The 56,928-nt window shown below is 73.5% G+C and carries 50 protein-coding genes and 2 tRNA genes (1 of these 52 only partly in view); 25 read left to right on the top strand and 27 right to left on the bottom strand.

Annotation, left to right across the window (positions count from 1 at the left end):
- Positions 1 to 416: the 5' end (the start) of an NADPH-dependent 2,4-dienoyl-CoA reductase gene (locus ABZZ17_RS26155; RefSeq protein WP_356879090.1), read on the bottom strand. It extends 1,609 nt beyond the left edge of the window; the window shows 416 of its 2,025 coding nt (coding positions 1–416); its start codon is at positions 414 to 416; the stop codon falls past the left edge of the window.
- A gap of 170 nt (positions 417 to 586) precedes the next feature.
- Here ABZZ17_RS26155 and ABZZ17_RS26150 point away from each other — a divergent pair, with 170 nt between their 5' ends.
- A complete protein-coding gene (locus ABZZ17_RS26150) occupies positions 587 to 2,014 on the top strand; it encodes an alpha/beta fold hydrolase (RefSeq protein ID WP_356879088.1) in 1,428 nt (475 codons plus the stop codon).
- A gap of 24 nt (positions 2,015 to 2,038) precedes the next feature.
- On the opposite strand, the gene ABZZ17_RS26145 is transcribed toward ABZZ17_RS26150, so the two are convergent.
- From ABZZ17_RS26145 to ABZZ17_RS26130, 4 genes are all read right to left on the bottom strand, one after another.
- A complete protein-coding gene (locus ABZZ17_RS26145; protein WP_356879086.1) occupies positions 2,039 to 5,062 on the bottom strand; it encodes a glycoside hydrolase family 38 C-terminal domain-containing protein in 3,024 nt (1,007 codons plus the stop codon).
- Positions 5,063 to 5,182: 120 nt separating this feature from the next.
- Entirely contained in the window at positions 5,183 to 6,031 is an 849-nt protein-coding gene (locus ABZZ17_RS26140) for a carbohydrate ABC transporter permease (protein WP_356879084.1), read from the bottom strand.
- Positions 6,032 to 6,150: 119 nt separating this feature from the next.
- On the bottom strand, positions 6,151 to 6,972 hold the full coding sequence (locus ABZZ17_RS26135) for a sugar ABC transporter permease (RefSeq protein ID WP_356879140.1): 822 nt from the start codon (positions 6,970 to 6,972) through the stop codon (positions 6,151 to 6,153).
- Between the two features lie 110 nt (positions 6,973 to 7,082).
- Positions 7,083 to 8,426, bottom strand: a complete 1,344-nt coding sequence (locus ABZZ17_RS26130; RefSeq protein WP_356879082.1) for a sugar ABC transporter substrate-binding protein — start codon at positions 8,424 to 8,426, stop codon at positions 7,083 to 7,085.
- Positions 8,427 to 8,844: 418 nt separating this feature from the next.
- Here ABZZ17_RS26130 and ABZZ17_RS26125 point away from each other — a divergent pair.
- The 8 genes from ABZZ17_RS26125 (at position 8,845) to ABZZ17_RS26090 (ending at position 19,456) form a co-directional block, all read left to right on the top strand.
- A tRNA-Pro gene (locus ABZZ17_RS26125) sits at positions 8,845 to 8,919 on the top strand.
- A complete protein-coding gene (locus tag ABZZ17_RS26120; RefSeq protein ID WP_356879080.1) occupies positions 8,919 to 11,243 on the top strand; it encodes a hypothetical protein in 2,325 nt (774 codons plus the stop codon). The genes ABZZ17_RS26125 and ABZZ17_RS26120 overlap by 1 nt, the downstream gene beginning before the upstream one ends.
- Before the next feature lie 166 nt (positions 11,244 to 11,409).
- Complete coding sequence (mdlC, locus tag ABZZ17_RS26115; RefSeq protein ID WP_356879078.1) at positions 11,410 to 13,017, top strand: benzoylformate decarboxylase; 1,608 nt, start codon at positions 11,410 to 11,412, stop codon at positions 13,015 to 13,017.
- Between the two features lie 76 nt (positions 13,018 to 13,093).
- Positions 13,094 to 14,503, top strand: coding sequence for an FAD-linked oxidase C-terminal domain-containing protein (locus ABZZ17_RS26110; RefSeq protein WP_356879076.1), 1,410 nt, complete (start codon positions 13,094 to 13,096; stop codon positions 14,501 to 14,503).
- Positions 14,500 to 15,849, top strand: a complete 1,350-nt coding sequence (locus tag ABZZ17_RS26105; protein WP_356879074.1) for a cytochrome P450 — start codon at positions 14,500 to 14,502, stop codon at positions 15,847 to 15,849. The genes ABZZ17_RS26110 and ABZZ17_RS26105 overlap by 4 nt, the downstream gene beginning before the upstream one ends.
- A gap of 89 nt (positions 15,850 to 15,938) precedes the next feature.
- On the top strand, positions 15,939 to 17,288 hold the full coding sequence (locus tag ABZZ17_RS26100; RefSeq protein ID WP_356879072.1) for an alpha/beta fold hydrolase: 1,350 nt from the start codon (positions 15,939 to 15,941) through the stop codon (positions 17,286 to 17,288).
- Positions 17,289 to 17,297: 9 nt separating this feature from the next.
- Entirely contained in the window at positions 17,298 to 19,223 is a 1,926-nt protein-coding gene (locus tag ABZZ17_RS26095; protein WP_356879070.1) for a peroxidase family protein, read from the top strand.
- Complete coding sequence (locus tag ABZZ17_RS26090; RefSeq protein ID WP_356879068.1) at positions 19,220 to 19,456, top strand: hypothetical protein; 237 nt, start codon at positions 19,220 to 19,222, stop codon at positions 19,454 to 19,456. The genes ABZZ17_RS26095 and ABZZ17_RS26090 overlap by 4 nt, the downstream gene beginning before the upstream one ends.
- 60 nt (positions 19,457 to 19,516) lie before the next feature.
- On the opposite strand, the gene ABZZ17_RS26085 is transcribed toward ABZZ17_RS26090, so the two are convergent.
- A complete protein-coding gene (locus tag ABZZ17_RS26085) occupies positions 19,517 to 19,876 on the bottom strand; it encodes a hypothetical protein (RefSeq protein ID WP_356879066.1) in 360 nt (119 codons plus the stop codon).
- 264 nt (positions 19,877 to 20,140) lie between these two features.
- Here ABZZ17_RS26085 and ABZZ17_RS26080 point away from each other — a divergent pair, with 264 nt between their 5' ends.
- On the top strand, positions 20,141 to 20,584 hold the full coding sequence (locus ABZZ17_RS26080; protein ID WP_356879064.1) for a universal stress protein: 444 nt from the start codon (positions 20,141 to 20,143) through the stop codon (positions 20,582 to 20,584).
- Positions 20,585 to 20,620: 36 nt separating this feature from the next.
- On the opposite strand, the gene ABZZ17_RS26075 is transcribed toward ABZZ17_RS26080, so the two are convergent.
- Both ABZZ17_RS26075 and ABZZ17_RS26070 read right to left on the bottom strand, forming a co-directional pair.
- Entirely contained in the window at positions 20,621 to 21,565 is a 945-nt protein-coding gene (locus ABZZ17_RS26075; RefSeq protein WP_356879062.1) for a serine/threonine dehydratase, read from the bottom strand.
- Positions 21,566 to 21,620: 55 nt separating this feature from the next.
- A complete protein-coding gene (locus ABZZ17_RS26070; RefSeq protein ID WP_356879060.1) occupies positions 21,621 to 22,262 on the bottom strand; it encodes a TetR/AcrR family transcriptional regulator in 642 nt (213 codons plus the stop codon).
- Between the two features lie 181 nt (positions 22,263 to 22,443).
- Between ABZZ17_RS26070 and ABZZ17_RS26065 the strand changes: the two genes are divergently transcribed.
- From ABZZ17_RS26065 to ABZZ17_RS26045, 5 genes are all read left to right on the top strand, one after another.
- Positions 22,444 to 24,165 carry a ricin-type beta-trefoil lectin domain protein gene (locus ABZZ17_RS26065; protein ID WP_356879058.1) on the top strand — a complete coding sequence of 574 codons (1,722 nt, stop codon included), beginning with the start codon at positions 22,444 to 22,446 and terminating at the stop codon, positions 24,163 to 24,165.
- Positions 24,166 to 24,450: 285 nt separating this feature from the next.
- Complete coding sequence (locus tag ABZZ17_RS26060; protein ID WP_356879056.1) at positions 24,451 to 24,681, top strand: hypothetical protein; 231 nt, start codon at positions 24,451 to 24,453, stop codon at positions 24,679 to 24,681.
- Positions 24,650 to 25,249 (top strand): ECF RNA polymerase sigma factor SigK, encoded by a 600-nt coding sequence (gene sigK / locus ABZZ17_RS26055; protein ID WP_356879054.1) that lies wholly within the window; start codon positions 24,650 to 24,652, stop codon positions 25,247 to 25,249. Before ABZZ17_RS26060 ends, sigK (ABZZ17_RS26055) begins: the two co-directional genes overlap by 32 nt.
- A complete protein-coding gene (locus ABZZ17_RS26050; RefSeq protein WP_356879052.1) occupies positions 25,246 to 26,016 on the top strand; it encodes an anti-sigma factor in 771 nt (256 codons plus the stop codon). Before sigK (ABZZ17_RS26055) ends, ABZZ17_RS26050 begins: the two co-directional genes overlap by 4 nt.
- Before the next feature lie 85 nt (positions 26,017 to 26,101).
- Entirely contained in the window at positions 26,102 to 27,733 is a 1,632-nt protein-coding gene (locus ABZZ17_RS26045) for a molybdopterin-dependent oxidoreductase (RefSeq protein WP_356879050.1), read from the top strand.
- Here the strand turns inward: ABZZ17_RS26045 and ABZZ17_RS26040 are convergent.
- Both ABZZ17_RS26040 and ABZZ17_RS26035 read right to left on the bottom strand, forming a co-directional pair.
- Positions 27,717 to 28,985 (bottom strand): cytochrome P450, encoded by a 1,269-nt coding sequence (locus ABZZ17_RS26040; protein WP_356879048.1) that lies wholly within the window; start codon positions 28,983 to 28,985, stop codon positions 27,717 to 27,719. The two genes, ABZZ17_RS26045 and ABZZ17_RS26040, sit on opposite strands and share 17 nt — an antisense overlap.
- Before the next feature lie 105 nt (positions 28,986 to 29,090).
- Positions 29,091 to 29,858 carry a TetR/AcrR family transcriptional regulator gene (locus ABZZ17_RS26035; RefSeq protein WP_356879046.1) on the bottom strand — a complete coding sequence of 256 codons (768 nt, stop codon included), beginning with the start codon at positions 29,856 to 29,858 and terminating at the stop codon, positions 29,091 to 29,093.
- A gap of 219 nt (positions 29,859 to 30,077) precedes the next feature.
- Here ABZZ17_RS26035 and ABZZ17_RS26030 point away from each other — a divergent pair, with 219 nt between their 5' ends.
- Complete coding sequence (locus ABZZ17_RS26030) at positions 30,078 to 32,312, top strand: excinuclease ABC subunit UvrA (protein ID WP_356879138.1); 2,235 nt, start codon at positions 30,078 to 30,080, stop codon at positions 32,310 to 32,312.
- Positions 32,313 to 32,468: 156 nt separating this feature from the next.
- Here ABZZ17_RS26030 and ABZZ17_RS26025 read toward each other — a convergent pair whose 3' ends face one another.
- From ABZZ17_RS26025 to ABZZ17_RS26000, 6 genes are all read right to left on the bottom strand, one after another.
- Positions 32,469 to 33,542 carry an enoyl-CoA hydratase/isomerase family protein gene (locus ABZZ17_RS26025; protein ID WP_356879044.1) on the bottom strand — a complete coding sequence of 358 codons (1,074 nt, stop codon included), beginning with the start codon at positions 33,540 to 33,542 and terminating at the stop codon, positions 32,469 to 32,471.
- 208 nt (positions 33,543 to 33,750) lie between these two features.
- Entirely contained in the window at positions 33,751 to 34,209 is a 459-nt protein-coding gene (locus ABZZ17_RS26020) for an ATP-binding protein (RefSeq protein WP_356879042.1), read from the bottom strand.
- Between the two features lie 89 nt (positions 34,210 to 34,298).
- Positions 34,299 to 34,661 (bottom strand): STAS domain-containing protein, encoded by a 363-nt coding sequence (locus tag ABZZ17_RS26015; RefSeq protein WP_356879040.1) that lies wholly within the window; start codon positions 34,659 to 34,661, stop codon positions 34,299 to 34,301.
- A gap of 207 nt (positions 34,662 to 34,868) precedes the next feature.
- Positions 34,869 to 35,309, bottom strand: coding sequence for a helix-turn-helix domain-containing protein (locus tag ABZZ17_RS26010; protein WP_356879038.1), 441 nt, complete (start codon positions 35,307 to 35,309; stop codon positions 34,869 to 34,871).
- Positions 35,310 to 35,633: 324 nt separating this feature from the next.
- Entirely contained in the window at positions 35,634 to 36,800 is a 1,167-nt protein-coding gene (locus ABZZ17_RS26005) for an MAB_1171c family putative transporter (protein WP_356879036.1), read from the bottom strand.
- A gap of 235 nt (positions 36,801 to 37,035) precedes the next feature.
- Positions 37,036 to 37,109, bottom strand: a tRNA-Pro gene (locus ABZZ17_RS26000).
- Between the two features lie 109 nt (positions 37,110 to 37,218).
- Between ABZZ17_RS26000 and ABZZ17_RS25995 the strand changes: the two genes are divergently transcribed.
- Complete coding sequence (locus tag ABZZ17_RS25995) at positions 37,219 to 37,698, top strand: DUF309 domain-containing protein (RefSeq protein WP_356879034.1); 480 nt, start codon at positions 37,219 to 37,221, stop codon at positions 37,696 to 37,698.
- On the opposite strand, the gene ABZZ17_RS25990 is transcribed toward ABZZ17_RS25995, so the two are convergent.
- From ABZZ17_RS25990 to ABZZ17_RS25975, 4 genes are read right to left on the bottom strand one after another with little or no spacing between them, the layout of a single operon-like run.
- Positions 37,675 to 38,070 (bottom strand): VOC family protein, encoded by a 396-nt coding sequence (locus ABZZ17_RS25990; protein ID WP_356879032.1) that lies wholly within the window; start codon positions 38,068 to 38,070, stop codon positions 37,675 to 37,677. The genes ABZZ17_RS25995 and ABZZ17_RS25990 overlap by 24 nt on opposite strands.
- A gap of 5 nt (positions 38,071 to 38,075) precedes the next feature.
- Positions 38,076 to 38,735 (bottom strand): LUD domain-containing protein, encoded by a 660-nt coding sequence (locus tag ABZZ17_RS25985; protein ID WP_356879030.1) that lies wholly within the window; start codon positions 38,733 to 38,735, stop codon positions 38,076 to 38,078.
- The gene (locus ABZZ17_RS25980) at positions 38,732 to 40,360 is read right to left on the bottom strand and encodes a lactate utilization protein B (protein ID WP_356879028.1); all 1,629 of its coding nucleotides are present in this window, start codon (positions 40,358 to 40,360) and stop codon (positions 38,732 to 38,734) included. The genes ABZZ17_RS25985 and ABZZ17_RS25980 overlap by 4 nt, the downstream gene beginning before the upstream one ends.
- Complete coding sequence (locus tag ABZZ17_RS25975) at positions 40,357 to 41,112, bottom strand: (Fe-S)-binding protein (protein ID WP_356879026.1); 756 nt, start codon at positions 41,110 to 41,112, stop codon at positions 40,357 to 40,359. The genes ABZZ17_RS25980 and ABZZ17_RS25975 overlap by 4 nt, the downstream gene beginning before the upstream one ends.
- Before the next feature lie 18 nt (positions 41,113 to 41,130).
- On the opposite strand from ABZZ17_RS25975, the gene cobF reads away from it, so the two are divergent.
- The gene (gene cobF / locus ABZZ17_RS25970) at positions 41,131 to 41,883 is read left to right on the top strand and encodes a precorrin-6A synthase (deacetylating) (RefSeq protein ID WP_356879024.1); all 753 of its coding nucleotides are present in this window, start codon (positions 41,131 to 41,133) and stop codon (positions 41,881 to 41,883) included.
- Here cobF and ABZZ17_RS25965 read toward each other — a convergent pair.
- Positions 41,870 to 43,018 (bottom strand): aminotransferase class V-fold PLP-dependent enzyme, encoded by a 1,149-nt coding sequence (locus ABZZ17_RS25965; RefSeq protein WP_356879022.1) that lies wholly within the window; start codon positions 43,016 to 43,018, stop codon positions 41,870 to 41,872. The two genes, cobF and ABZZ17_RS25965, sit on opposite strands and share 14 nt — an antisense overlap.
- Positions 43,019 to 43,258: 240 nt before the next feature.
- Here ABZZ17_RS25965 and ABZZ17_RS25960 point away from each other — a divergent pair, with 240 nt between their 5' ends.
- On the top strand, positions 43,259 to 44,161 hold the full coding sequence (locus ABZZ17_RS25960) for a hypothetical protein (RefSeq protein ID WP_356879020.1): 903 nt from the start codon (positions 43,259 to 43,261) through the stop codon (positions 44,159 to 44,161).
- Positions 44,152 to 44,340: a hypothetical protein gene (locus ABZZ17_RS25955; protein WP_356879018.1), complete on the top strand. Its 189-nt coding sequence runs from the start codon at positions 44,152 to 44,154 to the stop codon at positions 44,338 to 44,340. The genes ABZZ17_RS25960 and ABZZ17_RS25955 overlap by 10 nt, the downstream gene beginning before the upstream one ends.
- 16 nt (positions 44,341 to 44,356) lie before the next feature.
- On the opposite strand, the gene ABZZ17_RS25950 is transcribed toward ABZZ17_RS25955, so the two are convergent.
- Positions 44,357 to 46,084, bottom strand: a complete 1,728-nt coding sequence (locus ABZZ17_RS25950; protein ID WP_356879016.1) for a glycoside hydrolase family 71 protein — start codon at positions 46,082 to 46,084, stop codon at positions 44,357 to 44,359.
- A 496-nt stretch (positions 46,085 to 46,580) separates the two neighbouring features.
- On the opposite strand from ABZZ17_RS25950, the gene ABZZ17_RS25945 reads away from it, so the two are divergent.
- The 3 genes from ABZZ17_RS25945 (at position 46,581) to ABZZ17_RS25935 (ending at position 49,717) form a co-directional block, all read left to right on the top strand.
- Entirely contained in the window at positions 46,581 to 47,114 is a 534-nt protein-coding gene (locus ABZZ17_RS25945) for a hypothetical protein (RefSeq protein ID WP_356879014.1), read from the top strand.
- A gap of 204 nt (positions 47,115 to 47,318) precedes the next feature.
- On the top strand, positions 47,319 to 48,767 hold the full coding sequence (locus tag ABZZ17_RS25940) for a sulfatase (RefSeq protein ID WP_356879012.1): 1,449 nt from the start codon (positions 47,319 to 47,321) through the stop codon (positions 48,765 to 48,767).
- A gap of 83 nt (positions 48,768 to 48,850) precedes the next feature.
- Complete coding sequence (locus tag ABZZ17_RS25935; RefSeq protein ID WP_356879136.1) at positions 48,851 to 49,717, top strand: formylglycine-generating enzyme family protein; 867 nt, start codon at positions 48,851 to 48,853, stop codon at positions 49,715 to 49,717.
- A gap of 99 nt (positions 49,718 to 49,816) precedes the next feature.
- On the opposite strand, the gene ABZZ17_RS25930 is transcribed toward ABZZ17_RS25935, so the two are convergent.
- The 3 genes from ABZZ17_RS25930 to ABZZ17_RS25920 form a co-directional block, all read right to left on the bottom strand.
- Complete coding sequence (locus ABZZ17_RS25930; protein ID WP_356879010.1) at positions 49,817 to 52,036, bottom strand: NADP-dependent isocitrate dehydrogenase; 2,220 nt, start codon at positions 52,034 to 52,036, stop codon at positions 49,817 to 49,819.
- 225 nt (positions 52,037 to 52,261) lie between these two features.
- Positions 52,262 to 52,615, bottom strand: coding sequence for a DUF805 domain-containing protein (locus tag ABZZ17_RS25925; RefSeq protein WP_356879008.1), 354 nt, complete (start codon positions 52,613 to 52,615; stop codon positions 52,262 to 52,264).
- A gap of 194 nt (positions 52,616 to 52,809) precedes the next feature.
- Positions 52,810 to 53,625, bottom strand: a complete 816-nt coding sequence (locus tag ABZZ17_RS25920) for a chitosanase (RefSeq protein WP_356879134.1) — start codon at positions 53,623 to 53,625, stop codon at positions 52,810 to 52,812.
- A 319-nt stretch (positions 53,626 to 53,944) separates the two neighbouring features.
- On the opposite strand from ABZZ17_RS25920, the gene sigK (ABZZ17_RS25915) reads away from it, so the two are divergent.
- Together sigK (ABZZ17_RS25915) and ABZZ17_RS25910 are read left to right on the top strand one after the other, a co-directional pair.
- Positions 53,945 to 54,469, top strand: coding sequence for an ECF RNA polymerase sigma factor SigK (gene sigK / locus ABZZ17_RS25915; RefSeq protein WP_356879132.1), 525 nt, complete (start codon positions 53,945 to 53,947; stop codon positions 54,467 to 54,469).
- On the top strand, positions 54,466 to 55,185 hold the full coding sequence (locus tag ABZZ17_RS25910; protein ID WP_356879006.1) for an anti-sigma factor: 720 nt from the start codon (positions 54,466 to 54,468) through the stop codon (positions 55,183 to 55,185). Before sigK (ABZZ17_RS25915) ends, ABZZ17_RS25910 begins: the two co-directional genes overlap by 4 nt.
- A gap of 58 nt (positions 55,186 to 55,243) precedes the next feature.
- Here ABZZ17_RS25910 and corA read toward each other — a convergent pair whose 3' ends face one another.
- Together corA and ABZZ17_RS25900 are read right to left on the bottom strand one after the other, a co-directional pair.
- A complete protein-coding gene (corA, locus tag ABZZ17_RS25905; protein WP_356879004.1) occupies positions 55,244 to 56,326 on the bottom strand; it encodes a magnesium/cobalt transporter CorA in 1,083 nt (360 codons plus the stop codon).
- A gap of 105 nt (positions 56,327 to 56,431) precedes the next feature.
- Entirely contained in the window at positions 56,432 to 56,824 is a 393-nt protein-coding gene (locus tag ABZZ17_RS25900) for a TOBE domain-containing protein (protein ID WP_356879002.1), read from the bottom strand.
- Between the last annotated feature and the right edge of the window lie 104 nt (positions 56,825 to 56,928).

The following is a 56,928-nucleotide window of genomic DNA, read 5'->3' as shown; positions in this document are numbered from 1 at the left end:
ATGTCGGAGAGCTCGTTCGGGACGAAGGGACTGATGGGGGCCTGGAGGGCGCTGGGGGCGACCAGGTCCTTGTGGTAGGCGTAGCGGCCGAAGTGGAGGATCTGCATGGCGATCTTCCCGCCCTCGGCGTGCACCGCCTCGGTGATCACCCGGTGCTCGGCGGCCTCTTCCTCGGTGGTCAGCCGGGAGCCGCCCTCGAAGGGGCGTCCGGCGTCGTTCGGGGCGATGCCGCCCGTGACGATCAGGCCGGCGCCGCCGCGGGCGCGCTCGGCGTAGAAGGCGGCGAGGCGCTCGAAGCCGCCCTGGTGCTCCTCCAGGCCGGTGTGCATCGAACCCATGATCACGCGGTTCGGCAGGGTGGTGAAACCGAGGTCCAGGGGGCTCAGCAGGTGCGGGTACCGGCTCTGGGAACTCATGGGGGGCGCCTCCTCGCGCGGGGGTGATGAACCTGTTCTAGCGAGGGGCAGCCGGTTTTGCAACTAGGTGCATAAACAGATGGGGGCGGTTCGGACACCGGATCCCGCCACCACGGGCCCGCCCCTCCCCCGCCTGTGGCGCAGTTCACGGCCCCGATAGCCTCGGGATCATGGAAGAGCGGCGCACGGTGACGGTGGACGGGGTGCGGCTGGCGTACGAGGCGGCCGGTCCCGCGGACGGCGACCCGGTGCTCCTGCTGCCCGCACTGGGCGAGACCGCCGCGCACTGGTCCCCCGTACGGGACGAACTCGCCCGGGAGCGCCGGGTCTACGCCCTGGACCTGCGCGGGCACGGCCGCAGCGCGCGGACGGAGCGGTACTCGCTGGAGCTGATGCGGGACGACGTGCTCGGGTTCCTCGACGCCCTGGGCCTGGACGCGGTGGACCTCGTGGGGCATTCCGCGGGCGGGGCCGTGGCCTGCCTCGTCGCGCAGGAACAGCCCTGGCGGGTCGTCCGGCTCGTACTGGAGGACGTACCGGACCTGCGCCCCCGCGAGCCCGTGGCCCCGGTGCGGCCCGAGGGCGACCTGGACTTCGACTGGGCGATGGTCCTCGCGGTACGGGCCCAGCTGGACCGGCCCGATCCCGCCTGGCGGGAGGGGCTCGGACGGATCACGGCCCCGACCCTGGTCGTGGCGGGCGGCCCCACCAGCCACGTCCCGCAGGACGGCCTCGCCGCGCTGGCCCGTCTGGTCCCCGACGCCCGGCTGACCACCATCCCGGTGGGCCACCTCGTGCACGCCGCCGCGCCCGACGCGTTCCTGGCCGCCGTCTCCCCGTTCCTGGCGGACCTGCCCGACGGCGAGCTCGCCCGGCGCCGGCTGGCTCGGGAGGGCGTGCGCCGGACCGGCGCGGACGAGTGGACGGACGGCGGGTCCGGGGAGGGCCGGCTCACCTCGAAGGACGTCACCCACGCCTGGGCCCGTGACCTGATCCTGGACGACAGCCCCGACCCGGCCGAAGGGATCCGGCTCGGCCTCGGCCTCGCGGACCTCCTCGACGACTACTGGGTGACCGTGGAGATCGGCTTCGTCCTGCGGGAGGACCCGGACCCGGTGGCGGTCCGGGCCCTGTGGGAGGGCTACCGGAAGCGGCTGGAGGCGCCGGTGGTCGCCGGGGCGATCACCTACTCGCTCTGGGTCGAATGGTTCGAGGACCACACCACCTCGGAGACGGCCTTCGCCGAGGTACTCGGCAACGACCGTGACCGGCTGCTGCCCGGCGCACCGGAAGCCCTGCTGCGCCGGGCCCGCCGCGTACTGGAGTCCTCCGGACCGGTCCCCTGGCCCGCGAAGGCCGCCACCTACCGGGCCGCCGCCCGCGTACCCGCCCTGCACCACGCCCTCTTCCGGGCCGTCCTGCTCTGCTACCACGACGTGTACGGGGACCTCGACCCCGCCGAGGGCCTCGCGCTCCTCGACGGGCTGGACCTCCCTCCGGACACGGAGCACCTGGCCGCGCTGCGCACCGTACTCGCCGCCGGGCACCGGGGGCACCACCGGACGCCGGAGGCGTGGGACGCGGCCCTGGGGCGATGACGGTCCCGGGCCGCGTCCCCGGGGTCAGGCCCGGCGCAGCCGGACCGTGACGATCTGGAAGGGGCGCAGCGTGAGGGGGACGGTGCCGTCCGCGGCGGGGGCCGCTACGGCCGTGCCCGGCAGGGGGCGCTCCAGGAGGTCGCTCTCCACCGCGGCCGTGATCGCGAAGCCGGGGGTGAGGGTGGCGGTGGCCCGGCCGCCGCGGGACTCGTAGAGCCGTACGATCACGTCGCCGCCGCGGTCCTCGGCCAGTTTGACGGCCTCGACGACCACCGCCCCCTCGTCGACGGACAGCAGCGGTGCGACGGGTTCCGCACCGGTCAGGGTGCGTTCGGGCAGGTTCAGGGCGTGGCCCTCGCGCACCGCGTCCCCGATCGTGGCGCCGGGCGCGAGGGAGAAGCGCAGGGTGTGGCGGCCCTGGTCGGTCTCCGGGTCGGGATAGCGGGGCGCGCGCAGCAGGGAGAGCCGGACCGTGGTGGTCTGGCCGCCGTCGGGGCGCACGTCCCGGGTGACGTCGTGCCCGTACGTGGAGTCGTTGAGCAGGGCCGTGCCCCAGCCGGGCTCCTCCACGTGGATCCATCGGTGGGCGCAGATCTCGAACTTGGCCGCCTCCCAGGAGGTGTTGGTGTGGGTCGCGCGGTGGACGTGGCCGAACTGGGTCTCGGAGGAGGACCGTTCGGCCTTCACGTCGAGCGGGAAGGCGGCCTTGAGGAACTTCTCCGTCTCGTGCCACTCCACGTCGGCCCCGAGGTCGACGGTCCGGGCGCCGGCCCGCAGGGTGATCGTCTGCACCGCCGTGGAGGAGCCGAAGGAGCGGGTCAACGTGACGGTCGCCGCGTCCGGACCGCTGTCGGTGACCTCCATGGAGTCCAGGGCGACGAGATCGGTGACCTTGTTGCGGTAGAAGGCGTCGACGTCCCAGGCGTCCCACATGTTCGGGAAGTCGGGGTGGATCTGGAGCAGGTTCGCCGCGGTTCCCGGGGCGAGCGATTCGCGGCGCGCCTCCAGGTCGTAGGCGGAGACGATCAGTCCCCTGCCGTCGACCTCGACCAGCAGCCGGCCGTTCGCCAGGACGTGCCCGCCGCCGTGCCGCTCCTCGACCGTGACGGGCTGCGCGGGCGCCGCGGGGCGTCCGGCGCCGCCGGCCGGGATGCCGCGCCGGGTGTGCGGGGCACAGTTGAAGACGAGTTCCTCCTCGCCGGGCCCCGCCAGGGCGCTCTGCGCGGCCAGGGTGATCGCCTCCAGCTCCTCGCGGACCGCCGCGTAGGTGGCGCGGGCCTCGCGGTGCACCCAGGCGATGGAGGACCCGGGCAGGATGTCGTGGAACTGGTGGAGCAGCACGGTCTTCCAGAGCCGCTCCAGGTCCTCGTACGGGTAGCCGAAGCCGGGGACGCGCACGGCGGCGGTCGCGGCCCACAACTCGGCCTCCCGCAGCAGCGATTCGCTGCGCCGGTTGCCCTGCTTGGTCTTGGCCTGGGAGGTGTAGGTGCCGCGGTGGAGTTCCAGGTAGAGCTCTCCGGCCCAGACGGGCGCGTCCTCGTACTCGGCGTGGGCCTTCTCGAAGAAGGCGTCGGGCCGCTCCACCTCCACCCGCGGGGAGCCTTCGAGGTCTCGCTGGCGGCGGGCGCGGGCCAGGTGTTCGCGGGTGGGTCCGCCGCCGCCGTCGCCCCAGCCGAAGGGGGCCAGCGAGCGTGAACCACGCCCCTTTTCGCGGTAGTTGCGGGCCGCGTGGGCCAGCTGTGCGCCGCCGAGGTCGCTGTTGTAGGTGTCGACGGGCGGGAAGTGCGTGAAGACGCGGGTGCCGTCGATGCCCTCCCACCAGAAGGTGTGGTGGGGGAACGGGTTGACCTGGGACCAGGAGATCTTCTGGGTCAGGAACCAGCGGGAGCCGGAGAGCTTGACGATCTGCGGCATGGCCGCCGTGTAGCCGAAGGAATCGGGCAGCCAGACGTTCTTCGTCTCGATGCCGAACTCGTCGAGGAAGAACTTCTTGCCGTAGAGGAACTGGCGGGCCATGGCCTCGCCGCCGACCATGTTGGTGTCGGACTCCACCCACATGCCGCCGACGGGCACGAACTGGCCGTCCGCGACCTTCTTCTTGATCCGTTCGAAGAGCTCGGGCCGGTACGTCTTGATCCAGTCGAGCTGCTGTGCCTGGGACATGGCGAAGACGAAGTCGGGGTGCCGGTCCATCAGCGCGACCACGTTGGAGGTGGTCCGGGACACCTTGCGGACGGTCTCGCGCAGCGGCCACAGCCACGCGGAGTCGATGTGGGCGTGGCCGACGGCGCTGATGCGGTGCGCCGAGGCGTTGGCCGGGGCGGCGAGGACGGCGGTGAGGCGGTCCCGGGCGGCGGCGGCCGTGCCGGGTACGTCGGTGAGGTCGAGCTCGTCGAGCGCGGAGTCGACGGCGCGCAGGATCTCGTACCGGCGGGCGTCCGCCCCGTCGAGCTGGGTCATCAGGTCGCCCAGCACTTCGAGGTCTTGTACGAGTTCCCAGACCTGCGTCTCGAAGACGGTGAGGTCCATCCGGGCCAGCCGGTAGAGGGGCTGGTCCCCGCTGGTCTGCCGGTCGCCCTCGTAGGTGGCCGCGTGGTCGACCAGGACCGGGTTGGAGGCGGCCTCGACGTACCACTCGACGCTCTCGCCGCCCTCCGCGCGGTCGGTGACGGGCACCCAGTCGTTGTAGGGGTTGAGGGCCTTGACCTCGCTGCCGTCGGGGCGGTGGACCAGGCCCTCGCACTGGAAGCCGGGCATCATCCGGTCGAAGCCGAGGTCGAGCACGGCCTCGACCGTGCGCCCGGCCCAGTCGGCGGGCACGGAGCCGGTGACCTTGAACCAGGTGGTGCCCCAGGCGGGGCCCCAGGCGTCCCCGGCCGCGCAGGGCCCGTACGGGGCGGCAAGGCCCTCGGTGACGGGGACGGGTTCCCCGGGGGCGTCCCAGCGCTCGACGGTGAGCGGCACCGAGCGGGAGCGGACGGCGGGTTTGACGCGCTCCGTGAGGACGCGGCGCAGGCGGTGTTCGGTGATGCTGCGGTCGTCGTGCATGACGGCGGCTCCAGGCGGGAGGGTCGGGTGGGCGTCGGTCAGGCGGTGGACGGGCGATGGGCGGGCGGTGGGCGGGCGGTGGGCGGGCGGACGGGGCGCTGTACGGGGCGGCCGGGGCGGTCAGATCTTGACGGCGCCTTCGCCCACGCCCTTGAAGAAGTAACGCTGGAGGGCGAAGAAGAGGAGCATCATCGGGATCAGGGCGGCCATGGCGCCGGCGGCGATGACCCGCTGGTCGCTGGTGGTGGTGGCGCCGGCCAGGGTCTTCAGGCCGAGCTGGAGGGTGTAGTGGTCGCTGTTGGTGAGGACGAGCAGGGGCCACAGGAAGTCGTCCCAGGCGCCCATGAAGCTGGTGATGCAGACGACGGCGAGGGCGCCCTTGGCGGCCGGCAGGAAGACCCGGGTGAAGCGGGTCCATTCGTTCGCCCCGTCGAGGACCGCGGCCTCCTCCAGTTCCCTGGGCACGGAGAGGAACGCCGCCCGCATGACCATGATGTTCAGGACGGAGACCGCGCCGGGCAGCCAGACCCCGATGAGGGTGTCGACGAGCCCCATCTCCCGCACCGTCAGGAACATCGAGATCATCACGGACTCGAAGGGGAACATTAGGGTCGCCACCAGGACGGTGAAGACGCTCTTGCGGCCCTTCCAGCCCGCCCGGGAGAGGGCGTAGCCGCCCATCGCGGCGAAGAGCATGTTGGAGGTGACGGCCAGGGCCGCCACGGTCAGCGTGTTGCCGACGTACTGGAGGAGCGGGAAGGACTCGGCGACCAGGACGTAGTTGTCGAGGGTGGGCCGGGAGGGCAGCACCCCGTCGTACACGTTCTCGGTGCGGCCGCGGACCGAGGTCAGGAACTGCCAGACGATCGGGCCGAGCATGACGGCCAGCATCAGCAGCAGGGTGGCGTACCGGGCGGCGAGGCCGAGCCGGCGGCGGCGCAGGCCGGCACGGACCGGAGGGGGCGGCACGGTGCTCGTGCTCGGCCCTGGCGCGGCGCCCGGTTCTCGCGCGGTGCTCACTTCCCGCGCGGTGCGCCGCTCTCGCGCGGTGCTCACTTCCCGCGCGGTGCCCCGCTCTCGCGCGGTGCTCAACTCTCGTCCCCTTTCGACAGGCGGCGGCCCAGCAGGCTGAAGACCAGCGTCAGCAGGAACAGCAGGAGGGAGATGGCCGAGGCGTAGCCGGTCTCGCCGGAGAAGCCGAGGCCCACCTGCCGGATCAGGAAGGGCAGGGTGCGGGCGCCACCGCCGGGACCGCCGCTCTCGCCGCCGAGGATGTAGATCTCGGTGAAGACGCGCAGCGCCGAGATGGCGGAGAGGGTCCCCACCAGCAGCATCATGGGCTTGACCTGCGGGATGGTGATGCTGAAGAAGCGGCGGACGGCTCCGGCGCCGTCGAGGGCGGCCGCCTCGTGGAGGGAGGCGGGGACGTTCCCGAGGGCCGCCAGGTAGAAGACCATGTAGTAGCCGAGGCCCTTCCACACGGTCACGATCATCGCGGAGACCAGCAGCATGGTGCTGTCCGTCAGGAACGGCACCGGCTCGGAGACGAAACCGAGGGCCCGGAACACGGTGTTGACGAGGCCGTCGCTGCGCAGGACCCATTGCCAGATGAGGCCGACGACGACGGCTGAGGCGATCACCGGCGTGTAGAAGGCCGAGCGGAAGAGCCCGATGCCGGGGACCTTCGTCTGGACGAGGACGGCGAGGGCCAGCGGCAGCAGGACCAGGCAGGGGACGACGACGGCCAAGTAGAGCACGCTGTTGCCGGTGGCGACCCAGAAGTCCGGGTCGCGAAGGGCGCGGGCGTAGTTGGCGAAGCCCACGAAGCCGCCGCCGCGCAGGATCTGGGCGTCGGTGAAGGACAGGACGACGGTGTTGACGAACGGCCAGATGCTGAACAGGGCCACCATGACCAGGCCGGGGGCGAGGAAGAGGTAGGGCGTCCACCAGGTCCGGTGCGGCAGTCCCGGATCGGCCTGCGGGCTCGCCCGACGGCCTCGGGCCGCCCCCGCCTTCGCGGTCACGGCCGGGCCGCGGCGGCGAGGAGCTTGTTGGCCTCCTCCTGGGCCTTGCGCACCGCGGTCTTCGCGTCCTGGTCCCCCTGGATGGCCTTCTGCATCTCGCGCACCACCGCGTCGCCGACCTGACTGGTCCACTCGACGGGGGTGTTGGCGTCGAGCGCGGCGCTCTTCAGCTGCTCGGCCCCGACGGCGCGGGCCACCGTCTCGGCGTCCTTGCCGTCGCCCCGGTCGGAGAAGTACGGGTCGGCGAGGCCCTTCGCGTTGGACGGGTAGATGGTGGCCTTCCGGGAGAACTCCACCTGGTTCGGCCCGTTGGTGACCCACTTGGCGAACTCGGCCGCGGCGTCGGGGTGTGCGGTGTCCTTCCTGATGCCGAGTGCCTGGGCGTAGATGCCGATGTGGCCGAGGCGGCCGGTGACGGCGCCGGCGACCTGGGTGCGCTCGTAGACCTGCGGGGCGTTCTGCCGGACGTCCTTGACGAAGCCCGGTGAGCCGGGGCCGAAGACGAGCTTGCCGGCGCCGTAGAGCTGGTTGATGTCGTCGGACTTGAGCAGGGATTCCCTGGGCATGGCGCCCTTGGAGTACAGGTCCTTCATCCGCCCGACCCATTCGACGGCCTTGTCCGTGTCGAAGGTGAAGCGGTCCCGCTTCTCGTTGAGGATCGGGACGCCCATCTTCTGCCAGTCCCCGGGGAGGCGGCCCTTGGGGTCGGCCATGAAGACGGAGTACTGGCCGCCGGACCGGGCGGCGATCCGCTCGGCGTAGTCGAAGAACTGCTCCACGCTGGTGGGCGGCTGGGCGGGGTCGAGGCCGGCCTTCTCGAAGAGGTCCTTGTTGAAGGTGAGGATCTCCGGTGTCACGTACCAGGGGTAGGCGTACACCCCGTCTCCCTTGCCGGGGAGTCTGAACTGCTCCCAGGCGCCGGGCACGTAGTCCTTGGCTACGCCGCCGTCCAGCTTGGCGACGTCGGCGAGCATCCCGCGGTCCCCGAGCAGCTGGAAGGAGTCGGTGGAGAGGTTCACGACGTCGGGGAGGGCCCCGGCCTGCGCGTCGGCGACCAGCTTCTCGTTGTAGCCGTCGCCGGGGACGTCCTCCCACTTCACCGTGACGTCCGGGTGGCGCTGCTCGAAGGAGTCGATGACGCCCTGGACGTAGCCGGTGAACTTCGGCTTCAACTGGAGGGTGCGGAAGGTGATCTCACCGGACACGGTGCCGGTCCTCTCCGTGTCCTTCGTGTTCCCGCCGCCCTGGCCGCCGCCGTTCAGGCCGCACGCGGACAGGGAGAGGAGGGTGCCCGCGAGCAGGGTGGTGATGGCCGTACGCGTCGCCTGGGAACGAGTCATCTTCGCCGCCTTCGGGGGAAGTTCCGGCCTCGCTGCCGGAGAGCCGTGCCCACGCTGTCCGGAAACCCGGACCCCGTCAACGTGTCCGAAGTCCCGTTGGCCGACGGTACATACGTCCCGAATCCCGACAGGGGGGTCGACGGACTCCCGAACGGCATCACCTGGCCCCCATCCCACCTGGACTGATGCGCTTTAGTTCAGACCCCTCCGGCGCATATATCGTTTCGATAACGAAGGTGATTTGCGGGGCCGGGTTTGACTTCTTGTCGACGGTCGGGAGCCGGCCGCACTAATGCGGTTTATCGAGTGCGCCGCCGAAGGGCCGCACGACGGCCCGCCCACGTCCGACGGGGCGGGCCGCCGTGAAATCCGCTGTACGTCCCGCGGGCCTCGCACTACGTTCGTGGCCGAGAAACGACGGCGTGTAGCTCAGCAGCAGAGCACCGGGCTCGGGACCCGGAGGGCGCAGGGGCGGAACCTGCCACGCCGGCCATGAACGCCAACGCTGACAAGCAGCTCCCCGACCCGTCACCCTCCGTCGACCCCTCCTACGCCGCGGACCGGCTCGCCCGGGCCCGGCGCACCGCCGCGGACCACCCGGACGCCGCCACGCGCGAGCGGGCCGCGACCCGGATCCGCCAGTGGCAGGACGTCCTGTCCGGCATGGCCCGGGGCGTGCTCTCCGTCGGATCGCGCACCCCCGTCGCCGGGCTGCCCGCCTGGGTCACCCCGGACGTGGTCACCGGCGGCTTCGTCACCGGCGCCGCCTCCGCGGGCGGGCCGTTGCTGCCGTACGAGGAGGAGGCCGCACGGCGGGCCGCGGTACCGGCCACGCGCGCCGCCCTCTTCGCGCACTGCCTGACCGAGGACGGACTGCGCGGCCTGTGGGAGCTGCTGGACAGCGGCCGCTACGAGGTGCGCGTGCCGGAGGAGGCCGCGCTGGCGGCCGTCGCGTGGCTGGTGCGCGCCGGGGACTTCGACGCGGCGGCGGAACTCGTCGGGGTGCTGGAGCCGTTCGCGGACCGGCTGCGGTTCACCCCGCGGCCCGCGGACCGGCCCGCGCCCGGGGTGGACTCCGTGCACCGCCGGACCGTCGGCGAGGCCACCGCCGCGCTCGCGCGGCGCGGGCCGAACGCCTCCGTGGAGACCCAGCGCGAGGCCCTGGCCGTGTGGCGGCCCTTCGAGGACGAACTCCTCACCCATCGCCTGGAGGCGCGTACGGGTGCGCCCGGCCCGCACTGGCACGCCGACGGGGCGGCCCTGCTGGCGCGCTACGGGGCGCTCGCCGCCGAGCACACCCGCTGCACCAAGCACCTGGACCCGAAGTCGAACGCCGCCATCCTGCGGCGCGCGCTGGAGGAGCAGGTGGCGGGCCGCGCCCTCGCGCCCCGGCTCGCCGGGCTGCTGGAGGTGGCCGTCACCTCGATGGTCGCCAAGCGCGGCCTGCCCGGTTCCGCCGGACACGCCCGGCTGCGGCGGATCCAGGCCCGGCAGGCGGGGTTGCCGGCGCACCACGCGCTGGCCGCCCTGGTACTGCGCCGCGTCTCCCGCCTCGACCAGGGCAGCGGAACGCCGGACGTGGCGTCCCCGGTGGCCCCGGTGAGCGCCGAGGAGGCCCGGGAGACCGGTCTGCCCGAGGGGGCGGTGGTCCCGCCCGCGGTCGCGGCCGCCGTCGCCGGCGCGCTCAGCGCCCCGCTGGAGGTGCTGGTGGAGCGGGGGGTGGTCCCCTCGGCCGAGGTACTGGCCGAGCTCGTGCCGCAGCTCGTCGCCGCGGTGACCGCCGAGCGGTACGCCGACGGGCCGCTGCGGAACCTGATGGCGGCGACGTACCGTGCCTTCCGGAGCCGCCGCTCGCTGTTGCTGCTCGACCTCCGGCACCAGGTGCGGATCGAGGAACTCCCCTGGGTCCGGGCGGTGTCGGGGCACCGGAGCGCCGGCGAGGACGTCCGGGAGCCGGCCCACGAGGCGGTGCGCCGGCTCGGCGAACTGGCCGTACGGGCGTTTCCCGCGACGGTGCTACCCAACCCCCTGGTGCGCGAACTGGCGCAGCTCGCGGGGCAGGCGGAACTGGGTGCGCCGTTCGTGGAGGAGCTGGCCGCCGACATCTTCACGGGCACCTTCACGCCCAAGTTCCTGGTGGCCGCGCGGGTCGCCGCCGAACTCCTCGACGGCAGCCTGTACGCGCGCTACTACGGCATCGACTACCGGGCGGTGCGCCGTATGGCGGTGGCCCGCGCGGCCGATCGGGCGACCGGCGTCAACCGGGCGCGCAGCGCACCGGACTTCGCACGCATGTGCGCGGACCGGGCGGGGACCGACGGGGCCTGGGGGGTGGCGGCGAACGGGACGGTGATCGAGCAGGCCCAGATCCTCACCACCCACAACCTCGCCACCCTGGTCGCGCGGGCCGGGATCGCGCCGCTGCCCGGGTGGGCGGGCCTGGCCCGTGACTGCTTCGACGCGGTCTGCCGGCTGGTGGCCCGGGTCGAGGGCAACCCGCGCCCGCTGCCCGCGGTCAAGGACGCGGCGTACGCCTGGCGGCAGATGCTCTTCCACCTCTCGCTGTGCGAGGAGACGGACCGGCGCGCCGTACTGGCCTGGATCGACGAGGAGGCCGCCGGGCGGCCGGCCCACGTCCGGGCCCGTCTGGCGCCCGCCCTGGCCGGGCTGCGCCTGGTCGCCGGCGGCGGTGCCTTCGGCCCGGACGGCGCCGCCGACGGGGGCCGGGCCCGGCGGCTGCTGGGCTGGAGCACCGACGGGCACTGGATGTGCCGCATCGAGGCGCACGAGCGGGAACCGGTGCGCGGGAAGCCGTAGCGGACGCCCACGGCGGGCCGTCCACCGGCGCGTTAACACGCCCGGGGGACGGCCGGCCACCCTTCCGCGAGGACCGACACGAACGGATCATGGAATTTGATCCCGGTCGACACAGTGTGATGCATTGATCACGCACCGTTCCCGTCGGTTTCGCGGAGGATCCCCCATGCGCACGGTTCGAGAGTCGGTCCTGGACGTCCTGCGAACACGCGGGATGACCACGGTGTTCGGCAATCCCGGCTCCACCGAACTGCCCATGCTCAAGGAGTTCCCGGACGACTTCCGGTACGTGCTCGGACTTCAGGAGGCGGTCGTCGTCGGGATGGCGGACGGCTTCGCCCTCGCCTCCGGCACCACCGCCCTCGTCAACCTGCACACCGCGCCGGGCACCGGGAACGCGATGGGGGCGATCCTCAACGCCCGGGCCAACCGGACCCCCATGGTGGTGACCGCCGGGCAGCAGGTCCGGGCCATGCTCACCATGGAGGCCCTCCTCACCAACCCCCAGTCCACGCTCCTGCCCCAGCCGGCGGTGAAGTGGGCGTACGAGCCCCCGCGCCCCGCGGACGTCGCGCCGGCCCTGGCCCGTGCCGTGCAGATCGCCGAAGCGCCCCCGCAGGGGCCGGTGTTCCTCTCCTTGCCGATGGACGACTTCGACGTGGCCCTCGACGAGTCCGAGGACCGGGCGGCGCAGCGGACGGCGGCCCGCATCGTGACGCACGCGGCCCTCCCGTCCTCCGACGTGGTGCGGGAGCTGGCGGGACGGCTGGCGGGTGCCCGCAGCGCCGTCCTGGTCGTCGGCAACGACGTGGACGCCGCCGGGGCCTGGGACGCGGTCGTCGCGCTCGCGGAGCGGACCGGGGTGCCCGTGTGGTCGGCGCCGACCGAGGGCCGGATCGCCTTCCCCAAGTCGCATCCGCAGTACCGGGGGATGCTGCCCCCGGCGATCGCCCCGCTCTCCCGCTGCCTGGAGGGCCACGACCTGATCCTCGTGATCGGCGCCCCGGTGTTCTGCTACTACCCCTACGTCCCCGGCGCCTACCTGCCCGCCGGCGCGGAGCTGGTGCAGCTGACCCGCGACGCCGACGAGGCGGCCCGCGCCCCCGTCGGTGACGCGATCGTCGCGGACCTCGCCCTGACCGTGAGGGCGTTGCTCGCCGAGCTGCCCGGCCGGGAGGCCCCCGCCACGACCCGGATCGGCCGGGCGGAGTCCGTCGAGACCGTCGACGGCACCCTCACCCCGCTGGCCGCGATGACGGCCATCGCCCAGGGCGCCCCCGAGAACACCCTGTGGATCAACGAATCCCCCTCCAACCTGGGGCAGTTCCACGACGCCACCCGGATCGCGACCCCGGGCTCCTTCCTGTTCACGGCGGGCGGCGGCCTGGGCTTCGGCCTCGCCGCGGCCGTCGGCGCGCAGCTCGGCGCCCCCGACCGGCCCGTGGTCTGCGTCATCGGCGACGGCTCCACCCACTACGCCGTCCAGGCCCTGTGGACCGCGGCGGCCTACAAGATCCCGGTCACCTTCGTCGTCCTCAGCAACCAGAGCTACGCGATCCTCCAGTGGTTCGCGCAGGTGGAGCACGCCCAGGGCGCCCCGGGCCTCGACATCCCCGGGCTCGACATCACGGCGATCGCCACCGGCTACGGCGTGCGCGCCCACCGGGCCACCGGCGCCGGGGAACTCGCCAAGCTGGTACGGGAGTCGGCCCTCCAGCAGGACGGCCCGGTGCTCATCGACGTCCCCGTCACCACCGAACTCCCCACGATGTAGCGGCCCGCAGCAGCTCTTCGCAGCCCTCCCGCAGTCGCACGCACCGCACCGCACCGCACCGTCCCGGAAGGCCGGCATGCCCCTCACCACCGACACCCCCCTGCTGCGCGCGCTCCGCACCGCGCTCCCCGACGACGTCCTGCTGACCGACCCGGCGTCCCTCGCCGCGCACTCCCGGGACTCCGCCCCCTTCTCCGAGTGCGGCACCCCGGCGGTGGTCGCCGTTCCCCGGACCGCCGAACAGGTCGAGCACGTCATGCGGACCGCGTACGCGCTGGACGTCCCCGTCGTCCCGCAGGGCGCCCGCACCGGACTGGCGGGCGCCGCCAACGCCGTCGACGGCTGCGTCGTGCTGTCCACCACCGCGATGGACCGGATCCTGTCCATCGACCCGGCCAACCGGCTGGTCCGCTGCGAGCCCGGGGTCACCACGCGCCGCCTGGCCGAGTCGGTGGCCGAGTTCGGGCTGACGTACCCGCCGGACCCGGCCTCCTGGGAGCACTGCACCATCGGCGGGAACATCGCCACCGGCGCGGGCGGCATCTGCTGCGTGAAGTACGGGGTCACCGCCGACTACGTCCTCGGCCTGGACCTGGTCCTGCCCGACGGCCGCCGCATGCGGACCGGCCACGACACCGCCAAGGGCGTCGCAGGGTACGACCTGACCCGCCTCGTCGTCGGCTCCGAGGGCACCCTCGCGGTCGTCGTCGGCGCCACCCTCGCCCTGCGGCCCGCGCGGCCCCCGGCGCTGTCGCTCCTCGCCCAGTTCCCCTCGCTCACCGCCGCCGGGGACGCCGTCGCCTCGATCATCGCGGCCGGGCACACCCCGTCCGCGCTGGAACTCCTCGACCGGGCCACCACCGAGGCCGTCGTCGCCCTCGGCCGCCACCCGCTGCTGCGCCCCGGCAGCGCCGCCACCCTGATCGTCGAGAGCGACACCGCGAACCCCTCGGCGGACCTCACGGCGATGGAACTGCTCTGCAAGGAGGCCGGCTCCGACCACATCGCGACCTCCGCGACCGACGAGGAGGCCCGCGCGATCATCGAGGCTCGCCGCCTGGTCAGTCCGGCCCTCGCCGCGTACATGGCCGCCCGCGGCGGCGGCCTGACCGCCTTCATCGAGGACGTCGCGGTGCCCCGCTCCGCACTGTCCACGCTGGTCGGCCGGATCGAGGAGATCGCCGCCCTGCACCGGCTGAAGATCTTCACCCTGGGGCATGCCGGGGACGGCAACCTGCACCCGACGGTCGTCTTCGACCCCTCCGACCCCGCCGAGGCCGAACGCGCCCGCACCGCGTACGACGACATCATGGCGGCCGGCCTCGAACTGGGCGGCACGACCACCGGGGAGCACGGCATCGGCACCCTCAAGCGGGAGTGGCTGGAGCGCGAGCTGGGCCCCGTCTCCCTGGAACTCCAGCGGGGGCTCAAGCGCCTCTTCGACCCGAAGAACCTCCTCAACCCCGGGAAGGTCGTGACGGCGTGACCCAGTCGGCGGAGGCGCCCGAGGGCGTCCGCGGCGAGGTCTTCGGCCCGCCGCCGGTCCGGGCGGGCCTGGCGGAGACGCTCCGCTTCGTGGCCACCCACACCCTGCCGGTGTTCGTCCGCGGCGTCGCCAACCCCCGCTTCGGGGTCATGTCGATGTACTCGCGGATCGACCAGCCGAGCTGGTCGACCGCGACCCTGCGGGCGCTGAAGGCCCGCCACGGCGGAGCGCCCGTACAGGTCCGGGCGCTGTCCGGCGAGATGCTCGTCCTGTTCGACGAGCAGGACATCCGGCGGTTCTTCGAGGAGCCGGTGGACGTCCTCGCGATGGACGCCCCCGACAAGTACCGCAGCCTGTCGGTCTTCGAACCCACCGGGGTGATCTGCTCGCACGGCGCCGTGCGCGAGGACCGAAGGCGGGTCAACGACCGGGCGCTGGCCTCCGACCAGCCGGTGCACCCTTCGTGCGAGGAGTTCCGGACGGTCGTCGAGGAGGAGTGCCGGCGGCTGACCGCCCGGCCCGTCGTCGACTTCCCGCTGCTCTGGAAGACGATGACCCGCATCTCGCGGCGGGTCGTCCTCGGCGACCAGGCGGCCGACGACCAGGAGCTGACGGACTGGCTGGTCACCCTGCGCGGCCAGGGCAACTGGATGGGCCGCAGCAAGCCGGAGGCCACCAGGGCCCTGTACGGGAGGGTCGAGGCCCGGATCGCGCGGTACGCAGCCGACGCTCCCGCCCACTCCCTGGCCGCCCGGGCCCTGGCCGAGCCCTCCCCCGAGGGCACGGACCCGCTGGGCCAGACCCACCACTGGCTCCTCGGCATCGACCTCGCCGCTCCCGTCGTCGCCCGGACCCTGCTCCTGCTGGCCCATCACCCGGCCGAGCAGGACGCGGCCCGTACGGAGGCGGCGGCCCGGGTTGCGGGCCTGCCCCGGCTGCGGGCCTGCCTGGAGGAGTCGACGCGGCTGTACCCGATCGTCCCGGACCTCGTACGGGTCACCCGTACCGAGACGCAGTGGCGCGGGGTGCGCTACCCGGCCGGAACGGACGTCCTGGTCCCGATGGGCTTCCACCAGCGCGATCCCGACCAGGTGGACGGCGCGAACCTCTTCGCGCCGGGCCGCTGGCTGGTACCGGGCGTGCACGAGGACACCCGGATCGCGCCGTTCAGCCACGGCGGCGCCCGCTGCCCGGGCGAGCACATCGCCCTGCTGCTGACCTCGCTGGTCTGCGCCGAGGTCCTGCGGGGCCACCGCATCACCGGCGCCCGCCCCGTCCTGGACCCCGGCCGCCCGCTCCCCGGGGTCCTGGACACCGCCGCCATCCGCCTGCGCCTCCAGTCCTGACCCCCGGCACACCGGCCGCCTCCACGCGCCGTGAGCCCGGCCGCGAGCGCCCCGGAGGCGAAGGAACCCCCAGAAAGAAGGGCCCCGTCGTGTCCGTCACCGAACCGGACGTCGCTTCCCTGCACCACGTATGCCGTGAGCTGGCCGACGCGGCCGACGCCGTGCGCGAGGCCACGCGTTACGCCTCCCAGGTCGCGCTCGGGCCCCGGCTGCCGTTGGCGGCGGCCGGGCCCCGGCGGGCGCGGCGCGCCCAGCGGTCACTGCTCGCCACCTTGACGGATCCGAAGGGTTTCGGCTGGGGGGCGCACGGGCGCGGCCCGCTCGCGCGGGCCGTGTGGCTGGCGGGGATCCTGACGAGCCGGGAGAACCTGGCGGTCAGTCTGGCCGTGGAGGGACTGAAGGCGCGGATCCGGGCCGCTTCGGTGCGGCATCCGGAGCTCTTGGAGAACCCGACCACCTCCCGGGTGCTGCGGGCCATCGACGAGGACCGGCAGGCGGAGGCCGTACGGATCTTCAAGGGGCTGCTGACGGAGAAGGGCGCCGAGTACGCCCTGGCGCTCCTCGCGCCGTCGTTCGCGGACATCATGGCCTGGAACGCGTTGACGGACGAGAACCCCTTCAACGACGGCGCGGGCTGGCAGATCGCCACCAACCGGGCGCTGACCTCGGAGTTCCTGCTCGGTGTCAGTGGCAGCTTCTGGTCGTTCCTCGACCGGGGCCGGGGCCGCGCCGAACCCCACGAGGCCCCGGCGGAGCTGCTCGGCGGTATCGACGCCTCGGGGTCGATCGTGGGGTACGTCCGCAACATCGGCCTGATCGGCACCCGCGGTCTGCTGCTGGTGCAGGAGGTCGACGGGCCGGACGGGACGCGTCGCTTCGTGGTGCAGCTCGCGGGCATGGGGAAGGGGTTCAACGAGGAGAGCCCGCAGGACCTGGTGGGTGCGCTCAACGCGGTGGGCGGTACCGAAACGGCGTACACCCGGGCGGTGGTCCGGGCGCTGCGCCGGCTCGTCCCGTCCGGTGCGGAGGTGGCGCTGGTGGGTCACAGCCAGGGTGGGATCACCGCGATGAACCTGGCGGCGACCGCGGACTTCAACGCCCTGTACACGGTGACGCACGTCGTCGCGATCGGGTCGCCCATCGACCAGAAGCGGGCTGCGGATCCGCGGACCAAGGTGGTCTCGCTGGTCAACGAGCACGACATCGTGCCGAGCCTGGAGGGCCGTTCGACGGTATCCCCGTACGCGCTGCCGGCCCAGTTCACCGAGTTCACGTGGACCGACGACACCCACGCCTTCCCGCTGTGCCACGCCGCCGAGCGGTACGCGCACAACCTCGAACACGACGTGCCCCACGCGCGCACGCACGTCGATTCCGAACTCGCAGCCTTCCGCGGCCGGGTCACCGGTACGCATCTCTTCACCCTTCACGACCGCTGAGGACCCCGTATGACCGACATCGCCCCATCGACTCCCCCGCAGGCCTCCTCCGAGGCCGAGGCGCCCGGGGGTGAGCGGCTGCTGCCCGGGCAGGCGCGCCGTGCCGTGCCGCCCGCGCCGCCCGTTCCGTACGGCCCTCCGGGCTTGCTGGAGCGACTGGAGTCGGCGACCTTCGCCCGGATCAACCGCACGCGGGAGTGGTACGAACTGCCGGGTCCGATCGGACTGTTGAACCTGGCGGTGCTCCGTGAGGACCTGCGCCGGCACAATCTGCACGACACGTTCGGCGCGGGCGGCGAGCGCGACCGCCGGCCGACGGTCCGGCCGGCGCCGTTCCGTTCGTACGACGGATCCGGCTACGACCCGGACGACGTGGACATGGGCCGGGTGGGTACCCGGCTGGACCGCAACTCCCCCTTGCACATGGCCTTTCCGGACGACGACGAGTCCCTGATGTCGCCCAGCCCGCGCGAGGTCAGCCGGCAGCTGCTGGCGCGGCGCGGTTTCGTTCCGGCGCCGACCCTCAACCTGCTCGCGGCGGCGTGGATCCAGTTCCAGAACCACGGCTGGGCCAACCACGGGGACAACGAGGAGGCGGAGCCCTTCACCGTCCCGCTGGCCGCCGACGACGACTGGGCCGAGCAGGGCGGCACCTGTCCGATGCGCGTGAACCGCACCCGCCCCGACCCGGTGGCGCACACCTCGCCCGACGCGCCGCCGACGTACGAGAACACGGTCACGCACTGGTGGGACGGTTCGCAGATCTACGGGTCGGACGAGGCCCGCTGCCGTTCCCTGCGCACGGGCGAGCACGGCCGGCTGATCGTGACGGACGGGCGGCTGCCCGCCGATCCGCGGCCGGGGATGGACTGCCTCGACGCCACCGGCATGAACAGCGACTACTGGGCCGGTCTGTCGCTGCTGCACACGCTGTTCGCCAAGGAACACAACGCGATCTGCGACCTGGTCCGTTCGCACCACCCCACCTGGGACGACGAGCGGATCTTCCACACCGCGCGGCTGGTGAACACCGCCCTGATGGCGAAGATCCACACGGTGGAGTGGACTCCGGGCATCCTCGACACCCCGGTGCTCCAGTGGTCGATGGACGCCAACTGGCACGGTCTGCTGCCGCGTTGGGTCACGCGCCGGTTCGGCCGGATCGGCGGCGAGGCCCTCAGCGGGATCCTCGGCTCCCCGACCGACCACCACGCGGCGCCGTTCTCCATGACGGAGGAGTTCGTCTCGGCGTACCGGCTGCACCCGCTGATCCCCGACGAGATCACCGTCCGGGACCACCGGCGGGGCGGCGTCCGCAAGTCCGTCGGGTTCGACGACATGCAGGGCGCGACGACCCGCAGCTCCGTCGACGAGTACGGCACGAGCGACCTGCTGTACACCTTCGGCGTCACGCACCCCGGCGCCCTGGTCCTGCACAACCACCCCGACGCGCTGCGCAGCCTGACCCGGCTGTCCGGCGAGCGGATCGACCTCGGGACCGTGGACATCCTGCGCGACCGCGAGCGCGGCATCCCGCGCTACAACGCCTACCGGCAGATGCTGCGCAAGCGGCCGGTGACCTCCTTCGAGGAGCTGACCGGCGGGCACCCGGGCGACACCCCGCTGCTGCGGGAGCTGTACGACGGCCGGCTGGACCGGGTCGACACCCTCGTCGGGAACCTCGCCGAACCCCGCCCGGCGGGCTTCGGGTTCAGCGACACCCTCTTCCGGATCTTCATCCTGATGGCCAGCCGGCGCCTGAAGAGCGACCGCTTCTTCACCACCGACTACCGGCCGGAGGTGTACACGGCCGAGGGGCTGCGCTGGATCGACCGCAACTCGATGGTCACGGTGCTGCTGCGGCACCACCCCGAGCTGGCCCCGGCCCTCGACGGCGTGACCAACGCCTTCGCCCCCTGGAAGGAGCGGTCTTGAGCGGCGTCCCGGCCGCCCGGCGGCGTCCGTCCGGCCCCGCGGACGGGCTGCGCGGCCACGCCGAGGCGCTGCGCGAACGCGCGGACCGGCTGCGCGGGGCCTGTGACGGCCTCGACTGGAAGGGCCCGCAGGCGGACGCGTTCCGCGCCCGCGTCGAGGAGCTCGCCCAGCGGTGCGCCACGGCCGCCGAGGGGCTGAGCCGCTCGGCGGCCCGGTTCGAGGACGGCGCCTGAGCCCGGTGTCCGGTGTCCGGTGTCAGGTGCGCGAAGTGAGCCGCCACCCCGGGTGGTGGCCTACTTCATGCGGTAGGCGGCCTTGTCGGCGAGCTTGCCGTCCTTGAAGCACAGGCGCAGCACGTCGGAGCTGCTGTCGTCGGTGCTGGAGAGGTACCAGGCGCAGGTGCTGCCCTCGGGCTCGGCCGGTCCGCCGTCCTTCAGGGCGCCGGTGACGAAGCTGTCGCCCGACGGGAGCTTGCCGCGGACCTCCGCCTCGGGGTCGCCGATGTGGAGGGCCTCGTAGACCTTCGGGTCGAGCAGGGTCTTGTCGGCGATGTCGAGGAGTTTCCCGGCGCCGAAGACGAGCGCCACGGCGAGGCCGATGCCCACCACCAACGCCACGCCGCAACCGATGAGACAGCCCTTGCGCTGAGCCACGCCCGTTCCTCCGAGTCCGCCGTGTCCGGTGCCTTTCACCGGGACGTACGGACCTTCGCAGGGGGCGGGGCGGCGGGGCAGTCCCCGAAAGTCTCGGACCGCCGCGACGATCGTCGCCCGTGGCCGCAGGCGGCCGCCCGTGGCCGCCACCGCTCGTTGCCCCCGTCGTCAGTCGGGGTCGCTCGTGGTCATTCGTGGTCGTGCACCCGGTGCCGTGTATACAGGGAGCGAAGGACGATCCGGACGAAACGAGAGGAACCCGCTGTGAGTGAGCCCGTCGAGCCCCTGATCGTCGTCGGTGTGGACGGTTCGAACCATTCGAAGGAGGCGCTGCGCTGGGGCGTCGCCCAGGCCAAGGCCACCGGCGGTCGCGTACACGCCGTCATGAGCTGGGAGTGGAACACCAATCCCTTCGCGGTGGGTACGGCCGAGCAGGCGGACCTGGTGCACGCCGAGGACGCGGCGCGGCAGAAGCTGTCCGACACGGTCGCCGAGGCGGTCGGCACCTCGCCCGGCGTCCCGGTGTTCCGCCGGGTCGAGAAGGGGGCGCCGGGCCAGGTACTGGTGGACGCGTCGCGGGAGGCCGAGCTGACGGTGGTCGGCACGCGCGGATACGGCGGCATCAAGGGCGCCCTGCTGGGGTCGGTGAGCCAGCAGGTGGTCCAGTACGCCGCCAGTACGGTCGTCGTGGTCCGCCACGACGCCTGACAGGCGGCGTGCGCGACCCCGCCGGCCCGACGGCTCCTACGCCGCCCCGGGGGCGGGGGCCGTCAGGTCGGCGGGGTCGGTGTTCGCCCCGCACAGGACGACCGCGATCCGCTTGCCCGGCGGCGTGGGCGCGGCGCGCAGGGCGGCGAGGGCGGTGGCGGCGCCCGCCTCGACCACGATGCGGTGTTCCTCCCACAGCGCCCGGCGGGCGGCGGTGATGTCCGCGTCGGCGACGAGCACCGACTCGACGTGGTCGTGGCGGGCGGCGGCCAGCGCGTCGGCCGAAACCCGGGTGGCGCCGAGGGAGTCGGCGGCGACGGAGGCGACGGGGACGTCGACGGGGCGGCCCGCCTCCAGGGCGGCGTTCAGGGCCCGGCAGTGTTCGGGTTCGGCTGCGATGACGCGGACTCCGTGTTCGCGTGCGGCGGTGGCGACGCCCGCGAAGAGTCCGCCGCCGCCGACCGCGACGACGACGGCGTCCAGGCCGGGCAGGGCGTCGCGCATCTCGTCGAGCAGCGTTCCGGCGCCCGCGGCGATGAGCGGGTGGTCGTAGGCGTGGCTGGCCAGGGCTCCGGAGGCGGCCGCGAACTCCTGGCAGGCGGCGAGGGCTTCGGCGTACCGGTCGCCGACGAGGCGTACGTCGGCGCCGTAGCCGCGCAGCCGTTCCACCTTCACGCGGGGCGCGTTGGCGGGCAGGAACACGGTGGCGGGCACGTCCTGGGCGCGGGCCGCCCAGGCACAGGCGAGACCGGCGTTCCCGCCGGAGGCGATGGTGACCCCGGCGGCGGGCAGGGTGCCGGCGGCGCGGTGCGCGGCGAGGAAGTTGTGGGCGCCGCGGGCCTTGAAGGAGCCGGTGTGCTGGAGGTACTCCAGCGCGTACCAGACGCCCTCGGCGGCGGGCACCACGGCGGCCGGCCGGACGGCCCCGGCGGTCCGGTCGGCGGCGGCGCGGACGGCGGCGTAGTCGAGCTGCGTTTCCATGGCGGACTGCCTTTCGGGCGAGGGGCGTTGGGAGCGGCTGAGGGGTGACGAGCCGTCAAGGGGCGGGCCGGGCGGCCTCGATGAGCTGGCGCAGGGCGCCGTAGTACACCTCGTGGTCGGTCAGCGGGGGCAGTACCTCGGCCAGGGCTCCCGCCAGCACCGGGAACCCGGCCGGATCGAGGGCGGCGAGGGCGGCCCGGGAGGCCTCGGTGGCGGCGGCCGGGTCGCGGTGGTCCACGAACGCCGCGCTGCCCAGGGTGAGCAGGTACATGCGGCGGTACACGGTCATCGCCTCGGCGGGGGTCATCCCGGCGGCGACGCTGTCGGCGAGCGCGGGCTCCACGAGCCGGGCCAGGAGCTGCCGGCCGAGCCAGGGGCGGCCGCCGCGCAGGACGAGCAGCCCGGGGTGGGCGGTGAGCAGCCGGTACAGGGCGCCGAAGCGCAGTTCGCACGCCTCGGCCCAGCCGGTGCCGGCGGGGACGTCGGGGAGCCGGGCGGCGAGGTGTTCGGTGCAGAGGTCCAGCAGTCCGGCGAGGTCGGTGCAGCGGCGCTGGACGGTGGCGTGGGAGACGTCGAGCCGGTCGGCCAGGGTGCGGAAGCTCAGCTGCGCGGGGCCTTCCTCGTCGAGGATCCGCAGGGCGGCCACGGCGATGGCTTCGGGGGTGGCGCGGTCCAGTGCGGCTGATCTCCTCGGCATGAGATACAGCGTATCAGCCATCGGCACATACGGCGTATCACCACTTCCGTGTGACACCGACTACGGCCATATTGCTGGTCATCGAGCCATATCCACAGACTTGTGTTGACAGAGGGTAGTCACATCGCTGCACTGGGCGCACGACTGCCCGTCGGTCCCGCCCCCACGTCAAGGAGACCCCGTGCCGCCTCGCCTGCGTGCGTCGCTCCCCTGTCTGACCGCGGCCGCCCTGCTCGCCCTGTGCCTGTGCCCCGCGCCCGCCTCCGCCGCGCTGTCCGCGCCGGTCCCGGCCGCCGCGCCCGCCGATCCGGGCGCGACCTCGGACACCCCGCTCGCGCTCACCCCTCCCATGGGGTGGAACAACTGGGCGCACTACATGTGCGACATCGACGAGGCCAAGGTCGTCGCCAACGCCGACGCGCTCGTGTCGAGCGGTCTCGCCGCCAAGGGGTACGACACCGTCACCGTCGACGACTGCTGGATGCGCAAGAGCCGCGACGCGCAGGGAAATCTGGTCGTCGACACCGACAGGTTCCCGCACGGCATGGCCTGGCTCGGCGAGTACCTCCACGCCAAGGGCCTGAAGTTCGGGATCTACGAGGACGCCGGGTACCTCACCTGCGAGAAGTACCCGGGAAGCGGCGCTCCCGACGGCGGCGGCGAGGACAACTACGCCCGGGACGCCCGGCTGTTCGCGTCCTGGAACGTGGACTACGTCAAGATGGACGGCTGCAACCTGTGGGTGCCGCCCGGCAAGACCAAGGAACAGGCCTACCGGGACGCGTACAACGCGGTCGCGCGGGCGCTGCGCGACAGCGGCCGGCCGATGGTGCTGTCGGCCTCCGCGCCCGCCTATTTCCAGCAGGGCGAATGGGGCGGATCCGACTGGCACAAGGTCCTCGACTGGGTCGGCGAGACGGGCCAGTTGTGGCGCGAGGGCCGGGACATCAAGGTCTACCAGCCGGCCGCGCCCGCCACCTCGCGGTGGAGTTCGGTCCTCGGCAACTACGGCTACAACCGCTGGCTCGGCCGGTACGCGGGCCCCGGCAACTGGAACGACCCCGACTTCCTGATCGCGGGCGCCCCCGGGCTGACGGAGGCGGAGAGCCGCAGCCAGGTGGGGCTGTGGGCCATGATGGCGGCCCCCTTCATCCTGTCCTCCGAGGTCTCGAAGATCACCCCGGCCGGACTGGCCGCGCTCGGCAACACCGATCTGATCGCCCTGGACCAGGACCCGATGGGCACGCAGGGCGCGGTGGTCTCCTCGAACGCCACCTTCGAGGTACTGGCCCGGCCGCTCGCGAACGGCGACCGCGCCGTGGCGGTGCTCAACCGGTCCGGGTCCGCGCGGAACGTCTCCGTACCCCTGGCCGACATCGGGCTGCACTCCTGCACGGTGGACGCGAAGAACCTGTGGAACGGGGACAGCGCCGCGGTCTCGGACTCGCTGACCGGCCGGCTCGGCGCGCACGACACGGTCGTGTGGCGGCTCACCCCGCGCGGCGGCTGCGCGCCCGCCGTGCCCACCGGTCAGATCGTCGGGACCGGATCCGCGTGCGCCGACGGGGCAAGCACCTCCGGTGTCGGCGCGGTCGTACTGGCCGGCTGCACCGCAGGAGCCGACCAGCGCTGGACCCTCGGGGACCGCGGGCGGCTGCTGCTGGCCGGCGAATGCCTGACGGCGGGCGAGGACGGCCTGGTGGAATTGGACGGCTGCGCGCCCGGGCGGCAGCAGGCGCAGAGCTGGAGCCACCGGCGCGACGGGGCCCTGGTCGCGAACGCGAGCGGGCTGTGCCTGACCGCGCCGGCCGCGGCCGCGACCCCCGACGCCCCGGCGGAGCGGCTGCGGCTGACCGACTGCGGCGACCACCGGCCCGACCAGGCGTGGGCGCTGCCCGTCTGACGGAGCGGCGGCCGGAAGGTTCGCCTTCCGCGTCGACGGCGGCCGGGACCGCCGAATTACACCACCCCCCTTCGCCACGCCCGCGACACGCGGGGGTGGTCACCCTTCCGGGGGAATCCCCTTACCCGTGAGGGGGAGCCGTCACCCAACGGCTCCCCGCACGGCGCGGGCACTGGGTTCACTGGCCCGGCCATGGTCAGGGGCGGTCACCGGAGCGGTCCGGTGACCGCCCCTTTCCGCCGTCAACGGGCCGCGAGGCCGACCGGCCGACAGGAGTGCACCGACGTGTCCGAGACCGAGCCGGGGCAGCCCGGGACCAGCGCGCCCGCGACCGTGCCCGGCGACCCGTGGGAGCGGCTCACGGACGGCGTGGTGGAATTGCGCAAGCGGCGGCCGACCGGCCCCGGGGACGGTCCCGAAGACGGCGGTCCGGCGGGCCGGCGGCTCCGGATCCCCGTCGAGACCTGCGGATGCGAGGCAATGCGTGCGGACCCCGGAGAACCGGTCCCCGACTGAGGCGGCACGGGCCGGCGACGAGGCCCTGCCCGTCCTCCTCGCCCGCGTCGCCGAGGGTGACGAGGCCGCCTTCGTCGCCGTGTACGACGCGGTGTGCGGGCGCGTGCTGGGCGTGACGCTCGCGGTCCTGCGCGACCGGGCCCAGGCCGAGGAGGTGACCCAGGAGGTGTTCGTCGAGGTGTGGCGCACCGCCGGGCGCTACCGGAGCGACCGGGGCGGTGTCCGGACGTGGGTCCTGACGATCGCCCACCGCCGCGCGGTGGACCGGGTGCGTTCGGCGCAGGCCTCGGCCGACCGGGAACGGCGGGCCGGCCGGCTGGAGGCGGCGCTGCCGGAGTTCGACCAGGTGAGCGAGACCGCGCTGGAGCACGACGAACGGGAACGGGTGCGCCGCTGCCTGGGCTCGCTGACCGCGCTCCAGCGCCAGTCGGTGACCCTGGCCTACTACCGGGGCCTGACGTACCGGGAGGTGTCCGAGGAGCTGTCGCTGCCGCTGGGTACCGTGAAGACGCGCCTGCGGGACGGCCTGCTGCGGTTGCGCGACTGTCTCGGGGTGAGGGGCGCATGAGTACGGACGATCCGCACGGGGCGACGGGCGCGTACGTCCTGGACGCGCTGCCGGCGGCGGAGCGCGCCGCGTTCGAGGCGCACCTGGAGACGTGCGCGGACTGTGCGCGGGAGGTACGGGAACTCGCGGCGACGGCGGCCCTGCTGGGCTCGGCCGTGGCGGTGGAGCCGCCGCCCGGGTTCCGGGACGAGGTGCTGCGCCGGATCCGGGAGGCCCCGGCCGGACCGCCGCCCCTCCCGGCGCCGAAGGCCCCGGCCCGGCACGCGGCGCGGGGCGGGCGGCCCCGGGCGCACTGGGTCCTCGCGGCCTGTGTGGCGGCGGCGGCCGGGCTCGGCGGGGTCGCGCTGTGGCAGTTCCGGGAGGCGGACGGCTCCCGGCAGGAGGCGCGGCGGGCCGAGGCCCGGGCGGCGGCGCTGACGCAGGTGCTGTCGGCCCCCGACGCCCGGCTGGCGAGCGGCCGGCTCGCGGACGGCGGGACGGGCACGGTGGTGGTCTCCCGGGACCGGGACCGGGCGGTGTTCGTGTCCTCCGGGATGGCGGCTCCCCCGCCGGGCCGGGTGTACCAGCTGTGGTTCGCCGATCCCGGTGCGGGCATGCGCCCGGCAGGACTGATGGACCCGGCGCGCCCCGACGCCCCGGCCCTGCTGGCGGGCCCGGTGGGCGCGGCCACCGGCATCGGTGTCACGGTGGAACCGGCGGGCGGCTCGCCCGCCCCGACGTCGGACCCGCTCGTGGTACTGGCCTTCCCCCCGCCGAAGGCCACGTAGTTCGGTCGGGCATGGCGGGCGGTCGGGCACGGCGGGCGGTCGGGCACGGCGGGCGCCCGGCCGGCCGGGCGGAGGTGACGTACGGATGGCGAGTGACAGGAGGGCGGACCCGGGGCGCCGGGCCCCGCACTGGCCGGGCGCCGTGAGCGGGCTGGTCGCGGCCGTCGCCGGACTGGCCCTGGCCGAGCCGGTCGCGGCCGCCGTCCGGCCCGAGGCGGCTCCGCTCGCCGCCGTCGGCGCGGCCGTGGTCGACCGTACGCCCGCGGCCGTCAAGGAGTGGGCGGTGCGCACGTTCGGCACCGCCGACAAGCCGGTGCTGATCCTGGGGGTCGTCCTCGTCCTCGCCGCGCTCGCGGCCGCCGCCGGGGTGCTGGCCGTACGCCGGCTCCCCGCGGGGATCGCGCTCGCCTGCGCGACGGGCGCACTGGGGGCGGCGGCCGCGGTGAGCCGGCCGGAGGCGACGTGGCGGGACGCACTGCCGTCACTGGTGGGCGCAGCCGCCTCCGCGGTCGTGCTGTACCTGCTGGTCCGGGCGGTGAACCGGCGCCGCCCGGCGGGCGGCCCCGGCACCGGCGGCGGCCCGGGGCTGGACCGGCGGAGCTTCGGGCGGCTGGTCGCGGGAGCGCTCGCCGTGTCGGCGGCGGCCGGGTTCGCCGGGCGGCGGCTCGGATCGCACGGCGCGGCGGGGGCGACGGCCTCCCGGGCGGAGCTGGTCCTGCCGGCCGCCACCGTACGGGCGCCCGCGGTGCCCGCCGGGGCCGACCTGCGGGTGCCGGGCGTGGGCCCGTTCCTCACCCCGGTCCGGGACTTCTACCGGGTGGACACCGCCCTGGTCGTCCCGCGCGTGGACGCGGACTCCTGGCGGCTGCGCATCCACGGCGACGGGGTCACCGAGCCCCTCGAACTCGGTCTGCGGGAGCTCCTCGCGCGGCCCCTGGTCGAGCACGACATCACCCTCGCCTGCGTGTCGAACGAGGTCGGCGGCCCCTACGTCGGCAACGCCCGCTGGCTCGGCGTGCGCCTCGCGGACCTGCTGCGCGAGGCGGGGGTACGGCCGCCCTCACAGGGCGGCCCGGCCGACCAGCTGGTGGCCCGGTCGGTGGACGGGATGACCCTCGGCACGCCCGTCGAGACCGTCATGGACGGCCGCGAGGCGCTGCTGGCCGTCGGAATGAACGGCGGGCCGCTGCCCTTCGCGCACGGCTTCCCGGTCCGGATGGTCGTGCCGGGCCTGTACGGCTACGTATCCGCCTGCAAGTGGCTGCGCGAGCTGCGCCTGACGACCTTCGCCGCCTACGACGCGTACTGGGTGCGGCGGTCGTGGGCGGCCCGGGCCCCCGTCAAGACGCAGTCGCGGATCGACACGCCGCGGCCGCACTCGGCGCCGGCGCCGGGCCGGGTCGCGGTGGCCGGCGTGGCCTGGGCGCAGCACCGGGGCATCGCGCGGGTGGAGGTGCGGGCCGACGGCGGGCCGTGGCGGGACGCACGGCTCGGGGCGGCGGACGGCGACGACACGTGGCGGCAGTGGGTGTGGACGTGGGAGGCGGAGCCGGGCGGGCACACCCTGGAGGTCCGCGCGACGGACGGCACCGGCGCCGTCCAGCCGGAGCGGCGCCGTGGCACCCTTCCCGACGGCGCCACCGGCCTGCACTCCGTGACGGTCAGGGTCCGGCCCTTCCCCGCCGGCTCCGGTCACGGCACTAGACCCGCCGGGTGAGGCGGACCGGGAGGGCTTCGACGCTGTTGCCGATGAAGCTGCGCTGGCGCGGGAGCTCGTCCTCGGGTACGGCGAGGTCGAGGCCGGGGAAGCGGGCGAAGAGACGTTCCAGGGCGATGGTGGCTTCCAGTCGGGCGAGGGGGGCGCCGACGCAGTAGTGCGCGCCGTGCCCGAAGGAGAGGTTGCGGGCGGCGCCGGGTCGGGTCACGTCGAAGCGGGCGGCGTCCGGACCGTGGACGGAGCCGTCCCGTCCGGCGGCGGAGTACCCGGCGAGCACGGGGGTGCCCCGCGGGATCACGGTGCCGTCGACGGTCAGGTCGCGGGTGGGGTAGCGGAAGGGGAACCAGCTGACCGGTGCGTCCCAGCGGAGGGTCTCGTCCACGACGTCCGTCCAGGTCGCCTTGCCCTCCAGGACGAGGGCGAGCTGGTCGCGGTGGGTGCACAGGGCGCGGACGGCGTTGCTGATCAGGTTGAGCGTGGTCTCGTGCCCGGCGACCAGCATCAGCCTCAGGGTGCCGATGAGTTCGGCCTCGCTGAGCCGGTCGCCGTCGCCGTCGCGCGCGGCGATCAGGGCGCTGGTGAGGTCCTCGCCGGGGTGCTCGCGCCGGGTGGCGGCGATGGTCCCCATCAGTTCGACGAGTTCGCCCACGGCGGCCGTCACCTCGGCGGGGGTGCTGTCCGTCGAGACGATCACGGTGTTGGACAACCGGTGCAGGCGGCCCCGGTGTTCGGGGTCCACGCCCAGCAGTTCGCAGATGACGGCCATCGGGAGCGGCAGGGCGAAGTGGGTGCGCAGGTCGGCGGTGGCGTCGGGCGAGGCGTCGGCGGCCCGGGCGAGGTCGTCGAGGAGGGCGTCGGTCAGCTCCTCGACGCGGGGGCGCAGGCGTTCCACCTGGCGGGCGGTGAAGGCGTTCCCGACGAGGGAGCGCAGGCGGCGGTGGTCGGCGTCGTCGGCGGTGTGCATGCCCCGGGCGTTGGCGAAGACCCGCAGGGGCCAGTCCGCGGGGACGGTGCCGTCGTGCAGGCCGGCGAAGTGCCGGGGGTCCTTGGCCGCGTCGGGGTGGGCGAGGAACTCCCTGAGCGCGTCGTGGCCCAGGACGACGGCCCCGGGTACGCCGCCGGGCAGGACGACCTCGGCGACGGCCCCCCGGGCGCGCAGCCGGGCGTTGAGGGCGTGCGGGCAGCCTCCGGCCGAGTCGATGACGTGCGGGGCGTCCGGGAGTGGCGGGACGGGCGGGACGGGGGTCGACAAGCCGGCTCTCCTGACCTGAGGGACGGAACTCGGTCAACACTGCGGCTTCCGGGGCGGGTTGTACAAGCCCCCCTGCGCCGCGCGCCGGCGGGCGGGCGGGCCGTGTCAGGCCGCCCCGGTGGGTCTGGTCTCGATCAGGCGGGCCAGGCCGTCCAGTACGCAGTTCAGGCCGAAGGCCCAGACGGTCTCCGGGTCGTAGGCGCCGACCGTGCCGCCGACGCGGCCGGCGATCGGGTAGCGCTCCGGGTCCATGGCACGTTCCAGCAGGGGCGCGCTGATCGCCCACCACTCCTCGTCGCTCTGACGGCTGTTGTGCTCGACGACGTCGGCGGCGGCCAGGGCGTTGGCGTGGACGAAGCCCAGCAGGTGGGTCAGGGCGGCGTCCATCTCCACGTCGGTGAGGCCGATGCCGTCGAAGGCCGTGAGCTCGTGTTCGTACTTGCCGATCACTCCGGGGCCCAGAGGCACGCGGGTCACGGACAGGTCGGCGATCCACGGGTGGCGCACGAGCAGGTCCCGGTTGTCGTCGGCGATCCGGGTGACCTTCAGCCGCCAGGGCTCCGGGCCGGCCGGTGCGCGGCGGTCCATGTGCCGGTAGGCCTCGTCCAGCATCAGGTCGAGCAGCTCGGCCTTGCCCGGTACGTACGTGTACACGCTCATCGGGGTGACGCCCAGGCGCTGGGCGAGGGCGCGCATGGTCAGCGCGGCCAGCCCCTGCTCGTCGGCGAGGGCGATCGCGGCTCCGACGACGGCGTCCACGGTGAGGCCCTGGCGCGGGCCGCGCCGCCCGGCGGCGGGCTCCTGTCCGGGCTCGCGCCACAGGAGTTCCAGCGTGCGGACGGGATCGCCCGCCCCGGTCCGGTCCTTCGCCATGTCCGGTCCTTCCTTCCCGCCCATTAATTCATTACGGCGTATAGAGTACAGTGTATAGAGTTAGCTCGAAACATCCGCCCCCGCGAGGAGTTCCGTGCACATCACCAGCACCGCCATATCCTTGGACGTCGACGGCGTCCCCGCCTCCGCGGCCTTCCTGACCGGCCACGACCGGGAGGAGCAGGCGTGAATCAGCCCTACGCCGCGGACGGCCATCAGGTGATCCAGGTCCGCGGAGCGCGGGAGAACAACCTCGCGGACATCTCCCTGGACATCCCCAAGCGCCGGCTGACCGTCTTCACCGGCGTGTCCGGGTCCGGCAAGTCCTCGCTCGTCTTCGGCACCATCGCCGCCGAGTCGCAGCGCATGATCAACGAGACGTACACCGCCTTCATCCAGTCCTTCATGGCCAGTCCGGCCCGCCCCGACGTGGACGGGCTGCACAACCTGAGCGCGGCCATCGTGGTCGACCAGGAGCGGATGGGAACGGGATCCCGCTCCACCGTGGGCACCGCCACCGACGCGTCCACGATGCTGCGGATCGTCTTCTCACGCCTGGGCGTACCGCACGTCGGCACCTCGTCCGCCTTCAGCTTCAACACCCCGGACGGCATGTGCCCGCGCTGCGAGGGGATCGGCCAGGTCTCCGACGTCGACGTGGACCAGCTCGTCGACCGCGAACTCTCCCTCAACGAGGGCGCGATCACCGTCCCCGGCTTCGCGGTCGACTCCTGGTACTGGCAGATCATGGCCAACTCGGGCTTCTACTCCCCCGACACCAAGCTCAAGGACTTCACCGAGCAGGAGTGGGCGGACTTCCTGCACAAGCCGGCGGTGAAGGTGAAGGTCGGGTCGAACAACTTCACCTACGAGGGGCTGATCACGAAGCTCGGCCGGACCGTCCTGGCCAAGGACCGCGAGTCGATGCAGGCCCACATCCGGGCCTTCGTGGACCGCGCGGTGGTCTTCACGGACTGCCCCGACTGCGGCGGCACCCGGCTGTCGGCGGCCGCGCTGTCCTCGCGCATCGACGGGCTGAACATCGCGGAGTGCTCCGCGATGCAGATCAGCGACCTCGCCGGGGTCATCGCCCGCATCGACGACCCGGGCGTGGCCCCGATGCTGGCGAGCCTGCGCGAACTGCTGCACTCCCTCATCGAGATCGGCCTGGGCTACCTGAGCCTGGACCGGCCGTCCGGCACGCTGTCGGGCGGCGAGGCGCAGCGGGTCAAGATGGTGCGCCACCTCGGCTCCTCGCTGACGGACATCACGTACGTCTTCGACGAGCCGAGCACCGGCCTGCACCCGCACGACATCCGGCGGATGAACGACCTGCTGCTGCGGCTGCGCGACAAGGGCAACACGGTGCTGGTCGTCGAGCACAAGCCGGAGGTCATCGCGATCGCCGACCACGTCGTGGACCTCGGTCCGGGCGCGGGCACCGCGGGCGGCCGGCTCTGCTACAGCGGGGACGTCGCCGGGCTGCGCACCTCGGACACCCTCACCGGCCGCCACCTGGGCCACCGGGCCCGGCTGCGCGAGACGGTACGCACTCCGCGCGGGCACCTGTCGGTGAAGGACGCGAACCTGCACAACCTGAAGGACGTCAGCGTGGACGTGCCCCTCGGGGTGCTGGCCGTGGTGACGGGGGTGGCGGGCTCCGGGAAGAGTTCGCTGATCCACGGATACCTGGCGGGGCGGGACGGGGTGGTGGTGGCCGACCAGTCGCCGATCCGCGGCTCGCGGCGCTCCAACCCGGCCACGTACACGGGGCTGCTGGGTCCGGTCCGGACGGCCTTCGCCAAAGCCAACGGGGTCAAGGCCGCGCTGTTCAGCGCCAATTCGGAGGGTGCCTGCCCGAAGTGCAACGGCCTGGGGCTGGTCTACACGGACCTGGCGATGATGGCCGCGGTGGCCTCGGTCTGCGAGGAGTGCGAGGGCCGTCGGTTCACGCCGGAGGTGCTCACGTACCGGTTGAACGGGAAGAACATCAGCGAGGTCCTCGACATGCCGGTGGCGGAGGCGCACGGGTTCTTCACCACCGGGCAGGCGCGGGCGATCCTGGGCCGGCTGGTGGACGTGGGGCTGGGGTACGTACGGCTCGGGCAGCCGCTCAGCACCCTCTCGGGCGGTGAGCGCCAGCGGCTCAAGCTGGCCATCAGCATGGCGGAGAAGTCCTCGACGTACATCCTCGACGAGCCGACGACGGGGCTGCACCTGGCCGACGTGGACAAGCTGCTCGCCCTGCTGGACCGGCTCGTGGACCAGGGGAACTCGGTGATCGTCATCGAGCACCACCAGGCGGTGATGGCCCACGCCGACTGGCTGATCGACATCGGCCCGGGCGGGGGGCACGACGGGGGCCGGGTGGTCTTCGAGGGCACCCCGGCGCGACTGGCCGCCGAGGGAGACACCTTGACGGCCCGTCACCTGCGGGAGTACGTCGGCGCGTAGCGTCCGGGCGTCCGTGCGTGCGGGCCGTCAGCCGGTTCGGGGGGCGGCCCGCATGCCGATGTACGCGCAGGGGGCGCCGTCGGCGAGGGTGGCGAAGACGACCGGCATCCACGCCGCGCCGAAGGAGGCCCCGGCGGGACGGCCTCGCGACCCGGATCAGCCGGGGCTGACGCCGCCCCGCGGGAAGGTCAGGGCTCCGGCGCGGTCGCGGGGCGGGGCGAAGAAGCGCTCCACCTCCGCGTCCCGGACCTGCGCGAGCGCGGCCGGGGACCAGCGGGGCAGCCGGTCCTTGTCGATGACCTGGGCGCGGATGCCCTCGACCAGGTCCGGGGTGGACAGCGCGGCGGCGGACACCCGGTACTCCTGTTCCAGCACCTCCTCCAGCGAGCCCAGCTCGCGGGCCCGGCGCAGCGCGGCCAGGGTGACCTTGAGGGCGGTGGGGGACTTGGTGCGCAGTACCGAGGAGGCCTCGCGGGCGGCGGCGAGGCCGTTGCCCAGCAGCCGGGAGTGGATCTCCTCGACGGTGTCGGCGGCGTAACATCGGTCGATCCACTCCCGCTCGGCGGCCAGTTCGCCGCCGGGAACGGAAGCACCCGCGTACGGGGCCAGGACCTCCTCCGCCGGGGAGCAGGCGAGCGCGTGGGTGAGCTCGGCGAGGTGGTCGGAGGGGACGAAGAGGTCGGCGAGCCCGCACAGCAGGGCGTCGGCGGCGCCGACGGCCAGGCCGGTGAGGGCGAGGTGGGTGCCGAGTTCGCCGGGAGCCCGCGACAGGAGGTGGGTGCCGCCGACGTCGGGGACGAAGCCGATGCCGGTTTCGGGCATCGCGACGCGGGAGCGTTCGGTGACGACGCGGACGCTGCCGTGGGCCGAGATGCCGACGCCGCCGCCCATGACGATGCCGTCCATGAGGGCCACGTACGGTTTGGGGTAGCGGGCGATGCGGGCGTTGAGCCGGTACTCGTCGCGCCAGAAGTCCAGCGAGGCGGTGCCGCCGCTCTTCGCGTCGGCGTGGATCGCCCGGATGTCGCCGCCCGCGCACAGACCCCGCTCGCCCGCGCCGCGGACCAGCACCTGCCGCACGGCGGGGTCGCGCTCCCAGGCCGCGAGGGCCGCCGTCACGGTCAGCACCATGGCGTGCGTGAGGGCGTTGAGGGCCTCCGGGCGGTTGAGGGTGATCACCCCCGTGTGGCCGTGGATCTCGATCAGAACGGCGTCGTGTTCGGTCTTCACACCGGTCAGTATGGAGCTTCTGTCACCGTGCGCAAGATCGTTAAGACGCGGTCGTCAGGTCTGCCCCCGCGCCCTGGTACGGACCTACCGAACCTCCACCGTCACCCCAGGAACCGGCCCGGAAACCACCCCCGGACTGGCCGGGGAACGCCCCTTGACGACACTCTCCGAGACACCCGGCGACGACACTCTCTAGGACACCCGGCCTCTAAGACACCCGGCGCGGTGCGCCGAGGACTCCCGGGGGGCTGGGCACCTCCAGCCAGACGCACTTGCCGGACGCCCCCGGGCGCGAGCCCCAGGCGCGGGCGAGCCGCTCCACTATGAACAGCCCGTGCCCGCCGGGGCGGCCCGGCTCGGCCGGACCGCCGGGGGCGGTCGCCGGAGGGCGCGGGTTCGCGTCCGTCACCTCGATCCGCAGCCGGTCGTCCGTACAGTCCAGGACCAGGGCGCCGGGGCCGCCGCCGTGCAGACAGGCGTTGGCCACCACCTCCGAGACCAGCAGCAGGACGTCGTCGGCGGCGTCCCGCACGGCCTCCCCGTCGGCGGGCAGCCAGTGCCAGGCGGTGAGGGCGCGACGGGTGAAATCGCGGCTGCGGGAGACCGGGTCGGGGAGCCCGTCGAGGACCAGGAGCCAGTTCCGGTCCGTCGGCGCTCGCTGCTCCATGATTCTCCGACCCCTTCCCTCTTCCGTGCCCGCCCGCTCGTACCGTCCGTACCGTCCGTGGACCGGTGCCGCCCGCGGCGGCCGCACCGTCATACCGAGGGCCGGCGCAGCGCCTGTTCCACGTCGGCGTGGACCGGGAAGACCCCGTCCGCGCCGGTGATGCGGAACATCCGCGCGACCGGTCCGGTCAGTCCGGCCAGCTCCAGGGTGCCGCCGGCCTCCTGGACGGTGATCCGGCTGTGCAGCAGGGCGTTCAGTCCGGTGGAGTCGCAGAAGTCCAGCCCCGACATGTCGACCAGGAGCCGCCCGCCCCGGGCGGCCGCGGTGTCGAGGGCGTCACGCAGGGGCGGGGCCGTGTCGTGGTCCAGCTCCCCGGCGAGTGTGAGGAGGACCGCTCCCTCCACCGCCCCTACCGCGACGGTGAAGCGTTCCTTGTCCGTTCCCAGCACCATCCGGCATCACCCTTTTCGTCCTGCTGTTGCTGCGCATGCCCGCGTCACGGCGGGATATGCGCGCGGTGGCAGCGCTCCGTGCGGCCCGGAAACCCCCTGCGCGGGTGATCCGGAAGCCACCGCTCCTCACCGCGACCGTACCGGTCCGCCCGGCCCGATGGTGCACCCGCACCCGCAGGCCCGGCCGGGCGGCTCCGCGCACACCCCTCATTCGGAGCCGGACGGCTCCGTCACCGGGGGCAGGCCCTGCATCAGCCGGTACTGGTCCATGAGGGCCGTGATGGCCTTGAGGTTGTCCTTGCGCATCCCCGCCGCCCGCATCGCCACAGCCCGCACCCCCGACTGCCTGAGCGCCTCGACGACGGCGAGCTCGCCGCGCACCGACTCGGCGACCTCGTCGTCGAAGAAGTAGGCGACCGAGACGCCGAAGAAGCGGGCCAGGGCCGCCAGCAGGTCGGGCGAGGGGTTGGCCCGCTTGCCCGTCCGCAGCTGGGACAGGTACACGCCCCCCACCTTGAGGCCGGGATCGGCCCGTTTCAGTTCCTCCGCCACCTCGGCGTTGGTCCAGTGCCTGCCCTTGGGCCGGACGGTCCGGAACAGGTCGTCGAGGCGCACTGCGAGCAGGGGCCGGTCGTCGGTCGCGGTCATGGTGAAGCTCCCCCCACTCCACGGGATAGCCGTTGGCTATCCCGGAGTTTCACAGATTAGCGGTCAGTTGACAATTGTCGTGAACTCCGTCAACGTTGGCCTCGCCGATAGCTGTCAGCTAACTGGATGCACGGGGGTCATCTGGTTGGTCGTCCGGTCGCGTTCCGAGGGCACCCAAGCCCTCGGGGGGGCGCGGTACCGGAAGGCACGGGACGGGAGCCACCCGTCCGGCCCGACAGGACATCGGCGGGGGGAACGGGGGAAGCGGGGGGAACGGGAGATGCCCGCCCGGTTTGACGGGGGATGCAAACCGGGCGGGAGTTCTCAACTCGCCTTGCGGAGCTTACTGTAGGCGGCCGCGACTTGCGTGAGCCAGGCTACTTCCGCACTGAAGTTGTTCGTGTCGCGGTCGTCGAAGTCCCCGGCGTCCTTGTTGTCACGGGGGATGGTCCCCGCGCGTTTGGCGCGCAGGGCCTGTCTGATCTGCGCCGCCTCGGTGAACGCCTGCCGGAACTCCTCGCCCGCCGGCCCACCGCCGTCGCCGGCCACGGCCGGCGCCCCGCCCGTGCCGCGTTCGATGTAGGGGCGCAAGTCCCGCCACCCGTCCCGTATTTCGACGACCCGCCGGTGGAGCCGGTAGTCGAGGTCACGGACCGAGGTCCCGGGCGGCTCCAGGGCGATGTCCGGGGAGGACTCGTACAGGTCCCGCCACAGCGGGTACAGGGCCCGGTAGGACCGGTAGGACCGGGTCCACTCGACGCACCTCGTCGTCCACGGGCTCCAGCAGGACATGGTCAGGCTCAGGGAGAGGGCGACGATGCCCAGCGTGTTGATGACGGAGGCGACGGCCTCCCGCCACGCCCCGGTGTCGGCTCCGGCCGCGAGGGTGAGGACGTTGACCGTCCGGACCGCGCCGTAGACCAGCAGGATCACCGCCGCTACGGACAGCGTGCGCAGACCGTGCCGCAGCGAAGCGTTGTCGGTCATCCGGGCGTAGGGGCCGAACTGACGGACCATGGTGACGCACGGAACCGCCTGGGAGGCGATGAAGGCCAGGAGGTACACGAGGAGCAGCGGGTCACCGCTGCCGTCGAACTCCGTCGCGCACCGGCGCGGACCGTCGGCGAGGAAGAAGAGGGCCGTCAGCAGCGCGTCGAGGCCGAAGCCGGTGAGCACCCAGAAGCGCGTCTTGCGGGCCGCCTCCGCGCCGACGGCCGCCCAGCGCAGGAAGATGACCTGCGCGCTGACGCAGAGGGCGACCCCCGACAGGTGCATGAGCAGGATGGCGAGGTTGTGCACGCCCAGGAGGCTTTCGCTCCGCATGGCGACGGCGCCCATGGTGAAGGTGAGGCACTGGAACACCAGTGTCGCGATCAGGGTGCGGTACTCGCCGTCCCTCCGGCTCCGCCGCCCCTGGCAGAGCCGGTAGACGAGCGCGGCGTACGACGAGAGCGCGGCTATGACGAAGCAGACGGTTCTGATGGTGTTCACGGTGATGCTTTCCTGGGTGCCGCGGGGGCCGCGAACGGTCCAACCGGCCTTATCGGCCAGTGGCCGACGCGCCGCGTTCAAGCGGAACCGTACCCGCCGACTCTGAACGCCCCGCCACCGGGCGCCCACCCCGGACACGCGACCGGCACACCGCCCCGGCGCACCGACCCCCGAAACGACCGAAGGCCCGTTTCAGATTTCTCTGAAACGGACCCTGATCTGCGACTCTTTCGAGTCGGGACGACAGGATTTGAACCTGCGACCCCTTGACCCCCAGTCAAGTGCGCTACCAAGCTGCGCCACGTCCCGTTCATGCCTTCCACCTGGGGTTTTCCCCTCGCGGCGGGCACATGCAGAACATTACCCCACGCTGAGGGGTGAGTGTGCACGGGTAATCGGCGAGGGAGAGGATGGCCGGGTGAACGTACGGGACCGGGACGGCGAGGGCCGGGCGCGCAGTGCGCGGCCGAGGGACGGACTGGGGCGGCCGCTGCCCTACGGAGCGGCCGGGGTGGAGCGGCAGCCGGAGGGCGTGGTCCGCTCCCCCGCCGGGACGGTGACCGAGGCGCAGCGGCTGCTGGACGCCGGGATGCCCTTCCACGCGCACGAGGTGTTCGAGGACGCCTGGAAGTCGGGCCCCGAGGCGGCGGCCCCGCTGTGGCGGGCGATGGCGCAGCTGGCGGTGGGCCTGACGCACGCGGCCCGGGGGAACGCGGTCGGCGGGGCCCGGCTGCTGCGGCGGGGCGCGGCTTCCCTCGACGGGGTGCGGGAGGCGTACGGGATGGACCTGCCGGGGCTGGTCCGGTGGGCCGGGGAACTGGCCCACCGGGTGGACGGCGGGGCCGTCGTGGACGCCTCCCGGGAGGCTCCGCGGCTACGCGGCGGCGGGCTGCAGTAGGTCCCAGCGGTTGCCGTAGAGGTCTTCGAACACGGCGACGGAGCCGTACGCCTCGTGCCGCGGCTCCTCCAGGAAGCGGACGCCCTCGGCGGTCATCCGGGCGTGGTCGCGCGCGAAGTCGTCGGTGTGGAGGAAGAAGCCGACGCGGCCGCCGGTCTGGTCACCGACGCGGGAGCGCTGTGCGTCGTCCTTGGCGCGGGCGAGCAGGAGGGCGCTCTCCGCGGCGCCGGGCGGGCGGACCACGACCCAGCGGGAGCCGTCGGGGCGGGCGGTGTCCTCGGCCAGGTCGAAGCCGAGGGCGCGGGTGTAGAAGTCGATGGCCTCGTCGTAGTCGTGGACGACGAGGGCGGTGAGGGCGATGTGGGAGGGCATGGGCCCTATTGTGCGCCGAGGAGGACGACGTCCAGGGTGCGGGGGCCGTGGACGCCCTCGACCCGGTCGAGTTCGATGTCGCTGGTGGCGGAGGGTCCGGATATCCAGGTCAGCGGGCGGGCGGGGTCGAGGAGTTCCAGGGCCTGCGGGACGGAGTCGACGACCTGGCCGGGGACGCGGACCACGCAGACGTGGTGGTCGGGGATCAGGGTGATGCGGCGCCGGCCCTGGTCGGGTCCGCCGTCGAGGACGATGGTGCCCGTCTCGGCGATGGCGAGGGCGCAGCCGGTGACCACGCCCCCGGCGCGGTCCAGTTCGCGCGGGGTGGACGCGGCGCGGTCGGGGATCCGGGTGGGACCGGCGGCGGAGAGCCAGTGCGGGGGCAGGGCGGGCGGTACGAGGACGCTCTCGTGCCGGGACAGCAGCCGCGCCAGGAGCAGCGGGAGGCCGTCCTCGTCGGTGCGGTGGACCTTCGCCCGGTACTCGGTGAGGTGGGCGGCCAGCAGGTCGACGTTCTCGGCGGGGGTGCGGGCCCCGTGGACGCGGAGGTAGTCCCGCGGGATGCCCGGCTCCGGTCCGTCCGGGCCGCCCGGTCCGTCCGGGCCGCCGGCCGGTGGGGCGGTGGCCCGGCGGATGCGGGCGAGGATGCGGTCCTTGCTGCTCACGGCTGCGGGTTCTCCCGTTCTCGGGTCCACCAGTCGCGGAAGGACTCCGCCGGTACGTCGGGCAGGTCACGGGTGTCGGTCCAGGCCCGGCCGGGTCCGGGCAGGCGGCGCGGGCGCAGCCGGCGGGCCCTGGACAGCAGCCGCTCCCCCGCGCGCAGGGCGCCGGGGCGGTCGAGGAGCAGCCGGGCGGCGCGCAGGGCGGCCCGTTCGGCGGTGTGGCCGCGTACGGGCCGGATCCGTACGCGGACGCCGTCGCGGGTGACCGGGCCGCCCTGGGCGACGCGTTCGCGGAGGTGGACGAGGACCTCGGGGATGTCGATGGCGACGGGGCAGACCTCGTAGCAGGCGCCGCACAGGGTGGAGGCGTAGGGCAGGCTGGCGTCGATCTCGCTGCCGGTGCCGCGCAGTTGGGGGCTGAGGATGGCGCCGATCGGGCCGGGGTAGACGGAGCCGTAGGCGTGGCCGCCGGCGCGTTCGTAGACCGGGCAGACGTTGAGGCAGGCGGAGCAGCGGATGCAGCGCAGGGCCTGGCGGCCGGTCTCGTCGGCGAGGGTGTCGGTGCGGCCGTTGTCGAGGAGGACGAGGTGGAAGGCGGAGGGACCGTCACCGTCGGCCCCCTTCGACGGCCCCAGTCCGGTCCACATGGTCGTGTACGGGTTCATGCGTTCGGCGGTGGAGGAGCGCGGCAGGGTCTGGAGGAAGATCTCCAGGTCGCGGAAGGTGGGGACGACCTTCTCGATGCCGGCGACGGTGATCAGGGTCTCGGGGAGGGTCAGGCACATGCGGCCGTTGCCCTCGGATTCGAGGACGACCATCGTCCCGGTCTCGGCGACCATGAAGTTGGCGCCGGAGACGGCGACCTTGGCGCGCAGGAACTTCTCGCGCAGGTGCAGTCGGGCGGCTTCCGTGAGCTCGCGCGGGTCGTCGCCGAGGTCCTGCGGCGCCGGGCGGCCCCAACGGCCCATCTCGGTGCGGAAGATGTCGCGGATCTCGCCCCGGTTGCGGTGGATGGCGGGGACCAGGATGTGCGAGGGCCGGTCGTGGCCGAGCTGGACGATGAGTTCGGCGAGGTCGGTCTCGTAGGCGGCGATCCCGGCGGCCTCCAGGGCCTCGTTGAGGCCGATCTCCTGGGTGGCCATGGACTTGACCTTGACGACCTCGCGCCTTCCCGTGGCGTCGCCGCCGGTGTCGTCGTCGCCCCCGTCGGCGTCGCCCCCGTCGGCGTCGCCGGCGGCGAGGACGAGGCCGGTCACGATGCGGTTCGCCTCGTCGGCGTCCACCGCCCAGTGGACGGTGCCGCCGGCGGCGGTGACGGCGGCCTCCAGTCGCAGCAGGTAGTGGTCGAGGTGGCGCAGGGTGTGGTCCTTGACCGCCTTGCCGGCGGCGCGCAGCCGGTCCCAGTCGGGGAGTTCGGCGACGGCGCGGGCCCGTTTGTCGCGGATGGTGTGGGTGGCGTGCCGGAGGTTGCCGCGCAGCACCTCGTCCCGTACGGCCTCGCGGGCCGCGTCGGGGAAGGAGGGGAAGTCGGGGACGGACGGGGAGGCAGGGCCGGCGGGCGTGTCCGGGGAGGCGGAACGGGCCGGGAAGGCGGGCATGCCGAGGTCGGTGGCCGGGGGGCGGGTCATCGCAGCGGTTCCTCCTCGGTCGAGGCCAGGATCTCGGCCAGGTGCAGGGTGCGCAGCGGGGCTCCGGCACGGCGCAGGGTGCCGTCGAGGTGGGCGAGGCAGGAGTTGTCGGCGCCGCAGAGCACCTCGGCGCCCGTGGCCCGGGCGTTGCGGATCTTGTCGGCGGCGATGGCGGCCGAGACGTCCGCGTTCTTGAGGGCGAAGGTCCCGCCGAAGCCGCAGCACTCCTGCGCGCCGGGCAGTTCGACGAGTTCCAGGCCCTTGACGGCGGCCAGCAGCCGTCGGGGGCGGTCGCCGAGGCCGAGGGCCCGCAGGCCGTGGCAGGAGGGGTGGTAGGTGACGGTGTGCGGGAAGCAGGCGCCGACGTCGGTGACGCCGAGGACGTCGACCAGGAATTCGGTGAGCTCGTACACGCGCGGTACGAGGTCCGCGGCGAGTTCCTCCAGCCGGCCCCCGCGCCCTTCCCGGGCCGCCTCGCGGCCGATGCGCGGGTAGTGCGCGCGGATCATCGCGGCGCAGGATCCGGAGGGGGTGACCACGTACTCGTGGCCGGCGAAGGCCTCGGCGGTGCGGCGCACGAGCGGTTCGCTCTCGCGCCGGTAGCCGGTGTTGTACTGCGGCTGGCCGCAGCAGCTCTGGGCCGCGGGGAAGTCCACCTCGACGCCGAGGCGCTCCAGGAGACGGACGACGGCGATGCCGGTCCGGGGGTACAGCGCGTCGTTGACGCAGGTGACGAACAGGGCGGCACGCATGACGGGCAGAATAGCCCGGTGAAGAAGTTCTCTGTGATCGGTATCGGCGCGGGCGACCCGGACCACCTGACCCTCCAGGCGGTACGGGCGATCGGCGCGGCGGACGCGTTCCTCATCCTGGAGAAGGGGGAGGAGAAGTCGGACCTGACGGGGCTGCGGCGGGCGATGCTCGACGCGCACGCCCGGCCGGGACACCGGCTGGTGGAGGGCCGCGATCCGGACCGCGACCGCACCCCCGCCGCATACACCCCCACCGTGGACGGCTGGCGCAGTGCGCGGGCCGAGATCTTCGAGCGGTTCATCGCCGAGGACCTGGCGGAGGGCGAGACGGGCGCGTTCCTCGTGTGGGGCGACCCCTCGCTGTACGACTCGACCCTCGCGATCCTCGACGAGGTGCTGGAGCACGGGCGGGTGGCCTTCGAGCACGAGGTGGTGCCCGGCATCAGCAGCGTGTCCGCGCTCCTGGCCCGGCACCGGACCAACCTGAACCGGGTCGGCCGGCCGGTGCAGATCACCACGGGGCGCCGGCTCGCCGAGGGCTGGCCGCAGGACGTGGACGACGTGGTGGTGATGCTGGACGCCCGGCACGCCTTCACGGCCCACCTCGACCAGGACCTCTACATCTACTGGGGTGCCTACGTGGGCACCCCGGACGAGATCCTGGTCTCGGGGAAGCTGGCCGAGGTGGCCGGCCGGATCGAGGAGCTGCGGACCGAGGCGCGGGCCCGCAAGGGCTGGATCATGGACACCTACCTGCTCAGGCGCCCCTGAGGAAGGCGGGCAGGGCCGCGGCGAGGCGCTCGTACTCCTCGGCGCGGTTGTAGACCTGCCCGCAGACACGGAGGCCTCCGCCGCCGGCCCGGGGCCAGACCAGGACCCGGGTACGGAGCTTCGCGGCGAGTTCCTCGCGCATCGCCCGGGCCGCGTCCTGGGTCTCGGCGGTCCCGGGCGGCAGCAGCAGGGCGCGCAGCGGGAGGCCCTCGGTGTACGGGAGCGGGGTGAGTCCGGGGACCTCGGCGAGGAGGGCGGCTCCGTAGGCGGCCAGGGCCTGGTTGTGGGCGCGGACCCGCGCCGCGCCGAGGCGTTCGATGAGGTCGAGGCCCTCGGGGGCGGCGAGCCAGCCGGTGTAGTCGGCGGTGGCCCGGTACTCCACGGAGAGCGGGAAGCCGCGGTGGTCCTCCCAGGACGGAGTGTGGGCGCGGATCCGGGCCCGGTGGGCGGGGGCGACGGCGAGGATCGCGCTGCCGGAGGGGGCGTAGCCCCATTTGTGGAGGTTCCCGAACCAGAAGTCGGCGCCGGCGGCGATCGGCCGGGCCAGCGTGCCCGGGGTGTGGGCGCCGTCGACGACGGTGGTGATCCCGCGGGCGGCGAGGTCGGCGAGGAGCCGGGGGCCGGCGATGAGGCGGGCGGTCGGTGAGCTGACGTGGTCGAGCAGGGCCACCTTCGTGCGGGGCGTGACGGCGGCCAGTACGGCTTCGCGGACGGCGTCCTCGTCGGGGAGGAACGGGTCCAGGGCGACGGTGGTGACGGGGGCGCGGCAGGCGGCGGCCGCGACGACGGTGCCGTAGCCGTGATCGGTCACCAGGATCTCGTCGCCGTCGGCGAGGGGGACGGCGTCGAGCGCGAGGTTGGCGCCCTCGGTGGCGTTGGAGACGAAGGCGATGCCGTCGGGGTCCGCCCCGAGGTGTGCCGCGATCCGGGCCCGGGCGGCGTCGAGGCGGTCCGGGACGGAGGCGAAGAAGGCGTCGGGGTCGGCGTGCGCCTCGGCCCGCAGGGCCTCCTGGGCTTCCTGCACGGGGACCGGGACCGCCCCGTACGAGCCGTGGTTGAGGTGGGCGACGGCGGGGTCCAGCCGGAAGAGTTCCGGGCCACCGGGGAAGGCGGGCGGGGCGGACGGCTCGGTCACGGGTACCTCCGGTCGGGGTGCGGGGCGCACGGCGTGCGCGGCATCCGGATCATGCAGTCCGCCGCCCCGCCCGCGAAAGGCCAATCCCGCCGAAGTGGCCTGCGCGGACCTCCCCCACCCGCCGGGCGACACGGGACCACGTGACCCGGATCACACGAATCATGCGCGGGCGTTCTGCCGTTTCCCCCTCCTGCCGGGCCTGGAAGGTAAGAGCGAACCTCCGCCCGTGAAGGAGCACGCATGATCACGCTGCAGTCGGCCGCCCGCTGCCTCCAGTGCCTCCCCGTCCCCGTCCGCCCCGTACCCGCCGGCTGTCCGACGAGCGCCCACACCTTCGCCCTCTTCCACTTCTGGCACCAGACGCAGGGGGAGGCGTTCAGCCGGGCGATGGCCGAGGCCCTCGGGGAGATCGAGGCGGTGGCCGCCCTGCTGGACGGGAACCCGGAGGCCGCCGCGTGCGCGCACTGCCGGCGGACCGTCGCGCACTGCGTCGCCGGAATCCTGCTGGAGCTGGCCGAGCGGATCCGGACCCTGCCGACCTGGCCGGACCGTTCCGCCCTCGCGGCGGCGCTGACGGCCCGCAACGCCGCCATCGAGGGCGACCCGCTGACGGTGGACGCGTTCAGCGGAGCCTGGCTGCGCCTGCACCGGCCTGCGGACTGGCGGGAAGCCGTGGAGATGGCCCTGCTCGGCGAGTGGGTCCACGTACTGGGCGACGGCACGGCCGACTCCCCCGCACTGCTCGGCCTGCTGCGCCGGCACGTCGCGACCGAGCACGTGCACCTGCGGCCCCTGTGGGAGCGCAAGAGCCGCGGCCGGCGCACGGCCCTGCTGAGCACTCCCGTCGGCGAAGGCCTCGTTCTCGCCGATCTCCTCGTCGCTCCCGGCCTGCCGGAAGAGCTCGCCCTGGCGGACGAGTTCGGCGATCCCCGGATCGCCCCCGTGCTGCGGCGGCTGCGGGAACCGGAGGAGCGCCTCGCCCGGTCATGGGCGCGCGACGGGGAACCCTGGGCCCTGACCGCGACCGCGGCCGGGCTTCCCGAGGCGTACGGGGAACGGGTCCGGCGCAAGCTGAAGCGACTGGGCCTGCGGTACTCCGCTGCGGCCGCCGCCGCTCCGGAGGCGCGGCGGCCGTGTACGTGACGCTCCTGCCCCTCCTCGTGGCGCTGCTCCTCGTCGTCGCCACGGCCGCGGTCGGGGCCGCCGCGCTGACCCTGCTGCTGCGCCGGCCGGCCTGGTGCGCGCCGCTCGCCGGGGCCGTCGGCGCGATGACCTTCCTGCTCGCCGTCGTCGCGCTGCTGGTGACCGTGGCCCGCGACTGACCACGGGAGCCGTGCCCTACGCGCCGCGCCCGCTGGTCGCCGCGTAGTACTGGAGGTCCTGGACCTGCACGTCGTGTTCCACCGGGTACGGCAGTTCCACCTCCGTGACGGCCTTGCCGCCCCGGGTCACCTCCGCCGAGCTGGTGCCCGGCTTCAGCGGGAGCAGCTCGGCGTGGAGGCCGGCCGGTGCCCGGTGCTCGCCCTTGGCGGGGCCCACGGCCGTACGGACCGTCGCCGCCTCCTTCAGGAAGCTGAGGACCTCCACCGTGTCCCGGGGGGCGGCGCTGCCCTTGCGCAGGTTCATCACCAGCGACTGGTCGCCGGCCGGGTCGGCGGAGGCGAACTGGGTGCGGGAGGTCAGGTACAGGGTGTCCCGGACGATCTTCGGCCAGTCGCCGGTCTTGAACCGGGTCAGGTAGTACGAGGTCAGGTCCAGGTAGGTGTGCCCGTTGTGCAGGGAGGGCGCGAACTGGCTGCCCTCCGAGTAGTCGTTCCAGGTGGTCAGCTGCACCCAGTCGGCGCCGTCGTCGATGGCGTGCGTCCAGGTGGAGCGGAGCGTCGCGGTGTTGCCGGCCTCGTCGTAGACGCCCTGGTTGGGGCGGGCGTCCTGCACCGAGACCGGCTGCATCCAGATCTTGCCCATGTCGTGGGCCCGCGCGACGTCGCGGGTGGAGCTCTCCTGGCCAACGTACGAGCGGCTGCCCCACTCGGAGAAGCCGTAGCTGATCGGGGCGAACTCGCCGTTGTGCGCGCCGAAGTCGAGGAAGAGGGGGACGAACGCGGTGCGGATGCCGTGCTTCGAGCGGAGGGTGTCGATGACCCGGGTCCACCAGGCCACGTCCTTGGCCTCGGCCTTGAAGGGGGCGACGACCAGCCGGCCGTCGGCGAGGCGGTGCGCGGCGGGGGCCTTGCCGAGGGCGGCGACGGCGTCGGCGAGGACGGCGGGGTCGTCGGTCTTCAGCGAGGTCATGTCCGGCATCAGCATGATCTTGAAGCCGGGGTCGACCGAACGGGCCGCCTCCATCAGGAGGTTGGACCGTTCCCAGTTCTTCCCGGTGAGGGAGAGCATGTCGAGGGTAAAACCGTCGATGCCGGCGTCGCGGGCGGTGCGCACCTCCTGGCGGAGGTTGGCCAGCTCCCAGTTGCCCTCCTTGGGCTGGACGGGCAGCGGGCGGTCGCGCAGCAGGCCGCCGTAGCGCTCGTGCTTGCCGCTCTCGCCGTCCGGGTTCAGGTAGTTGCGCGTGTAGTAGTCGCCGTCGGCGCTCGCGTTGTCCAGGGACAGCGGGTACGGGGTGAAGTAGTGGGCGAACACCAGCTTGCGGCCCGCGTCGCCCGAGCGCAGGGCCGCGGGCTGCGGCAGGTCGAAGGGGAGGGCGCCGGCGGGGCGCGCTTCGCCTCGGCCGGCCTGCCCCCCGCCGGTACCGGGGACCTCGGGCCCGTCGCCGCCGTCCCCCGGGGTCGCGCTCGGTCCGGGCGCCGGCGTGGCGGAGGCGTCGGGGGTGGCGGGGCCGCCGGGCCCGGTGGACCAGGGCACGTTGATGTCGGGCGCCGAGCGCTGCCGGGCGGCGCCGGCCGCGAAGGGGTCCCAGGCGATGCCGGTGGCGGCGCAGACGCCGACGAGGAAGAAGGCGGACAGCAGGAGGGCCAGCAGGGCCTTGAGCCCGCGCCGGCCGCGGCGCCGCCGGTGCCCTAAGGGCCGCGCCCGCCCGTCCGTGCGCCGGTCCGCTCGCCGGTCCGCTCTCATCGTGGGGCCCCTCCCTGGAATATGCCCCGCCGACGGGGCTGCACAGCAGTAGAGCCGATTCCCGGCGCCCGGACAACCGTTCGCCACGAGCCCGGGCCCGGCACGTACGTCACCGGGACCACGGGAACTACGCCGACCGCTTTGCCGGGGCTCACGCCTCCCCGGCCGCCGCGGCCTTGGCGCACCGGAGCGGTGGCGCGTGCCCGGGGTCGCGCGCACGCATCCGCAACGCTTTGCACCGCGGTCCGGCGTGCGGCTTCGCGGAGGTCCGGCCCCCGCCGGGGCCGCCCCCGCGCGGCGCCCGGCACCGCCGCGTCCGTCGTCTACGCGCACTCCGCCATCCGGCCGACCGGGGGCACGTACGGACCGGGCCCGTCAGCGCGGCCCGCCCGCCCCGAGGCGCCCTCGGCGGGGCGGCGGGTACCGGTCCGCACGGGCCTGTACGGAATGCGACATTCCCCTGGTCATGCGTTGGAATTGGCGCATAATCGTCGTCATGCGGCTCGAAGCATCCCTGTGGCCGCACCTGGTCACGCATGCAATGGGGGGCATCGTGCCGATGGGGGAATCCACACCGTCCGGCCGGGCCGGATCCGCCGGAACACTGCCGGCCACGTCCACCGAGCTGTCCGTCCTGCTCACCGCCGTACGACGGGGCCGGGTGCTCACCGTCACCGGCCGGTTCCGCGAACCGCGGAGCCTGCTGGTCCGGGACGTCGCACGCCGGCTCTCGTCGAACTTCTGCGACGGAACCGCCGTCGTCACCGCCGGGCCCGACGGAAGCGTCCGCGAACTGGTGGACGCGCTCGGCTGCCTGCCCGGCATGCCCTTCCTGCCCTGCGGGACGGCGAACGCCGCCTCGTGGCTCGCGGAACGGGACATGCTCCTCGTGCTCGACGACTGCGACCGGCTGGGCCCGTGGGCCCTGGAGTGGCTGCGCGGGCTCCTCGCCGTCGCGCCCGGACTACGGGTCCTGGCCGCCGGACGCCACCCCCTGGCCGTCGGCCAGGGCCGGGTGCACCGGCTCTGACCGCCGCGCGCACCCACCCGCCCGGCACACGCGTCACATGCCCGGCACACGCGCGGCACACGGCCGCCACAGCACTGACATACCGGGTCCATTGAGTGGAGCGGCCCCGGATCCTAGGGTCTGACCTGCGGGTTTCGGCGGCCACGGCCGGCCGTGAGCCCCCGTACGTACGTCACCTTGCCCCGCACGTACAGGAGACCCTTCGTGAGCGAGCACCCCAGCACGCCCCGGTCCGGCACGCCCCGCGTCAGCCCGCCCCGCGCCGGCGCGGTCGGACGGCGCGGCTTCCTCGCCGGCGCGGCCGCCGTGGCCGCCTCCGCCGCCGGCCCGGCCGCCCTCGCGCAGGCGGCCCCGGCCGGCCCCGGGACGGCCGCCGCCCGGCCCAACGTCCTGCTGATCGTCACCGACGACCACCCCAAGCACACCGAGTGGGCCCTCCCCCAGACCATCGCCTGGCTCGGCGGCCAGGGCGTCACCTTCACCCACGGGCACTCCGCGACCCCGCTGTGCGCGCCCTCGCGTTCGTCCGTGTTCTCCGGGAAGCACGCCCACCACCACGGCGTCCGCAACAACGCCGCCTCGCACAGCCTCGACCAGTCCACGACCGTGCAGCGCCACCTGGCACAGGCCGGCTACCGCACCGGCCTGTTCGGCAAGTACCTCAACTCCTGGGCGCTGGAGGACAATCCGCCGCACTTCGAGGAGTGGGCGCTGCTCCAGCCCGGTTACAACGACGCCCGCTGGAACGTCGACGGCACCGTGCGGCGGATCGACGGCTACACCACCAACATCATCAGGAAGAAGACCCTCGCCTTCCTCGACAAGGCGGCCACCGACACCCGCCCGTGGTTCGCGTACGTGACCCCGTACGCCTCCCACGCGCCGAACGTCCCGGCCCCCAAGTACGCCGAGACCCCCGTGCCCGCCTGGAACGGCCGCCCGTCCGTCCCGGAGGCCGACCGCTCCGACAAGCCCCCGTACATCCGTGACGCCACGGCCACCCTCGACGACGCGCGGGAGCTGCGCACCCGCCAGCTGCGCAGCCTGCTGTCGGTGGACGACACCGTGCAGGCGATCCGCGACCGGCTGGCGGCGACCGGGCAGCTGGAGAACACGCTGGTCATCTTCACCGGGGACAACGGCTACACCTGGGCCGACCACGGCTGGCTGAAGAAGTCCGTGCCCTACTCCCCCGCCCACGAGGTGCCCTTCTACCTGTCCTGGCCGGCCGGCGGCCTCGGTTCGGGAACCACCGACGGCCGGATCGTCGCCAACATCGACATCGCGCCCACCATCCTCGACGCGGCCGGGATCGCCCGGCCCGCCGGACAGGACGGCCGGTCCCTGCTGGGCACGGCCTCCCGCGACCACCTCCTGGTCCAGTGGTGGAAGCAGGGCGCGGGCGGCACCGGGCCGCACACCTGGGCCTCGTACGTGGCCAAGGACAAGCAGTACACGGAGTACTACGACCTGCACACCGACGCGACGGGGGCGGTCTCCGGCACCGGACAGGTCACCTTCCGCGAGTACTACGACCTGGCGGCCGACCCCCACCAGCTGCGGAACCTGCTCCACCAGGCCACCCCGCAGCAGGAACAGGCCCTCGGCATACCGGCGCTCGCGGCCCGGCTGGCCGCCGACCGCGCCGGCTGATCCCCGTACCGGCCCCCACCCAGGAGACAACCGTGCCACCGAAGCCCTGCTGCACCCCCGCCCGCGAACCCGCCGCCCTCACCCTGGCGCCGCCACGGCGGGAGCCGGCGGCGCACCCGGCGGCGGGCCGGGCCGCGCGCGGTCTCCTCGAACTCCCGGGCGGCCGCTTCCTGATGGGGACCGAGGACCCGGACGGGTTCCCGGCGGACGGCGAGGGGCCGGTCCGGGAGGCGGTGGTCGGGGCGTTCCGCATCGCCCCGACCACCGTCACCAACGCGCAGTTCGCCTCGTTCGTGAAGGCCACCGGTCACGTCACCGAGGCGGAGTCCTTCGGCTTCAGCTTCGTCTTCGCCGGCTTCCTGGACGCCGAACTCGCGGCGCTCTCACCGGCCGTGGCGGGAACGCCCTGGTGGCGGGCGGTCTCCGGCGCCGACTGGCGCCGGCCCGAAGGGCCCGGCTCCTCGTTCGCTGCCCGCCAGAACCATCCCGTGGTCCACGTGTCCTGGAACGACGCCCAGGCGTACTGCGCCTGGTCCGGGACCCGGCTGCCCACGGAGACCGAGTGGGAGTACGCGGCGCGCGGCGGCCTGGAGCAGCGCCGGTACCCGTGGGGGGACGAACTCCGCCCGGACGGGCGGTACATGTGCAACATCTGGAACGGTGACTTCCCCCGGCACAACACCCGTGCCGACGGGTACGCGGGCACGGCTCCCGCCACCTCGTTCCGGCCCAACGGGTACGGGCTCTACAACACGGTGGGCAACGTGTGGGAGTGGTGCGCCGACCGGTTCGCGCCGGCGGGCCCGGAGCGGGCGATGCGGGGCGGCTCGCACATGTGCCACGACTCGTACTGCAACCGCTACCGCGTCGCGGCCCGCACCCGCAACACCCCGGACAGCTCCGCGGGCAACATCGGCTTCAGGGTGGCCGGCGAGGCCGCCCCGTCCTGATCCGGAGCGGGTGCGGGTACGGGTCCGCCCCGGCCGGGCGTGGTGCCGGCCGGGGCGGATCCGCGTTCACGCGTCCCGGGGTGACCCGGGATCCGGGGTTCAGCCCAGGATCGCGAGCGCCTGGTTCAGGGTCTCGGACGGGCGCATGACCGCCGAGGCCTTGGCCGCGTCGGGCTGGAAGTACCCGCCGATGTCGGCCGGGGAGCCCTGGACGGCGATGAGCTCGGAGACGATGGTCTGCTCCTGCTCGGCCAGCGTCTTGGCGAGGGCGCCGAAGGCGGCGGCCAGCTCGGCGTCGTCGGTCTGCTTGGCCAGCTCCTGCGCCCAGTACAGGGCGAGGTAGAAGTGGCTGCCGCGGTTGTCGATGCCGCCCAGCTTGCGGCTCGGCGACTTGTCCTCGTTGAGGAAGGTGCCGGTGGCGCGGTCCAGGGTGTCGGCCAGCACCTGGGCGCGGGCGTTGCCGGTGGTGGTCGCGAGGTGCTCGAAGGAGACGGCCAGCGCGAGGAACTCGCCGAGCGAGTCCCAGCGCAGGTAGTTCTCCTTGACGAGCTGCTGCACGTGCTTCGGGGCGGAGCCGCCGGCGCCGGTCTCGAAGAGGCCGCCGCCGTTCATCAGCGGGACGACCGACAGCATCTTGGCGCTGGTGCCCAGCTCCAGGATCGGGAAGAGGTCGGTCAGGTAGTCGCGCAGCACGTTGCCGGTCACCGAGATGGTGTCCTCGCCGCGGCGGATGCGCTCCAGGGAGTACGCGGTGGCCTCGACCGGGGACAGGATCTCGATGGTGAGACCGTCGGTGTCGTGGTCGGCGAGGTACGTCTTGACCTTGGCGATCAGCTGCGCGTCGTGCGCGCGGCCCTCGTCCAGCCAGAAGACGGCCGGGACGCCGGTGGCGCGGGCGCGGGTGACGGCGAGCTTGACCCAGTCCTGGATCGGCGCGTCCTTGGTCTGGCAGGCGCGGAAGATGTCGCCCTTGGCGACCTCCTGCTCCAGGACCGTGGTGCCCGCGGCGTCGACGAGGCGGACGGTGCCCGCGTCGGCGATCTCGAAGGTCTTGTCGTGGCTGCCGTACTCCTCGGCCTTCTGGGCCATGAGGCCGACGTTCGGCACCGAGCCCATCGTGGACGGGTCGTACGCGCCGTGCGCGCGGCAGTCGTCGACGACGACCTGGTAGACGCCGGCGTAGCTGCTGTCCGGGAGGACCGCGAGGGTGTCGGCCTCGGCGCCGTCCGGGCCCCACATGTGGCCGGAGGTGCGGATCATGGCCGGCATCGAGGCGTCGACGATGACGTCGGACGGGACGTGCAGGTTGGTGATGCCCTTGTCGGAGTCGACCATGGCGAGGGCGGGGCCCTCGGCGATCTCGGCGTCGAAGGAGGCCTTGATCGCGTCGCCCTCGGGCAGCGCGGCCAGGCCGTTGAGGATGGTGCCGAGGCCGTCGTTCGGGGACAGGCCGGCGGCGGCGAGGGTCTCGCCGTAGCGCGCGAAGGTCTTCGGGAAGAAGGCGCGGACCACGTGACCGAAGATGATCGGGTCGGAGACCTTCATCATCGTGGCCTTGAGGTGCACGGAGAACAGGACGCCCTCGGCCTTGGCCCGCTCGATCTGGTCGTTCAGGAAGGTGCGCAGGGCGTCGACGTGCAGGACGGACGCGTCCACGACCTCACCGGCGAGGACCGGTACGGACTCGCGCAGCACGGTGGTGGTGCCGTCGGCGGCGACGTGCTCGATGCGGAGCGTGCCGGCCTCGGAGATCACGGCGGACTTCTCGGTGGAGCGGAAGTCGTTCTCGCCCATGGTGGCGACGTTCGTCTTCGACTCGGAGGTCCAGGCACCCATGCGGTGCGGGTGCGCCTTGGCGTAGTTCTTCACCGAGGCGGGGGCGCGGCGGTCGGAGTTGCCCTCGCGCAGGACCGGGTTGACGGCGCTGCCCTTGACCTTGTCGTAGCGGGCGCGGATCTCCCGCTCCTCGTCGGTCTTCGGGTCGTCCGGGTAGTCCGGGAGCGCGTAGCCCTGGCCCTGGAGCTCGGCGACCGCGGCCTTCAGCTGCGGGATCGAGGCCGAGATGTTGGGAAGCTTGATGATGTTGGCTTCGGGGGTCTTCGCCAGTTCGCCGAGCTCGGCGAGGGCGTCGGCGATCCGCTGGCTCTCCTCGAGGTGCTCGGGGAAGCTGGCGATGATCCGACCGGCCAGGGAGATGTCACGGGTCTCGACATTCACACCGGCCGTCGACGCGTAAGCCTGGATCACAGGCAGGAAGGAATACGTCGCGAGGGCCGGGGCCTCGTCAGTGTGCGTGTAGATGATGGTCGAGTCAGTCACCGGATGCTCCGCTCCACAGTCTGCGTCTCTCGTCTGCAACATTGCTCGACATCAAGATATCTCGTGATCGGGCCGGTCTGGACAGCCCCCTGCCCCAAGTGGGGCGAGACGCGTGTCACCCTCGCGCGCACGGGGACCGGAAGGACGGGGGAACCGGGGCGGGAACGACGAAGGCGCCGCCGTCGACCGCGGGCGGTCGGCGGCGGCGCCGGGCGGCGCGGCGGTTCAGGCGTGGATCGCCTTGGGGCTCGCGCCGTACTGGTTCGGGCCGGCGTCGCCCTCGGTGGCCATGAGGACGATCATCCAGATCCATCCGACGAACGGGATCAGGCTGATCAGGTACCACCATCCGGACTTGCCGGTGTCGTGGAGGCGCCGGACGCTCAGGCCGAGCGTCGGGAGGAAGACGGCCAGGCTGTAGATCCAGGTGAGGACCGGGTAGCTCCCCAGGAGGAAGTCGACGACCATGAGGACGACGACGACGGGGATGGTGCACAGGACGAACATCCAGTATTCCTGGCGGCGCGATCGGCCGTTGAAGTCCGCGTAGCGCTTGATGACGTCGACGTAGTAGTTCACGAGTCCCCCCTAAGGACGGCATCGACGGCCCCGCCCACCGGAAAGGGGGCCGGGCCGGAGTTATGCCCTCACGGCGGCGTTCCCAAGCCATTTCCGAGCATCAGAAATGGCCACCACCCTTGGTTTCAAAGGGAGTTGGGCGGCCCGTCGGCGCCAGGGCGGGGAGGGGGCGCCCCGGGGCCGACGGTGGCGGGTCAGCCGATGTGGAAGGAGTCGCCGTAGACCTTCCAGTCGAGGGGCGTGTCGAGGTTCAGGTTGCCCTTCTTCAGGAAGACCCGCTGGGCGGTGTCGACGCGGCTGGTGTCGCTGTGCGCCTCCTCCTGCCTCATCGCCCACACGCGGGCGTCGAGGAAGGCGTTCAGCCAGGCGGTCTCGTTGCCGCCCTGGGCCGGGGGCTTGGCCTTGGCGAGGGCGCGCCCCCGGATGCTGCGGAAGCTCGTGGAGTCGCCGCCGTCCCCGTGCATGACGATGGCGTCGTAGTAGATGAACTGGCCGAGGGTGCCCACGCCGTCGGCCTTGCCCTGCTTGACGGAGGGGTTGAAGTAGACCCGGTCGCGTTCGCGGTCCTGGGCCTTCTTGAACTCGGCGTCCTGGGCGGCCTTGGCCCAGTCCCCGGTGAAGTCGGGGTCGAGGCCGGCGTGCGAGTCGCTGCCGTCGACCTCGCGCAGGGCGGGCAGGTACCTGGCGAGCACGTTCCCCGGCTTGACCTGCGTGTAGTGCTCGACGAGGTCGAGCATGTCGCCGGTGCCGGAACAGAAGCCGATGATCCCGGCGGTGTAGCCGCGGCCGTCGCCTATGTCCTCGATGTACTTGTACTGCGCCTTCCAGTCCAGCGAGGAGTTCTCCGCGCTGGAGACGATCCGCATGGCGATGTCCTTCTTCGCCGGGTCGTCGAGTCCGGTGGCGGCGGCCGGGGCGGCCGTCACGGGGGCGGGCGCCGGGGCGGCGGTGGCGTGCGCCGCGGCCGGAGCCGCGAGCAGGGCCGCGCCGAGCAGGGCGCCGATCGTCATCGTCTTGCGGTGAGGGGTGAACACAAGGCCTCCGTACGGTGGTTGAGGCTTCCCGATTCCGTTAGGAAACTTTCCTACCAGACATCGGGGGGTGCGGGAACACCCCCGGGAAACATCCGCGGAAGAAACCAATCCGCACCCGCCCCCGGCTCCGAACTCCTCCATGACCGCCGCCGCCACCCTCCCGGAGGACCGCCATGACCCGTACGCGACCGCCGCGACCGCGCCCCGCACGGCACGGGCGGAGGGGGTGCGCGTGAGGCAGTCCATCCCCTTCGGCGCCCCGCGGGAACGGTCCGCGCCCGAGCTCCCGGCCCTGATGGAACGCGTCGCCCGCGGCGACCAGGACGCCTTCGCCACCCTGTACGGCGCGATAGCGGGCCCGGTCCTCGGCATCGTCGTCAAGGTCCTCCGGGACCGGGCGCAGTCCGAGGAGGTGGCCCAGGAGGTCCTGATCGAGGTCTGGCGGCAGGCCCCGCGCTACCGCCCGGACAAGGGCGCGGTGATGACCTGGGTGCTGACCATCGCGCACCGCCGCGCCGTGGACCGGGTCCGCTCGGCCCAGGCCGCGACCGCCCGCGAGCGCAACACGGCGTCGCGCGAGCACGCCCGCCCGTACGACGAGGTGAGCGAGCAGGTGGAAACCCGGCTGGAAGGCGAACAGGTACGCCGCTGCGTGCGCGGCCTGACCGAACTCCAGCGCCAGGCCGTCAGCCTCGCCTACTACGGCGGGCTGACCTACCGCGAGGTCGCCGAGACGCTGAACACCCCGCTGCCCACCGTCAAGACGCGGCTGCGCGACGGGCTGATCCGGCTGCGCGACTGCATGGGGGTCACCGCATGAGCCGGACCGGCACGCACGCCGAACAGCTGCACGCGCTCTCCGGCGCCTACGCCCTGGACGCCCTCGACCACGGCGAACGGGACGCCTTCGAGCGGCACTTGGAGCGGTGCGCCCTGTGCACCCAGGACGTACGGGAGTTCGCGGCGACCGCGGCCCGGCTGGGTTCGGCGGTGGCCCTGCCCGTCCCGCCCGGGATGCGGGAGGCGGTCCTCGCCCGGATCGACGGGGTCCGCCAGCTGCCGCCGGCGCGGCGGGGCATCGTGGCCCTGCGCCGCCGGGCGCTGCCGCTGGCCCTCGCGGCCTGCCTGGCGGGGTCGGTGGTCCTCGGCGGCACGGCGCTGCGCGAACACCGGCAGGCGCAGCGGACCGCGAGCGCCCTCCAGCACCTGACGGAGGTGCTGGCCGCGCCGGACGCCCGTACGGTCTCCACCCGCCCGGGATCCGCCATGACGGGGAAGGTGGTGGTGTCCGCGTCGCACGACCGGGCGGCCTTCCTCGGTTCCGGGCTGCCCGCCGCTCCGCCGGGCCGGACCTACCAGCTGTGGTTCGCCGACGGGTCCGTGATGCGCCCGGCCGGGCTGCTCCGCGCGGACGGCGCCGCCGTGCTGAGGGGCCCCGTGGGCCGGGCGACGGCGGTCGGCCTCACGCTGGAGCCGGCGGGCGGCTCGGAGCAGCCGACGAGCCCCCCGCTGATGCTGCTGGCCCTGGGCCGCTGAAGACGTCCCGCCCCCGACCGCCGGGCGGGGGCGGGGGCGGGCGGCCGGGCCGGCGGCGTCAGAGCCAGCCGTTGCGGCGGAAGCCGCGGTGGATGGCGAAGCAGGCGATCACCATGACGCCGACGACCAGCGGGTAGCCGTACGTCCAGTGCAGTTCGGGCATGTGGTCGAAGTTCATGCCGTAGACGCCGCAGACCATCGTGGGGACGGCGACGATCGCCGCCCAGGCGGTGATCTTGCGCATGTCCTCGTTCTGGGCGACCGTCACCTGCGCGAGGTGCGCCTGGAGGATGGAGTCCAGGAGGCCGTCGTAGGCGCCGATCTGCTCGGTGGCCCGGGTCAGGTGGTCGGCCACGTCGCGGAAGTACGCGCGGATCTCCGGCGGGATGACCGGTATCGGCTGCGTGGCCAGCTGTTCGAGTGGCCGGCCGAGCGGGGCGACCGCCCGCCGCAGTTCCAGGAGTTCCCGCTTGAGCTGGTAGATGCGGCCCGCGTCGCCGCGGCCGCCGTACTCGCTGAACACGGCCGTCTCCACGGCGTCCATGTCGCTCTGCACGGCGTCCGTCACGGCCACGTAGTCGTCGACGACGTGGTCCGCCATGGCGTGCAGCACCGCGGCCGGCCCCTTCGCCAGCTGCTCCGGCTCGGTTTCGAGGGCCTCGCGGACCGGGCCGAGGGTGCCGCGACCGCCGTGCCGGATGGTGATGACGAAGTCCACCCCGACGAAGGCCATCATCTCGCCGGTCTCGACGACCTCGCTGGTCGCCGTGAGTTCCTCGTGCTCGACGTAGCGCACGGTCTTGAAGACGGCGAAGAGGGTGTCGTCGTAGCGCTCCACCTTGGGCCGCTGGTGCGCGTTGACGGCGTCCTCGACGGCGAGCGGGTGCAGGCCGAAGAGCGCGGCCAGCCCGGCCAGCTCCTCCTGCGAGGGCTCGTGCAGGCCGATCCAGACGAAGCCCTCGCCGCTCTTGCGGACCCGGCGCAGGGCCTCTTCGGCCTCCGCGCAGCCGTCCTGGCGGATGCCGTCCACGTAGACGACGCAGTTGACCACGGCGCTGCCGAGCGGGGAACGGGCGGGGTGGCTGAGGTCGACGGCCCGCCGGTAGCCGCGGCGCACGGCCCGGCGCAGGTTGCTGAACATGGACAACGGCGTACTCCCCTTCGGCGGATCAGCGGCCAGTCTGCCACCGCCCCGGCGCCGCCCCGGCCACCCCCGCCCGCGCCACCGGTCCCGCCGGCGCGGGAGTCAGCCGCGGTCGACGAAGACGTCGGTCGACTTCACCCGGGCGGTGGCCCGCGCGCCCACCTCCAGGCCGAGTTCCTCGACGGCCTCCCGTGTGAGGAGGGACACGATCCGGTGCGGGCCCGCCTGGATCTCGACCTGGGCCTCCACGTCGCCGAGCCGTACGGCGGTGACGATGCCGGGGAAGGAGTTGCGCACCGAGGTGTACGGGGCTTCCTCGGCCTCCGTGTCCTCTCGTGCGGCCTCCACGCAGAAGGCGGCCAGGTCCGGCCCGTCGACGATGCGCCGGGATCCTTCGCGACGGGTGGGGAAGCGGTCGGCGTCGGCCCACCGCCGGGCGGTGTCGACGCTGACGCCCAGCAGCCGGGCCGCCTGGCCGATCGTGTAGGACTGCATGGCGGAAGCCTAGTGCCGTGGCCGGGAAGGTGTGCCGGGTCGCGGCGTCCGGTGCGGTGCATCTCAAGGCGGAGGGCCGCGGCTCGTACTGGACGTACCTCCGT

Source organism: Streptomyces sp. NPDC006512 (assembly GCF_040611935.1).
Classification (GTDB): Bacteria; Actinomycetota; Actinomycetes; order Streptomycetales; family Streptomycetaceae; genus Streptomyces.
Note: the sequence above shows the minus strand (reverse complement) of the source record. Positions and strands in the feature narration are given on the sequence as shown.

Coding starts and splice junctions, on each gene's coding strand:
- ABZZ17_RS26150 (WP_356879088.1), top strand. CDS start 587: ATGGAAGAGCGGCGCACGGTGACGGTGGACGGGGTGCGGCTGGCGTAC.
- ABZZ17_RS26145 (WP_356879086.1), bottom strand. CDS start 5,062: ATGCACGACGACCGCAGCATCACCGAACACCGCCTGCGCCGCGTCCTC.
- ABZZ17_RS26135 (WP_356879140.1), bottom strand. CDS start 6,972: ATGGTGGCCCTGTTCAGCATCTGGCCGTTCGTCAACACCGTCGTCCTG.
- ABZZ17_RS26130 (WP_356879082.1), bottom strand. CDS start 8,426: ATGACTCGTTCCCAGGCGACGCGTACGGCCATCACCACCCTGCTCGCG.
- ABZZ17_RS26120 (WP_356879080.1), top strand. CDS start 8,919: ATGAACGCCAACGCTGACAAGCAGCTCCCCGACCCGTCACCCTCCGTC.
- mdlC (WP_356879078.1), top strand. CDS start 11,410: ATGCGCACGGTTCGAGAGTCGGTCCTGGACGTCCTGCGAACACGCGGG.
- ABZZ17_RS26110 (WP_356879076.1), top strand. CDS start 13,094: ATGCCCCTCACCACCGACACCCCCCTGCTGCGCGCGCTCCGCACCGCG.
- ABZZ17_RS26095 (WP_356879070.1), top strand. CDS start 17,298: ATGACCGACATCGCCCCATCGACTCCCCCGCAGGCCTCCTCCGAGGCC.
- ABZZ17_RS26075 (WP_356879062.1), bottom strand. CDS start 21,565: ATGGAAACGCAGCTCGACTACGCCGCCGTCCGCGCCGCCGCCGACCGG.
- ABZZ17_RS26070 (WP_356879060.1), bottom strand. CDS start 22,262: ATGCCGAGGAGATCAGCCGCACTGGACCGCGCCACCCCCGAAGCCATC.
- ABZZ17_RS26050 (WP_356879052.1), top strand. CDS start 25,246: ATGAGTACGGACGATCCGCACGGGGCGACGGGCGCGTACGTCCTGGAC.
- ABZZ17_RS26045 (WP_356879050.1), top strand. CDS start 26,102: ATGGCGAGTGACAGGAGGGCGGACCCGGGGCGCCGGGCCCCGCACTGG.
- ABZZ17_RS26035 (WP_356879046.1), bottom strand. CDS start 29,858: ATGGCGAAGGACCGGACCGGGGCGGGCGATCCCGTCCGCACGCTGGAA.
- ABZZ17_RS26020 (WP_356879042.1), bottom strand. CDS start 34,209: ATGGAGCAGCGAGCGCCGACGGACCGGAACTGGCTCCTGGTCCTCGAC.
- ABZZ17_RS26015 (WP_356879040.1), bottom strand. CDS start 34,661: ATGGTGCTGGGAACGGACAAGGAACGCTTCACCGTCGCGGTAGGGGCG.
- ABZZ17_RS26010 (WP_356879038.1), bottom strand. CDS start 35,309: ATGACCGCGACCGACGACCGGCCCCTGCTCGCAGTGCGCCTCGACGAC.
- ABZZ17_RS25990 (WP_356879032.1), bottom strand. CDS start 38,070: ATGCCCTCCCACATCGCCCTCACCGCCCTCGTCGTCCACGACTACGAC.
- ABZZ17_RS25980 (WP_356879028.1), bottom strand. CDS start 40,360: ATGACCCGCCCCCCGGCCACCGACCTCGGCATGCCCGCCTTCCCGGCC.
- ABZZ17_RS25975 (WP_356879026.1), bottom strand. CDS start 41,112: ATGCGTGCCGCCCTGTTCGTCACCTGCGTCAACGACGCGCTGTACCCC.
- ABZZ17_RS25960 (WP_356879020.1), top strand. CDS start 43,259: ATGATCACGCTGCAGTCGGCCGCCCGCTGCCTCCAGTGCCTCCCCGTC.
- ABZZ17_RS25950 (WP_356879016.1), bottom strand. CDS start 46,084: ATGAGAGCGGACCGGCGAGCGGACCGGCGCACGGACGGGCGGGCGCGG.
- ABZZ17_RS25945 (WP_356879014.1), top strand. CDS start 46,581: ATGCGGCTCGAAGCATCCCTGTGGCCGCACCTGGTCACGCATGCAATG.
- ABZZ17_RS25920 (WP_356879134.1), bottom strand. CDS start 53,625: ATGACGATCGGCGCCCTGCTCGGCGCGGCCCTGCTCGCGGCTCCGGCC.
- sigK (WP_356879132.1), top strand. CDS start 53,945: ATGGAACGCGTCGCCCGCGGCGACCAGGACGCCTTCGCCACCCTGTAC.
- ABZZ17_RS25910 (WP_356879006.1), top strand. CDS start 54,466: ATGAGCCGGACCGGCACGCACGCCGAACAGCTGCACGCGCTCTCCGGC.
- corA (WP_356879004.1), bottom strand. CDS start 56,326: ATGTTCAGCAACCTGCGCCGGGCCGTGCGCCGCGGCTACCGGCGGGCC.
- ABZZ17_RS25900 (WP_356879002.1), bottom strand. CDS start 56,824: ATGCAGTCCTACACGATCGGCCAGGCGGCCCGGCTGCTGGGCGTCAGC.